The sequence below is a fragment of the Aeromonas sp. S11(2024) genome (genome assembly GCF_041402345.1).
GTDB lineage: Bacteria > Pseudomonadota > Gammaproteobacteria > Enterobacterales > Aeromonadaceae > Aeromonas > Aeromonas veronii.
In genome coordinates this window covers 1-54351 of sequence record NZ_JBGLRC010000028.1, presented here as the reverse complement: position 1 = coordinate 54351, position 54351 = coordinate 1, and the positions used below count along the sequence as shown (strand labels likewise).

44 protein-coding genes and 1 pseudogene are annotated in these 54351 nt (G+C 61.0%); 35 read left to right on the top strand and 10 right to left on the bottom strand.

Features of this window, described 5'->3' with window-relative positions; all coding sequences use genetic code 11:
• The first annotated feature begins 97 nt into the window (after positions 1-97).
• Positions 98-319, top strand: coding sequence for a DUF3297 family protein (locus tag ACB040_RS17780; RefSeq protein WP_371155838.1), 222 nt, complete (start codon positions 98-100; stop codon positions 317-319).
• A 127-nt stretch (positions 320-446) separates the two neighbouring features.
• On the opposite strand, the gene ACB040_RS17775 is transcribed toward ACB040_RS17780, so the two are convergent.
• Both ACB040_RS17775 and puuR read right to left on the bottom strand, forming a co-directional pair.
• Complete coding sequence (locus ACB040_RS17775; protein WP_371155836.1) at positions 447-1724, bottom strand: NAD(P)/FAD-dependent oxidoreductase; 1278 nt, start codon at positions 1722-1724, stop codon at positions 447-449.
• 45 nt (positions 1725-1769) lie between these two features.
• Positions 1770-2372, bottom strand: coding sequence for an HTH-type transcriptional regulator PuuR (gene puuR, locus ACB040_RS17770; RefSeq protein WP_047440589.1), 603 nt, complete (start codon positions 2370-2372; stop codon positions 1770-1772).
• 413 nt (positions 2373-2785) lie between these two features.
• Here puuR and ACB040_RS17765 point away from each other — a divergent pair, with 413 nt between their 5' ends.
• The 7 genes from ACB040_RS17765 to ACB040_RS17735 all read left to right on the top strand — a co-directional run bounded on the left by ACB040_RS17765 (position 2786) and on the right by ACB040_RS17735 (position 11630).
• Complete coding sequence (locus ACB040_RS17765) at positions 2786-4249, top strand: NAD-dependent succinate-semialdehyde dehydrogenase (RefSeq protein WP_371155833.1); 1464 nt, start codon at positions 2786-2788, stop codon at positions 4247-4249.
• A gap of 123 nt (positions 4250-4372) precedes the next feature.
• Positions 4373-5662, top strand: a complete 1290-nt coding sequence (gene gabT / locus ACB040_RS17760; protein ID WP_040065871.1) for a 4-aminobutyrate--2-oxoglutarate transaminase — start codon at positions 4373-4375, stop codon at positions 5660-5662.
• A gap of 366 nt (positions 5663-6028) precedes the next feature.
• Entirely contained in the window at positions 6029-7378 is a 1350-nt protein-coding gene (locus tag ACB040_RS17755) for an APC family permease (RefSeq protein ID WP_005359067.1), read from the top strand.
• Between the two features lie 538 nt (positions 7379-7916).
• Positions 7917-8183 (top strand): hypothetical protein, encoded by a 267-nt coding sequence (locus tag ACB040_RS17750; RefSeq protein ID WP_021230505.1) that lies wholly within the window; start codon positions 7917-7919, stop codon positions 8181-8183.
• Positions 8183-9529 carry an APC family permease gene (locus ACB040_RS17745; RefSeq protein WP_021230506.1) on the top strand — a complete coding sequence of 449 codons (1347 nt, stop codon included), beginning with the start codon at positions 8183-8185 and terminating at the stop codon, positions 9527-9529. The genes ACB040_RS17750 and ACB040_RS17745 overlap by 1 nt, the downstream gene beginning before the upstream one ends.
• A gap of 307 nt (positions 9530-9836) precedes the next feature.
• Complete coding sequence (locus ACB040_RS17740; RefSeq protein WP_005359054.1) at positions 9837-10985, top strand: sodium:phosphate symporter; 1149 nt, start codon at positions 9837-9839, stop codon at positions 10983-10985.
• A gap of 174 nt (positions 10986-11159) precedes the next feature.
• Positions 11160-11630 carry an FKBP-type peptidyl-prolyl cis-trans isomerase gene (locus ACB040_RS17735; RefSeq protein WP_005347462.1) on the top strand — a complete coding sequence of 157 codons (471 nt, stop codon included), beginning with the start codon at positions 11160-11162 and terminating at the stop codon, positions 11628-11630.
• A 54-nt stretch (positions 11631-11684) separates the two neighbouring features.
• On the opposite strand, the gene ggt is transcribed toward ACB040_RS17735, so the two are convergent.
• Together ggt and rdgC are read right to left on the bottom strand one after the other, a co-directional pair.
• Positions 11685-13466 carry a gamma-glutamyltransferase gene (ggt, locus tag ACB040_RS17730; RefSeq protein ID WP_371155829.1) on the bottom strand — a complete coding sequence of 594 codons (1782 nt, stop codon included), beginning with the start codon at positions 13464-13466 and terminating at the stop codon, positions 11685-11687.
• A 191-nt stretch (positions 13467-13657) separates the two neighbouring features.
• Positions 13658-14569, bottom strand: coding sequence for a recombination-associated protein RdgC (rdgC, locus tag ACB040_RS17725; protein ID WP_005338250.1), 912 nt, complete (start codon positions 14567-14569; stop codon positions 13658-13660).
• Positions 14570-14746: 177 nt separating this feature from the next.
• Between rdgC and ACB040_RS17720 the strand changes: the two genes are divergently transcribed.
• The 3 genes from ACB040_RS17720 (at position 14747) to ACB040_RS17710 (ending at position 20254) form a co-directional block, all read left to right on the top strand.
• Positions 14747-15175 (top strand): GNAT family N-acetyltransferase, encoded by a 429-nt coding sequence (locus ACB040_RS17720; protein WP_005338252.1) that lies wholly within the window; start codon positions 14747-14749, stop codon positions 15173-15175.
• 103 nt (positions 15176-15278) lie between these two features.
• A complete protein-coding gene (locus ACB040_RS17715; RefSeq protein WP_371155827.1) occupies positions 15279-16505 on the top strand; it encodes an exonuclease SbcCD subunit D C-terminal domain-containing protein in 1227 nt (408 codons plus the stop codon).
• Positions 16502-20254, top strand: a complete 3753-nt coding sequence (locus ACB040_RS17710; RefSeq protein WP_371155825.1) for an AAA family ATPase — start codon at positions 16502-16504, stop codon at positions 20252-20254. Before ACB040_RS17715 ends, ACB040_RS17710 begins: the two co-directional genes overlap by 4 nt.
• A 72-nt stretch (positions 20255-20326) precedes the next feature.
• On the opposite strand, the gene ACB040_RS17705 is transcribed toward ACB040_RS17710, so the two are convergent.
• Together ACB040_RS17705 and ACB040_RS17700 are read right to left on the bottom strand one after the other, a co-directional pair.
• Positions 20327-21091 carry a class III extradiol ring-cleavage dioxygenase gene (locus ACB040_RS17705; protein ID WP_371155823.1) on the bottom strand — a complete coding sequence of 255 codons (765 nt, stop codon included), beginning with the start codon at positions 21089-21091 and terminating at the stop codon, positions 20327-20329.
• A gap of 167 nt (positions 21092-21258) precedes the next feature.
• Complete coding sequence (locus ACB040_RS17700) at positions 21259-21501, bottom strand: hypothetical protein (protein WP_021230511.1); 243 nt, start codon at positions 21499-21501, stop codon at positions 21259-21261.
• A 308-nt stretch (positions 21502-21809) separates the two neighbouring features.
• On the opposite strand from ACB040_RS17700, the gene pykF reads away from it, so the two are divergent.
• From pykF to ACB040_RS17675, 5 genes are all read left to right on the top strand, one after another.
• On the top strand, positions 21810-23222 hold the full coding sequence (pykF, locus tag ACB040_RS17695) for a pyruvate kinase PykF (protein WP_031227651.1): 1413 nt from the start codon (positions 21810-21812) through the stop codon (positions 23220-23222).
• A gap of 150 nt (positions 23223-23372) precedes the next feature.
• Entirely contained in the window at positions 23373-26702 is a 3330-nt protein-coding gene (gene mscK / locus ACB040_RS17690; protein ID WP_005359039.1) for a mechanosensitive channel MscK, read from the top strand.
• A gap of 408 nt (positions 26703-27110) precedes the next feature.
• On the top strand, positions 27111-27515 hold the full coding sequence (locus ACB040_RS17685) for a hypothetical protein (protein WP_088869853.1): 405 nt from the start codon (positions 27111-27113) through the stop codon (positions 27513-27515).
• A gap of 45 nt (positions 27516-27560) precedes the next feature.
• Positions 27561-29591: a M13 family metallopeptidase gene (locus ACB040_RS17680; RefSeq protein ID WP_371155820.1), complete on the top strand. Its 2031-nt coding sequence runs from the start codon at positions 27561-27563 to the stop codon at positions 29589-29591.
• A gap of 338 nt (positions 29592-29929) precedes the next feature.
• Positions 29930-30862 (top strand): GGDEF domain-containing protein, encoded by a 933-nt coding sequence (locus tag ACB040_RS17675; RefSeq protein WP_302245350.1) that lies wholly within the window; start codon positions 29930-29932, stop codon positions 30860-30862.
• 98 nt (positions 30863-30960) lie between these two features.
• Here the strand turns inward: ACB040_RS17675 and crr are convergent, their stop codons facing one another.
• The 4 genes from crr to cysK all read right to left on the bottom strand — a co-directional run bounded on the left by crr (position 30961) and on the right by cysK (position 34953).
• Positions 30961-31470, bottom strand: a complete 510-nt coding sequence (gene crr, locus ACB040_RS17670; RefSeq protein WP_005338264.1) for a PTS glucose transporter subunit IIA — start codon at positions 31468-31470, stop codon at positions 30961-30963.
• 42 nt (positions 31471-31512) lie between these two features.
• Complete coding sequence (gene ptsI, locus ACB040_RS17665; RefSeq protein ID WP_019446785.1) at positions 31513-33240, bottom strand: phosphoenolpyruvate-protein phosphotransferase PtsI; 1728 nt, start codon at positions 33238-33240, stop codon at positions 31513-31515.
• Between the two features lie 46 nt (positions 33241-33286).
• A complete protein-coding gene (locus tag ACB040_RS17660; protein ID WP_005338266.1) occupies positions 33287-33544 on the bottom strand; it encodes an HPr family phosphocarrier protein in 258 nt (85 codons plus the stop codon).
• A 440-nt stretch (positions 33545-33984) separates the two neighbouring features.
• Positions 33985-34953, bottom strand: coding sequence for a cysteine synthase A (gene cysK / locus ACB040_RS17655; protein ID WP_005338267.1), 969 nt, complete (start codon positions 34951-34953; stop codon positions 33985-33987).
• A 159-nt stretch (positions 34954-35112) separates the two neighbouring features.
• Between cysK and ACB040_RS17650 the strand changes: the two genes are divergently transcribed.
• From ACB040_RS17650 to exeN, 19 genes and pseudogenes are all read left to right on the top strand, one after another.
• Complete coding sequence (locus tag ACB040_RS17650; RefSeq protein WP_013723987.1) at positions 35113-35955, top strand: MoxR family ATPase; 843 nt, start codon at positions 35113-35115, stop codon at positions 35953-35955.
• 3 nt (positions 35956-35958) lie between these two features.
• Positions 35959-37122, top strand: a complete 1164-nt coding sequence (locus ACB040_RS17645; RefSeq protein WP_371155815.1) for a VWA domain-containing protein — start codon at positions 35959-35961, stop codon at positions 37120-37122.
• Positions 37123-37176: 54 nt separating this feature from the next.
• Entirely contained in the window at positions 37177-38298 is a 1122-nt protein-coding gene (locus ACB040_RS17640; protein WP_005338274.1) for a beta-ketoacyl-ACP synthase III, read from the top strand.
• 49 nt (positions 38299-38347) lie between these two features.
• Entirely contained in the window at positions 38348-39793 is a 1446-nt protein-coding gene (locus ACB040_RS17635) for an HD domain-containing phosphohydrolase (RefSeq protein ID WP_371155813.1), read from the top strand.
• 327 nt (positions 39794-40120) lie between these two features.
• Entirely contained in the window at positions 40121-41689 is a 1569-nt protein-coding gene (locus ACB040_RS17630; RefSeq protein ID WP_263717906.1) for an ExeA family protein, read from the top strand.
• The gene (gene exeB, locus ACB040_RS17625; protein ID WP_371155810.1) at positions 41689-42384 is read left to right on the top strand and encodes a GspB family T2SS assembly factor variant ExeB; all 696 of its coding nucleotides are present in this window, start codon (positions 41689-41691) and stop codon (positions 42382-42384) included. Before ACB040_RS17630 ends, exeB begins: the two co-directional genes overlap by 1 nt.
• Positions 42385-42611: 227 nt before the next feature.
• The gene (gene exeC, locus ACB040_RS17620) at positions 42612-43445 is read left to right on the top strand and encodes a GspC family type II secretion system variant ExeC (protein ID WP_320109983.1); all 834 of its coding nucleotides are present in this window, start codon (positions 42612-42614) and stop codon (positions 43443-43445) included.
• 21 nt (positions 43446-43466) lie between these two features.
• On the top strand, positions 43467-45503 hold the full coding sequence (gene exeD, locus ACB040_RS17615) for a GspD family T2SS secretin variant ExeD (protein ID WP_338774226.1): 2037 nt from the start codon (positions 43467-43469) through the stop codon (positions 45501-45503).
• Positions 45503-47008, top strand: a complete 1506-nt coding sequence (gene exeE / locus ACB040_RS17610; RefSeq protein ID WP_058057784.1) for a GspE family T2SS ATPase variant ExeE — start codon at positions 45503-45505, stop codon at positions 47006-47008. Before exeD ends, exeE begins: the two co-directional genes overlap by 1 nt.
• A 1-nt stretch (position 47009) precedes the next feature.
• On the top strand, positions 47010-48230 hold the full coding sequence (gene exeF / locus ACB040_RS17605) for a GspF family T2SS innner membrane protein variant ExeF (RefSeq protein WP_005338296.1): 1221 nt from the start codon (positions 47010-47012) through the stop codon (positions 48228-48230).
• A 97-nt stretch (positions 48231-48327) separates the two neighbouring features.
• Positions 48328-48759, top strand: coding sequence for a GspG family T2SS major pseudopilin variant ExeG (gene exeG, locus ACB040_RS17600; protein ID WP_371155807.1), 432 nt, complete (start codon positions 48328-48330; stop codon positions 48757-48759).
• Positions 48760-48806: 47 nt separating this feature from the next.
• Complete coding sequence (locus ACB040_RS17595) at positions 48807-48926, top strand: type II secretion system protein (RefSeq protein ID WP_371155805.1); 120 nt, start codon at positions 48807-48809, stop codon at positions 48924-48926.
• Positions 48923-49483, top strand: a complete 561-nt coding sequence (gene exeH, locus ACB040_RS17590; RefSeq protein ID WP_338774221.1) for a GspH family T2SS minor pseudopilin variant ExeH — start codon at positions 48923-48925, stop codon at positions 49481-49483. Before ACB040_RS17595 ends, exeH begins: the two co-directional genes overlap by 4 nt.
• Positions 49480-49839, top strand: a complete 360-nt coding sequence (exeI, locus tag ACB040_RS17585) for a GspI family T2SS minor pseudopilin variant ExeI (RefSeq protein WP_371155803.1) — start codon at positions 49480-49482, stop codon at positions 49837-49839. The genes exeH and exeI overlap by 4 nt, the downstream gene beginning before the upstream one ends.
• Positions 49836-50483: pseudogene (gene gspJ, locus ACB040_RS17580) on the top strand (type II secretion system minor pseudopilin GspJ); the annotation flags it as partial. The gene exeI and the pseudogene gspJ, both read left to right, overlap by 4 nt.
• 121 nt (positions 50484-50604) lie before the next feature.
• A complete protein-coding gene (gene exeK / locus ACB040_RS17575; RefSeq protein WP_371155801.1) occupies positions 50605-51606 on the top strand; it encodes a GspK family T2SS minor pseudopilin variant ExeK in 1002 nt (333 codons plus the stop codon).
• Between the two features lie 122 nt (positions 51607-51728).
• Positions 51729-52913, top strand: coding sequence for a GspL family type II secretion system protein ExeL (gene exeL, locus ACB040_RS17570; protein ID WP_371155799.1), 1185 nt, complete (start codon positions 51729-51731; stop codon positions 52911-52913).
• Positions 52910-53401 carry a GspM family type II secretion system protein ExeM gene (gene exeM / locus ACB040_RS17565; protein ID WP_371155797.1) on the top strand — a complete coding sequence of 164 codons (492 nt, stop codon included), beginning with the start codon at positions 52910-52912 and terminating at the stop codon, positions 53399-53401. The genes exeL and exeM overlap by 4 nt, the downstream gene beginning before the upstream one ends.
• Complete coding sequence (gene exeN, locus ACB040_RS17560; protein ID WP_371155795.1) at positions 53398-54165, top strand: GspN family type II secretion system protein ExeN; 768 nt, start codon at positions 53398-53400, stop codon at positions 54163-54165. The genes exeM and exeN overlap by 4 nt, the downstream gene beginning before the upstream one ends.
• The last annotated feature ends 186 nt before the right edge of the window (positions 54166-54351 follow it).

Here is a 54351-nt window from a genome sequence, read left to right as displayed (position 1 = left end):
CCGCGCAAATGCTTGGGATTTAAACAGCCACAGGTGGTTTTTGACGAACTTCTGAAAGCAGCCTGATTTTTAATCGGGAATTGCACTTCGAAGTTGAATTCGCGACCACCTCTCCTGCAATCCCCGCAGCCCTCACTATGTGGCCGCCTGCTTCGAGCACCCGATCGGTATTCGCCTGAACGGCAAAGAGCGCACCGATGTCGAGGAGTACTGCATCAGCGAAGGTTGGGTGAAGATCCCCTCCCCCAAAGCGCTGGATCGCCGTGGTCAGCCCATCCTGATCAAGCTCAAGGGCACCGTTGAAGCCTTCTACAGCTAATCAGCGCGCTGCTGCTTGATAAACAACAAGGCCACCCTCGCGGTGGCCTTGTTGTTTCCGGTATTGGTGCTGGCGTCAGCGTTATCTAAGCGGCACCCACCAGCCCACATTTCTCGCTGGGTAGCTCTTATACCCCCAAGCGGTCGCGCAGGGTGTACCAGGCGGCGCCCGCAGCGGTGAAGGGGATGCGGAACAGGCGGCCACCCGGGAAGGGGTAGTGCGGCAGTTTGGCAAAGGCATCGAAGCGCTCCGCCTGACCGCTCAGCACCTCGGAGAGCAGCTTGCCCGCCAGATGGGTACAGGTGACGCCGTGGCCGCTGTAGCCTTGCATGTAGTAGATGTTGTGACCGATGCGGCCAAACTGCGGCAGGCGCGACAGGGTGAGCAGGAAGTTGCCGGTCCAGGTGTACTCCACCTTGACGTCGGCCAGCTGCGGGAAGGTCTTGAGCATCTTGGGGATGATCAGCCGCTCGATATCCGCAGGATCCCGCGCGCCATAGACCACGCCGCCGCCATAGAGCAGCCGGTGATCGCCGGAGGTACGGTAGTAGTCGAGCAGGTAGTTGCAATCCTCCAGACAGTAGTTTTGCGGCAAGAGTGAACGGGCCCGCTCCTCCCCCAGCACTTCGGTAGCGATCACCTGGGTGCCGCAAGGCATGCTCTTGCTGGCCAGTTCCGGCACCAGATTACCGAGGTAGGCATTGCCCGCCACCACCACAAAGCGCGCCTTCACCGCCCCCTTGGCGGTCTTGACCAAGGCTGGCTGCCCCGGGGTGATACTGGTGACGGCGGATTGTTCGAAGATCTGCCCCCCCTGGATGCGGATGACTTCCGCCTCCCCCAACGCCAGATTGAGGGGGTGAATATGGCCGCCGCTCTTGTCGAGCAGGGCGCCGACGTAGCGATCGCTCGCGACCACCTCGCGCACCCCCTTGGCATCGAGCAGCTCCAGCTGGTCGTTGCCCCACTTCTGCCAGCGCGCCTTCTGCGCCTTGAGCTCGTGCAGCTGCTTCTCGGTCTCGGCGGCAAAGACGCCCCCCTCCTGCAGATCGCACTGGATGTTGTAGCGCTTGATCCGCTCGCGGATGATCTGGCCCCCCTCAAACAACATGGAACCGAGCAGCCTGGCCTGATCCGGCGGGCAGTTCGCTTCTATGGTGTCGATGTCGCGGCTGTAGGAGTTGACGATCTGGCCGCCGTTGCGGCCGCTGGCGCCAAAGCCGACCCGGGCAGCCTCCAGCACCACCACCCTGTAGCCCTTCTCCACCAGATGCAGGGCGCTGGAGAGGCCGGTATAGCCCGCCCCGATGACGCAGACATCGCACTCCAACTGCTCGGTCAGTGTCGGATAGGGCGCGTGTTTATTGGCGCTGGCTGCGTAGTAACTGTTTACATGTTCGGTCATGATCCCTGTTTCCTTACCGGTTCGGTTGCCAAACTACTGCCTAGATTAAAAGCTCGCCGGGGTGTGGGCGCTGACGATGCGACAGGTCTCCCCCGACGGATTGCTGAAGCTGTGGGGCTCGCCGGTGTCGATCACATAGCTGTCGCCCGCCTCCAGCTGATAACTCTGGCCTGCCACCGTCAGGATCACCGACCCCTCCAGCACGGTGCCGACCTCTTCCCCCTGATGGGTCACCTGACCGCCGGTGTCGGTGCCAGGGGGATAGGTCTCCAGCATAAAGCCGAGCTGGCGGCGGTTGTTGCCGTTGTGCACCAGCTTGAGGGAGACCCCCTGACTGCCCAGCTCGATCAGCTGATCAGCCTTGATCACCACTTCAGGAGTGCGGCTCTCCTCCTCGGCGAAGAAGCGCGACAGCGGCAGGCCGTAGATGGTGAGCAGCTTTTGCAGGGAGGCGACCGAGGGGCTCACCTTGTCCTGCTCGATCATGCAGATGGCGCCATGAGTCAGGCCGCTCAACTCGGCCGCTCGCCGCTGGGAGAGCCCCAGCTGGTGGCGCACTGCCGCCAGCCGTTCCCCCATGGTGCGCGCCCCGGCGTCAGCCCCACTCAACGGTCGAGCCACGCCCTCTCGGCTCTGCGGCCCGCTCATGACAGGCCCCCTGCTGCGCTATCTCTGCATCCTTGCATCATCAGCCTCTCCTGCTTGCGCGTGATCGCATCGGATCAGGCGCAGCCTGTTTACCCTGCTGGTTAAAATAGCCGACCAGCTTTCCCTTGCCGTTCACTATGTTACACAGCACAGCCGTTCATTATTTTGCACACCTGATTTACCATCTCCCGGTCGTCTGCCCACATGTAGCCTGCAAGCGAACCGGAGAAAGCGCGCTACACAGCCCATTTTCTAGCATGGCGCCCCCCAGCAATTCAAATATATTTAACACTTGAAAAACATTTCAGCTCAAATTATGGTCTTCCTGTGCTTATTATTTTATACGGCAGCGGCGCAGGAAGGGTCGGCTCACTCCGGCAACCAGCTGCTCTGACCCACACTCGAGGCTTCTCATGTCAGGAACAACATCCCACTCCAGCTTGATCACATCCCGCGCCTATATAGATGGACAGTGGTGCGAGGCCGCCAGCGGCTGCACCTTCGAGGTCACCAACCCCGCCAGCGGTGCCGTCATTACCCAGGTGCCCGACATGGATGCCGAGGATACCCGCCGCGCCATCGCGGCCGCCCACGTGGCGCAACCCGCCTGGGCGGCGCTGACCGCCAAGGAGCGCAGCAACAAGCTCTACGCCTGGTTTGCCGCCATCACAGCCCACAGCGACGAGCTGGCACGTATCATGACCTGCGAGCAGGGCAAGCCGCTGGCGGAAGCCAAGGGGGAAGTGGCTTACGGCGCCAGCTTTATCCAGTGGTTCGCCGAGGAGGGCAAGCGCGCCTATGGCCGCACCATCCCGGGCTTTAGCGGCGATCGCCGGTTGGCAACCATCAAGCAGCCGGTCGGGGTCGTCGCCGCCATCACTCCGTGGAACTTCCCCATTGCCATGATCACCCGCAAGGCGGGCCCGGCGCTGGCCGCCGGTTGCACTATCGTCATCAAGCCCGCCGCCGAGACGCCGCTCTGCGCGCTGGCGCTGGCGCTGCTTGCCGAGCAGGCAGGCATCCCCGCCGGTGTCATCAATATCGTCACCAGCCATCAGGCGAGCGCGGTGGGCAACGAGCTGTGCAGCAATCCGGTGGTGCGCAAGCTCTCCTTCACCGGCTCTACCCGCATCGGCAAGCTGCTGATGCGCCAGTGCGCCGACACCATGAAGAAGCTGTCGCTGGAGCTGGGCGGTAACGCCCCCTTTATCGTCTTTGACGACGCCGACCTCGACGCCGCCGTGGCCGGGGCGCTCGCCTCCAAATACCGCAACGCCGGGCAGACCTGTGTCTGCGCCAACCGCATTCTGGTGCAGGCCAGTGTCTATGACGCCTTCGCCGAGAAGCTGACCGCCGCCGTTGCCGCCTTCAAGGTGGGAGATGGCATGGCGGAGGGCACCCAGATCGGCCCGCTCATCAACCCGGCCGCCGCCAGCAAGGTGGCCGAGCTGGTGCAGCAATCGGTCGCCGCCGGTGCCGAAGTGCTGCTGGGGGGCGAAGCTCACCCCGCTGGTCCCCTCTTCTACCGCCCCACCATTTTGGGCAAGGTGGATAAAACCAATCCCATCCTGCAGGAGGAGGTCTTCGGCCCGGTCGCGCCGCTGGTGCGTTTCGAGAGCGAAGCCGAAGCCATCGAGCTGGCTAACGATACCCCCTATGGTCTGGCCGCCTACTTCTATGGCCGCGACATCGCCCGGGTGTGGCGCGTCGCCGAGCAGCTGGAGTACGGCATGGTCGGCATCAACGAGGGGATCATCTCCACCGAGCTGGCCCCCTTTGGCGGCATCAAGGAGTCGGGTCTGGGCCGGGAAGGGGCCGCCGAGGGGCTGGAGGAGTATCTGGAGACCAAATACCTCTGCTTTGGCGCCATTCGCTAGGGCTGCAACAGAGAGACAAGGCGCCGCCGAACTGGCCCGATGGGCTGATCGGCGGTGATGGGCACCAAAACACCTGCCACATTTTCAGGGAATATCGGGGCTGCGGCCCCTCAGGGAGGAAAGATGAGTCAGTCAGAATCAAACAAGGCGTGGCAAGCGCGCCGCGAAGCGGCCGTGGTCAACGGCGTCGGTACCCTGCTGCCGGTCTTTATCGACCGGGCGCAAAATGCCGAGCTGTGGGATGTGGAGGGCAACCGCTACATCGACTTTGCCTCCGGCATCGCCGTGCTCAACACCGGTCACAACCACCCCAAAGTGGTAGCGGCGGTGCGTGAACAACTGGAAAAATTCAGCCACACCTGCTTTCAGGTCACCCCCTACCCGGGCTATATCGAGCTTGCCGAGAAGCTCAACGCCCTGGTGCCCGGCCCGACGCCGAAGCGCACCCTGTTTCTCTCCACCGGCGCCGAGGCGGTCGAGAACGCCATCAAGATCGCCCGCGCCCACACCGGTCGCAGCGGCACCATCGCCTTCAAGGGGGGCTTTCACGGCCGCACCATGATGGGGATGGCGCTCACCGGCAAAGTGGTCCCCTACAAGACCGGCTTTGGCCCCTTCCCGGGGGAGGTCTACCACATCCCCTTCCCCGCCGACTATCTGGGAGTGAGTGAAGAGGATGCCCTGCACGCCCTCGAGCTCTGCTTCAGCGCCGATATCGAGCCGAGCAGGGTTGCCGCCATCATTATCGAGCCGGTACAGGGGGAAGGGGGCTTCTACCCCGCCTCCCCGAGCTTTATGCAAAAGCTGCGCAGCGTCTGCGATCAGCACGGCATTCTGCTGATTTGTGACGAGATCCAGAGCGGTTTTTGCCGCACCGGCAAGACCTTCGCCACCGAGTATGCCGGCATCGAGCCGGACATCATGACCCTGGCCAAGAGTCTGGCGGGGGGCTTCCCTCTCTCGGCGGTCGTGGGCAAGGCGGAGATCATGAACGCGGCCAAGCCGGGGGGGTTGGGTGGCACCTATGCCGGTTCCCCCATCGCCTGCGCCGCCGCGCTGGCGGTCTTGCAGGTGATCGACGAGGAGAAACTCAACCAGAAAGCGCTGGATCAGGGGGAGCAGATCAAGGCGGGGCTGGAACGCATAGCCGAGCGTTTTGACTGCATAGGTCAAATTCGCGGCCCCGGTGCCATGGTGGCCATGGAGCTGGTGAAACGCCGTGATGCCAGCCAGCCCGATCCCGACCTCACCAAACGTCTGGTGGCCGAGGCGGGCAAACGCGGTCTGGTCCTGCTCTCATGCGGGGTGCGTGCAAATGTCATCCGTTTTCTCGCCCCCCTGACAGCCCCTGCGGCAGTGATTGACGAGGGGCTGCAACTCCTTGAAAAATCACTGGAGGCCGTGCTGGCCTGACCAGCAGGAAAGTGACCACTTACCTGTGCAAATAAATGCAATTTTGCCCCCTTTTTTTCTTGTCAAGGGGGCCCTGCAAATGCACAATGCGCCGCCACTGAAAGAACCGATGTAAAACAATGGCATCGGTTCTTTTTTAGACAGTGAACACACCCATAAACGAGGCCGGATCACCCCCGGAAAAGATAGCGAGATTGGCAGCAGTCTCCCGACACCAAGTCTAGTGAGGAACAACATGGGGCATCTCAATGCTTTCCAACCGGCCATGGCCGGTGTGCGCCGCCCTGGCGCCCTTGATTCCCGGGCCTCTCTCCCGGTTTCGTTGATGGACCGTGCCACTCTGGCACTGCATGAGGAACATGCATAATGGCGGCCCAGCAGGTTGGTCTGAAAAAGACCCTCAAACTGTGGCAGGTCGTGGTTATGGGACTGGCGTACCTCACCCCCATGGCTGTGTTCGACACCTTCGGCATCGTTACCGAGATCACCGAAGGCCATGTGCCGACCGCCTACCTGTTTGCCCTCATCGGCATGCTGTTCACTGCCCTGAGCTACGGCCATCTGGTACGCAAGTTCCCGTCAGCCGGCTCCGCCTATACCTATGCCCAGAAGGTGTTTCACCCCTATGTCGGCTTTATGGTGGGCTGGACCTCCCTGCTCGACTACATGTTCATGCCGATGATCAACATGCTGCTGGCCAAGATCTATCTGGAAGCCCTCTTCCCGAATGTAGAGCCCTGGACCTATATCTTCGGTCTGGCGGCGGTGATGACCGCCCTCAACCTGCGCGGCATCAAGCTGGTGGCCAACTTTAACAGCCTGATCGTGGTAATGCAGTTCAGCATCATCGCCATCTTCATCGGCCTGATCGCCTGGGGCGTTCACAACGGTGAAGGGTTGGGTACCGTGGCCAGCAGCCGTCCCTTCTTCTCCGAGCAGATCCAGGTGTCACCGCTGCTGATGGGGGCCTCCATCCTCTGTCTGTCGTTCCTCGGTTTTGACGCCATCAGTACCCTGTCGGAAGAGACCCCGGACGCGGATCGGGTGATCCCCCGCGCCATCGTGCTGACGGCGCTGATTGGCGGCGTGCTGTTTGTCACTACCTCCTACTTCCTGCAGCTCTACTTCCCGGACATCTCCCGCTTCCAGCATCCGGATGCGGTATTGCCGGAGATCGCCCTCTATGTCGGCGGCAAGCTGTTCCAGGCGGTGGTGCTGGTCTGCACTACTGTGGCGGTGCTGGCCTCCGGGCTCGCCTCCCACGCCGGTGTATCGCGCCTGCTCTACGTGATGGGTCGTGATCGCGCCCTGCCCGCCCGCTTCTTCGGTTACATCCATCCGAAGTGGCAGACTCCGGCGTTCAACGTGCTGCTGGTCGGCCTGCTGGCCCTCTCTGCGGTGTCGCTGGATCTGGAGATGGCGCTGGCGCTGATCAACTTTGGCGCCCTGGTGGCTTTCACCTTCGTCAATCTGGCGGTGATTGCCCACTTCTATGTGAAGCTGGGCCGCAACAAGTGTCTCAAGGATCACCTGATGTACCTGCTGCTGCCGCTCTGTGGCGCCGCCTGCATCGGGGTACTGTGGCTCAACCTCGAGCCCTCCTCCTTCGAGCTGGGGCTGATCTGGGCGGCGCTGGGGGCCATCTACCTGTTCCTGCGCCTCACCGTGTTCCGCATCCCGCTGCATACCGCCGACAAGGTGGAGATCGCCCAGTAACCGCTGGCGCCCCTTCCCTCGATAGCGAACAAGGAGCCTGCGGGCTCCTTGTTGTTTTTGCGGTGTTCTGGTTGCCAGCTGCACGGGTTGCCAGAAATGCGGTTTCTGCAGGAAGTGTGACTGATTTCAAATAACTACCCAGCCGGGCCGCTCGCCGTGCCATGACCCGAGCCGTATTGCCCCCTATTCTCAATCATTAATGTGAATGAATATGCAATAGATCTTTTTCCACTTCACCCCCTCCCATCCCCCACCAGCCGATAAGTTCGCTGGACTCGAGCCCGGGGGAACGCCGCCAAATATGATCAGGATCAATGTTGAGGCGCTATGCACCCTGCAGCCCCGATTTGCCGATTTTTCATACGCCACGACAGGGTTCTCTCCCCCCCCGAAAAAGGGGGAGCGGCTCGGGGACGGCTGCAGGGGGCGAGTGACCACTTACCTGCTCCGTGCGTATGCAAAAAAATGCGTTAATACGCCCTTTTTTGCTTGTCAAGGGGGCTGACCGAATGCACAATACGCCGCCAATAAAGGACCGATGTTCACTGCGACATCGGTTTTTGTATTTTTGAAGTGCAGTACAAACCCACCACAAGAGGCCGGAACGTTTCCGGAAGTGATATTCGAGATTGCCAAACAATCTCCCGACGTTGAGAGGATAACAATGGGGCGTTTTAATGCTTTCCTGCCGGTACAGCCCGGTATGCGCCTCCCCGGCGCCCTTGATGTACAGGCTTGCGAATCCATCGTATCCCTGCGCTCGTTGCAAGCACGTGCTGCGGCACTGATTGAGGAGAAAGCGTAATGGCATCGCAAAACGCCAAGCTGCTCAAGACCCTTACCCTGACACAAGTGATTGTGATGGGTCTGGCCTATCTGACCCCCATGGCTGTCTTCGACACCTTCGCCATCGTCGGTGACATCACCGATGGCCGGGTCGCCACCGCCTATCTGCTGGCTCTGGGTGGCATCCTGCTCACCGCTTTCAGCTACGGCCATCTGGTACGCAAGTTCCCCTCTGCGGGCTCTGCCTATACCTATGCCCAGAAGGTGTTCAACCCCTACGTCGGTTTCATGGTCGGCTGGTCATCCCTGCTCGACTACATGTTCATGCCGATGATCAACATTCTGCTGGCCAAGATCTACCTGACCGCCATGTTCCCGGGCGTCGAGCCCTGGGTGTTCATCTTCGGTCTGGTGACCGTGATGACCTTCCTGAACCTGCGCGGCATCAATCTGGTAGCCAACTTCAATGGTCTGATCGTGGTGATCCAGCTGGCCATCATCACCCTCTTTATCGGCCTGATGGCGTGGGGCATCTACCACGGCGAAGGGGCTGGCACCCTGATGAGCAGCCGTCCGTTCCACTTCGAGTCAGCACAGCTGGTACCGCTCTTTACCGGTGCGACCATCCTCTGCTTCTCGTTCCTGGGCTTTGACGGTCTGAGCTCCCTCTCCGAAGAGACTCCGAATGCCGGCAAGGTGATCCCCAAGGCGATCGTGCTGACTGCCCTTATCGGCGGCATCATCTTCGTGGTGGTCTCTTACTGCCTGCAGCTCTACTTCCCGAGCCTCGCCCGCTTCCAGCATCCGGATGCGGTACTGCCGGAGATCGCTCTCTACGTTGGCGGCACCTTCTTCCAGTCCGTGGTGCTGGTCTGCACCACGGTCGCGGTACTGGCCTCCGGCATGGCGGCTCACGCCGGTGTGTCGCGCATCCTCTACGTGATGGGGCGTGACCGGATGATCCCGGAGCGGGTGTTTGGCTACATCCACCCGAAATACCGCACTCCGGCCATCAACGTGCTGATGGTGGGCGGTTTGGCCCTCTCCGCCGTGTCGTTTGATCTGGATACCGCGCTGGCGCTGGTCAACTTCGGCGCACTGGTGGCGTTCAGCTTCGTCAACCTGTCGGTGATCGGTCAGTTCTGGGTGCGCGAGAAGCGCAACAAGACCCTCAAGGATCACGTCATCTACCTGTTGATGCCGCTGCTCGGCGCCGCCACCATCGGTGCGCTGTGGATCAACCTGGAGCAGAGCTCGCTGGAGCTGGGCCTGATCTGGGCTGGTCTCGGCGCAACCTATCTGTTCCTGCGTCTGGCGGTGTTCCGCATCCCGTTCCGTCAGTACGAAGAGGCGGCTGACGCCTGATCCTTTGCGGATAACGGATAGCAAGAAGGGGAGCCATGGCTCCCCTTTTTGCTATTTGACGGGCTGAATATGGGGCTCGACTATTGCCACTCTCCCGCACTTGCTTGGTCGGCAAGGAACAGACAGGGCAGATGGCGTCACCAGCCATATTTCTCGCCATCCCCATCATCTATTGGCGAGCAAACCACCAAAGCAAGTCATAAAACCATCATAAAAGTGTCACCTTGTCATATTTCTGTCATTAACCACTGATTAAATGCGCGGGTCATCAACAACCCAAGACGGAACGACCGTCTCAAGAGGCTTTATGCAACACCATCACTCCTTGTCACAGCCGCCCGCGACCCGCGCCCTGTTCAACTGGATGAGTGTCATCGTACTGGTCTACCTGATCCTGGTTGCCGTGGGCGCCATCTCCCACGGCTTCAAAGATTTCTCCGGCGGCGCCGAGGGCGCAGCCCAGATCTTCGCCTTTGCCAACAACCCCTTTGTCGCCCTGCTGCTGGGTATTCTCGCTACCGCGCTGGTGCAATCCTCCAGCACCGTCACCTCGGTGATCGTCGGTCTGGTGGCTGGCGGCCTGCCCATCAGCATGGCCATCCCCATGGTGATGGGTGCCAACCTCGGCACCACCATCACCAACACCATTGTCTCCATGGGCCATGTGCGGGATCGCGCCGAGTTCCGCCGCGCCTTCGCCGCCGCCACCGTGCACGACTTCTTCAACCTGCTGGCGGTGTTCATCTTCCTGCCGCTGGAACTGATGTTCGGTCTGCTGCAACACAGCGCCGAGTGGCTGGCCAACCTGCTGGTAGGCTCCGCCAATATGTCGATGAAGGGCATGGACTTCATGAAGCCGCTGACCGCACCGGCCCAGCAGCTGATTGACAGCGCCGTTGCCTTCCTGCCAGGCAAGGGTGCCGCCATCGCCACTATCGTCATCGGTATCCTGCTGATCCTCGCCTGCGTCACATATCTCGGCAAAGTGCTGCAACAGGTACTGGTTGGCCGTGCCAAAGAGGTGCTGCACAAGGCACTGGGCCGTGGCCCGCTGACCGGCATCACCTCCGGTGCGCTGGTGACCATCATGGTGCAGTCCTCCTCCACCACCACCAGCCTGATGATCCCGCTGGCCGGCGGCGGCGTGTTCAGCACCCGTCAGCTCTACCCCTTCACCCTGGGGGCCAATATCGGTACCACCATTACCGCCCTGCTGGCTGCCACCGCCATCAGTGGAGCCGGTGCCCAGCTGGCCCTGACCATCGCGCTGGTCCACGTGCTGTTCAACCTCTTTGCCGTGGTCATCATCTATGGCATCCCCTTCCTGCGCGACCTGCCGGTGCGCGCCGCCGAGGGGCTGGCCCGGGTAGGCAGCGAGAACAAGCTGCTGGCTCTGGGTTATGTGACGGGTCTCTTCTTCGCCCTGCCCGCCCTGATGATGGTGGCCGCCAAGTAAGCGCCGCCGCCATGACAAGGGGCGAGTCACCGACTCGCCCCTTTTTGCGTCTGCGTCTCCGAGCTTTGCCTGCCCGCTCACATCCTCCCGCCCTGTGGCTCGCCATCAGGGACGGTGCGCGATAAGATGGCGTCCTCATTGCACTTTTTACATTTCATGGAACAGGAAAAACCGATGAAATTCATACTGATCGCGCTGCTCATCGCCGGTGTGGCCTACTACTTCTACTCCAGCAGCAACAACAAGAAGCTGGCGGCTGACAACGTGCGGATTGGCGCCGAGTTCCTCGCCAGCAACAAGGAGAAGCCGCTGGTAACCACCACCGCCTCCGGCCTGCAGTACGAAGTGCTGACCCCGGGCACCGGCACCGTTCACCCCACCGCCACCAGCAAGGTGAAGGTGCACTACGAGGGCAAGCTGCTGGACGGCACCGTCTTTGACAGCTCGGTCGCCCGTGGCGAGCCCATCGAGTTTGGCCTCAATCAGGTGATCGCTGGCTGGACCGAAGGGGTACAGCTGATGGTGGAAGGTGAGAAGACCCGTTTCTACATCCCCGCCAACCTCGCCTACGGCGACCGCGCCGCGGGCAAAATCCCGCCGGGATCAGTCCTGATCTTTGACGTGGAGCTGCTGGGTATCCAGTAACCGCACCATCAGCAACAAGGCCAGCATCATGCTGGCCTTGTTGCTATGGGAACCTCACTCCCCCTTGGCGATCCCTTCCCGGCGCGGATCCGCTGCGCCAAACCAGCCGCCAGTGTTGCGCTCAACCCCCTGCAGGCCGGAGGTCTGCTCGTTAAGTACCACCTCATGTCCCCTCGCCTTCAATCCCTCGACCACCGACATGGGGGTGCGTCCCGCTTCCAGCTCGGTGGGGCCGTTGCGGCTGCCAAAGTTGGGCAGGTTGATGGCCTGTTGCAGGTTCAGGCCCCAATCCTGGGTACCGAGCAGGGTCTTGCCCACGTAGTTGATAATGGCGGAGCCCCCCGGCGAGCCCAGCGTCATGGTCAGCTCGCCGCTTGGCTTGTCAAACACCAGCAGGGGTGACATGGAGGAGCGGGGCCGCTTGCCCGGCTCCACCCGGTTTGCCACCGGCAGACCGGCAGCATCCACCGAGGTGAAGGAAAAATCGGTGAGCTGGTTGTTGAGCAGGTAGCCGTTGACCATCTGACGCGATCCGAAACCATCCTCGATGGAGCTGGTCATGGAGATGGCCATCCCCGCCTTGTCGACGATCGAGACATGGCTGGTGGAGGGGAGTTCCGGTGTCGCATCCTTGCCGCGTGCCAGCGCCAGTGGCGGCGTGCCGGGCTTGGCAATCCCCATGGAGTGCTGACCGACAAGCTTGCCGCGCTCGGCCAGATAGCCCTTGTCCAGCAGCCCCTTCACCGGCACGCTGACAAAATCGCTGTCGGCGACGTACTGGTTGCGATCGGCGAAGGCCAGACGCGCCGCTTCGCTGTAGAGGTGGATAGCCTCGCTGGAAGCAGCCAGTCCCCCCTCCTTCGTGGTGATCGGCTTGAGGGCCGCCATATCGCGGCTCTCCAGCATGCCGAAGATCTGGCCGAGCGCCAAGGTGCCGGACGAGGGAGTGGGAAAGCCGCAGATCTTGCTCTGGCGATAGTCAAAGCAGAGGCCATCACGCACTTTGGCCTGATAGCTGGCCAGATCGGTGGCCGCCAGTAGCCCGGGATTGGTGGGATGCTGGCGTACCTTGGCCACCATGGCATCCGCCAGCGGCCCCTGATAGAAGGCATCCGCCCCCTCTGTGGCCAGAGTGCGCAGCACCCTGGCCAGCGCCGGGTTGGTCAGCCGGGTGCCTGCCATTTTGGGGCTGCCATCCGCCTGATAGAAGTAGGCTCGCGCCTGCGGATCCCGTGCCAGATAGGGATCCTTGGCCAGCAATGTGGCCAGCCGTGGACTTATCACAAATCCTTGTTCTGCCAGCGTGATGGCGGGCTCGAACAGCGCAGCCCAGGGTAGCTTGCCATAACGTTGATGGGCCAGTGCCAGAGCGCGCAGGGTGCCGGGAACGCCGACTGAGCGGCCCCCGACCACACCGTCATAAAACGCCAGCGGCTTGCCATCTTGCATAAACAGCTGGTCGGTGGCGGCAGCCGGCGCCGTCTCGCGGCCATCCACCGCACTCACCTTGCGGCCATCCCACACCAGCAGCAACGTCCCGCCACCGATCCCGGAGGATTGCGGCTCCACCAGCGTCAACACCAGCTGCACCGCAATGGCTGCATCGACGGCACTGCCACCGGCCTTGATGATTTGGTAGCCCGCATCCACCGCCAGCGGGTTGGCGGCCGCCACCATGAAGTCATGGCCCTGCCAGCCCTGCTTGTCGGTCCAGCCACTGGCCGCCTCCGGCGCGATCAGGGTCTGGGCTGGCGGGGTGTAGTGAAAGCCGTTGTCACTGGCACAACCGGCCAGCAGGGCAAGGGCGACAGCCAGCCCCAGAGGTTTGCGCAACATGACACTCTCCTTGTCTGTTTTATGACCATGAAGAGGGACTATGTCACGATTGGCGCTGATAGCTCAAGTTATTGAACAAGATCAATATCTTACTCATCTATCAATAATGGCTATCCGCAATAGATATAAAAAAACCGCCCGAAGGCGGCTTTTACGATGGGATGGCAGAGGCCAAACAGGCGAAAGTCCGGTTAGATGGACTGCTCTTCGCCCCCCAGGGCGGCAAACAGTGCCGGGATAAACTGGGCCAGCTCGGAGGTAACCAGCGCGAAGTCCGCATCCAGACGGGCGGCCGGATCTTCGCTGGTGACGTCGTCGTTCTGCTCGCGCAGCTCTTCACTGAACTTCAGCCGCTTGATGGAGAGATCATCCCCCAGCACGAAGCTGACAGTCTCGCCCCAGTTGAGGGCCAACTTGGTCACCAGCTTGTCGTTGGCCAGGTGGTTCTTGATTTCATCCGTCATCAGATCCTGCTGCTTGCAGCGGATGATGCCGCCGTGCTCCATGGCACTGCGCAGCTCGGCTTCATCTTCCAGCGTGAAGGAGGCGGGCAGGTTGCCCTCGTTCAACCACTCGGTCATGGTGATCTCCGGCGGGTTCTTGAGGGCCACCGGCACCACCGGCAGGGAGCCGATGGATTTGCGCAACAGTGCCAGCAGGTCATCCGCCTTCTTGGCAGAACCTGCATCCACCACCATTAAATTGTCGGCCGGATTGATCCAGGCGAAGGTCTGGCTGGTACGACTGAAGGCACGGGGCAGCAGGGTGTGGAGGATCTCCTCTTTCAGCGCTTCCTTCTCTTTCTTCTTGAGGGCGCGTCCCTGTTCGAACTCGATCGCTTCTACCTTCTCGGCCAGCATCTCCTTGACCACGGTACCAGGCAGCATCTTCTCCTCTTTGCGGGCGCAGATGAGGATGTGGCCGGAGGCAGAGTGGGTCAGGGTTGAGCCGAATTTGCCAAGGGGCTTGACCCACCCGAAACGGGAGATGTCCTGACTGCCGCAAGGGGTGAAGGCACAGGCTTCCAGCTGGGTTTCCAGCTGATCCACGGTCAGGTCAAAGGGGCGGGTAAAGCGATAAATCTGCAGGTTTTTAAACCACATGGCGTCCTCGGTCTCTAGATTGTCCGGCGGGCATTGTACTAGAGAGGCGCTTTGTGATCAGCCAATCATTCTCGCTAAATAAAGGGCGATCGACCTCACAGGGTCTCATTTATGTCACCAGTTTGTTCATCAAGTTCTCCTAGACTGCGAAAGTAAATTGTTAATAAGGATGAAGGTATGTTGCGGCCCAGTCGCCCGGAAGACATGGAAGAGATCGTCGAAATCTGGTTGCTGGCCTCCCTGCAGGCCCACGATTTCGTCGATGCCTCCTGCTGGTGGCAGGCCCAGGAGGATCTGCGTACCCGCTATCTCGATCGCGCCGCCATCTGGGTGTTCGAGGAGCGCGGCGATCTGCTCGGTTTCATGGCACTGGTGGACAACTATCTCGCCGCCCTGTTCGTACGCCCCGACCGTCAGGGCCGCGGCGTCGGCCACGCCCTGCTGCAGGAGGCCAAGCGTCAGGGGGCGTCGCTCCACGCCCGGGTCTTCGTCGAGAACGATCAGGCGGTGCGTTTCTATCGCCGCCACGGCTTCGTTATCGAGGCCGAGGAGTCCGACCCCCTTACCGGCCACCCCCAATACCGGATGTGCTGCGAACCTGCCTGAATCGATGCCAGCCCCCTGTTTTACTTGAAAAAAGCACGGGGCATCCTCATCTTGTCTTCATCGGGTGCCCCAGGCACCGTCCCTGCAACCGGGCTGCTTTCCAATGAAAATCCTCCATACCGCCGACTGGCACCTTGGCCATCAACTCCATGGTCATGACCGCCGTTTTGAACACGATGCCTTTCTCGACTGGCTGAGCGACACCCTCAAGGCGCGCGAGATCGACGCCCTGCTGGTGGCGGGCGATCTGTTTGATACCGCCAATCCCCCCGCCAGCGCCTGGCAACAACTCTACCGTTTTCTGGCCAGACTGCGCGCCGAGATGCCCCGCCTCAACATGGTGCTGATCGGCGGCAACCACGACTCCCCCTCCAAGCTCGATGCCCCCCACGAGCTGCTGCGCGCCTTTGATCTGCATCTGGTGGGCAGCATCAGCCGCGACAGTGAGGGCAAGCTCGAGACCGACCGCCTGCTGGTACCGCTGCAAGACAAGGAGGGCAACATTGCCGCCTGGTGCGCCGCAGTGCCGTTCCTGCGCAGCAGCGACCTGCGGGTGGAACAGCTGGCAGAAGGACAAGACAGGCTGATTGAAGGGGTTCGGCAGGTCTATGCCGAGGTGCTGGCCGAAGGGCGCGCTCGCTGCGGGGAGGCGCTGCCACTGATCGCCATGGGCCATGCCTATCTGGCGGCGGGCCAGCTCTCGGAGCTGTCGGAGCGGCGGGTGCTTGGCGGCAACCAGCACGCCCTGCCTGCCGAACTCTTTGCCGGTGCCGACTACACGGCGCTCGGCCACCTCCATCTGGCCCAGAGCCCGGCCACTGGGGTGCACTACAGCGGCTCGCCGCTGCCGCTATCGCTTGCCGAAGCGAACTACAACCATCAGGTGCTGGAAGTGACCTTTGCGAGGGGGAAACTGGCCGGATTGGAGCGGATCCCGGTGCCCCGCGCGGTGGAGATGATCCGCCTGCCCCAGAGCTCCCTCGACGACGCGCTGAACGCCATCGCATCGCTCGAGCTGCCTGATTGTCCACAAGAGGCACAACCCTTCCTCGAAGTGCGGCTGCTGCTGCCCAAGCCCGAGGCCCGCATCCGCGAGCGGATTCTGGCCGCCATTGCAGACAAACCGGTGCGGTTGGCCCGCATCAGCACCCAGTATCAGGGCTCGGGAGAAGGACTGGCCGATGGTCGCGAGCGGCGCAGGCTCGATGAGCTCTCTCCCACCGAGGTGTTTCGCCTCTGCTATCAGCGCCAGTTTGAAGGGGAGCCCGAGGCCGGGCTGGTTGCCTCGTTTGAAGAGATCCTGGAGCAGGTGAAGGAGTCAAACCAATGAAAATCTTGTCTCTGTCAGGTGAGAATCTGGCCAGTCTGACCGGCCCCTTCACCATCGACTTTACCAGGGGGGCGCTCGGCGCCGCGGGTCTGTTTGCCATCACCGGCAACACCGGCGCGGGCAAGAGCACATTGCTCGACGCCATTTGTCTGGCCCTCTACGACGAGATGCCGCGCTTTATCGCCAATCGCAAGAACGTGGCCGAAGTGGGCCGCATGGATGACGAGGAGAAACTCAAGGCCAACGACGTACGAGGCATCCTCAGTCGCGGCCACGCCAGCGGTTTTGCCGAGGTGCAGTTTCGTGGCTGTGATGGCCGCATCTGGCTGGCCCGCTGGGCGGTGCGCCGGGCGCGAAACCGCTCGGAGGGGCGCTTTCAGGCGCAAGAGCGCACCCTGACCGATGTGGAGTCCGGGCAGGTCTTCTCCGGCAGCAAACGGGAGCTGCAGGATCGCATCGACGAGCTGGTGGGACTCTCCTGGGAGCAGTTCCGCCGCGCGGTGATCCTGCCGCAAGGGGAGTTTGCCGCCTTCCTCAAATCGGACGCCAACGAGCGCTCCGCTCTGCTCGAACGGATGACCGGCACCGAACTCTACTCCGCCATCTCCATCCAGACCTATGAACGGGCACGGGAAGAGCAGCAGAAGCTGGCCACCATTGCCCAGCGCCTCGGCGACGTGGCGCTGATGGACGAGGCCACCCGCGAACAGTGGGTGAGCCAGCAGATAAGCCTCTCCACCACCCTCAAGCACGAGCAGCAGCAACAGCAGCTGATGCAGGACTTGCGCGACCTCAACAGCCGCATTGCCGCCCAGCTGCAGGGCTGCGCCGAGGGACAGGCGGCGCTCGATGCCGCCCTGCAGGCCCACGGCGCCGCGGCCCCCGAGCGCGAGGAGTTCGCTCGTGCCGAACAGGCCCAGGTGGCCCGAGCCGATCACGACGAGCTGGCCCGCCTCACCCTTGAGGTACAGCAGCAGGAGAAGGTGATCGCCGAGCTGGGGCCGGAGCTTGCCAAACTCGAGGAGCAGACCCAGCAGAGCGCGCTGACCGAGCAGCAGCTGCTGGCGGAGAAGATCGCCTCCGAGCGGGAATGGGGTGCCCTGCAACCCGAACTCAAGCGGGCGCAAGAGCTCGATACCCGCATCAGGGAGAAAGTGCAGCAGTTGCAAAAGATCCAGCAGGAGGGGGCGCAGGAGCGAGAAGTGCAGCTCATGCTGGAGCAGGGCTGGCGTGAGCAGAGCCGACAGGTGGAACTGCTCAAGCAGCAGCACCAGCAGTGGGGGCTCTGGCTCGAAGAGCACAAGGAGCTGGCACCGGTTGCCCGCCAGTGGCAACCCCTGCTCACCGCCATGCAGGATTGGGCCGAGGATGCCGACAAGCTGCAGCAACTGCTCACCCTGCGGGATCACAAGCTGCGCGCCCTGCAACAGTTGCAGCGCCAGCTGGAGCAAGGCCAGCAAGAGCGCGACTACTGGCAACATGAACAAGCTCGGCTGCAACAGCAACAGAACGAGCTGCAGGAGCAGCAGTGGGATAGCCGCCTCGCCAAGGCGCAGGAGCAGTGGCAGCAGCAAACCGAACAGCTGGGCCAGCTGCGCCAGCTGCTGGAGCTGGCCGATTACGGCCGCAACCACGGCGAGCAGCATGGCCGCCTGCAGCAGGAGATTGCCCAGCTGGAGCAGGCGCTGGGCAAGCTCGCCACCCTTGGCGAAGAGCTGGCGCCAGCCCGCGAGCGGCTCGCCCTGCAGCGGGATGAGGCGCGCCACGCGCTGGAGCAGTCCCGCGCCATCGCCAGCTTCGAGCAGTATCGCCATATCCTGAGCGATGGCGAACCTTGCCCGCTGTGCGGTTCCGGGGAGCACCCCTACAGCCAGAGCCAGCCCCAGGTGGCCGGCATTCTCGGTCAGCTGGCGGAGCGGGCCCGCAGCCTGGAACTGGAGTGGGAACGGCTCAATCATCAATACATCCAGTGCGAGAGCGAGCGTCAGGAGCTGGCCCGCCAGCTGGCGGTGCGTCAGCAACATCTGCCGGAGCTGGAAGCCCGCGCCGAGCAGCTGACCCAGCGCTGGCAACAGCTGGGGGGCGATACCCTGCTGGGTCATCCGCTGCCGCTGCGCCAGAGCCCCATTGAGTGGAACGAGCTGATGAGCACACTGCTTGGCCGTGGCCAGGCGCTGGAGCAGGGGTTGGCCCAAAGCCAGCAGCTGCTGCGTCAGGCCCAGCTTGGTCAACAACAGCTGCAAGGGGTGCGTCAACAACTGAGCCAACTGGCTGCCCAGCACCAGCAGTTTGACCAGCAGTGGCAAGAGGCCGACCGCCATCGCATCGCACTGGAAGGGGAAATGAAGGGGATGGGCGAGCAAGAGGCGACCCTGCGCCAGCGTCTCGAACAGGGTGCCCACCGCCTCGACGAGCAGATGGGCGGCCAACCGTGGCGCCAGTGGCTCGGCAGCCAGCAGTGGCACGAGTGGCAGCGGACCTGCGAAGCCTGGCTGCACGGCCAGAGCGAGTGGGAGCGGCTGGCCAGCGAGATCGCCAGCCTCACCCCCGCCCTGAGTGCGCAGGAGGCGCGCCTGCAGACCCAGCGCGAACTGCTGCACAAACTCGAGCGGGACTACAAGGAGCACGAGCAGCAGCGGCAGGGGCTGCTCACCAGCCGCAGCGGTTGTCTCGGTGGCGAGGAGATCCCGCTGGTCGAGAGCCGCTGGCAACAGCGGCTGCAACAACTCGCCAGCGAACTGGAGCTGATGCAAAGCGGCGCCCGCGCTCTGCGGGAGCGGCAGACCGAACTCAAGACCCGCCTCACTCATGTGGAGCAGGAAAAGCAGACCAGCAGTCGCCGCAAGCGGGAGGTGCTGGGGCGCTGGGCTGCCCACGCCAGTACTCTCGGCATCGCCGAATACGACCTGCGCCGCCTGCTGGCCATCACCCCCGATGAACTCAAGGCTCGCCGCACCGCCCTGCAAGGGCTGGAAGATGCCCTTGGCGAGGCGCGCACCCGCCTTGCCGAGCGGCAACGGGCGCTGGCACTGGAGGAGAGCAAGCGGGATCGCTATCGCGAGCACCACCCCGAGCTGGCTGCCCTGCCGGATGCAGAGCTGAGCGATCAGCTGGCGGCGCTCGATGCCCGTTGTCGCGCCCTTGAAGAGCAGCTGTTCGAGTGCAAGAGCAAACTGGCACAGGCCGAAGCCGCCGCCCTCAAGGCGGGCAGCCTGCAACAGGAGCTGGCCGCCCAGCAGGCGGTGGCCGACCACTGGCAGCAGCTGTGCGATCTGATCGGGCAAGCCAACGGCGCCAAGTTCCGCACCTTCGCCCAGAGCCTCACCCTCGAGCGTCTGCTGCTGGAGGCCAACGCCCAGCTCGCCGAGCTATCACCGCGCTACCGGCTGGAGCGGGTACCCGGCACCGATCTGGCGCTGCAAGTAGTGGATCTCGACATGGGGGATGAGGTGCGCTCGGTGGACTCCCTCTCCGGTGGCGAGAGTTTTCTGGTGTCGCTGGCGCTGGCGCTGGCCCTCTCCAGCCTCTCGTCACGGCAGACCCAGGTCGAGTCGCTGTTTATTGACGAAGGGTTTGGCACCCTGGATCCGGACAGCCTGGATCTGGCGCTCGCCAGCCTCGACTCCCTCCAAGCCGCCGGTCGCCAGATCGGGGTCATCTCCCACGTCCAGACGCTGGTGGAGCGGATTGGCGTGCAGATCAGGGTCGAAGCTCTCGGCGGCGGCGAGAGCCGGGTAGTGGTTCCCTGAGAGCCTTCGGCTCACCCCCCACACCGTAAATAACAAGACCCCGCCAATTGGCGGGGTCTTGTTGAGAGGCTATCAGCCGAAGCGGTAGGCGCCCATATAGAGGCTGCCGCCATCCCAGCTCTCGTGCAGCCGGGTGGGCGCCACACCATCGGCCGCCCCCAACGCCACAAAGAGCGGGCGCAGGTGGTCATCGTGGGGATGGGACTCCACCGAGCCTGGAGCCTGTTGGCGATAGTCGAGCAGCGCCAGCCGATCCTCGTCGGCCATCTTCTGCTCCAGCCAGTCGACAAACTGGCTGGCCCACTCCGGCACTGGCGAGCCTTCCGGTGCCAGCGCCCGCAGGTTGTGGGTGATGGCGCCAGAGGCGAGGATGCCAATCCCCCGACTACGCAGTGCCCCCAATACCTCTCCCAGTTGCCACAACTGGGCCGGGGTGAAGCTCGCGGGAATGGAGATCTGCACCAGCGGGATCTCGCTGTTTGGGTCGATCAGGGAGAGCGGCGACCAGACCCCGTGATCCAGCTCGCGCCGCACCGGGGTGGCGGTCAGTCCGGCCAGTGCCAGCTGGTCGCTCACCCCTTGTTGCAGCCACTCGGGGCTGCTGGCAGGCCAGCGCATCCGATAGAGTGGCTCGGGAAAACCGTAAAAGTCGTACATCAAGGCCGGTTTGGGCTCGACGTTGATCTGCAGCTCGCGGCTGAACCAGTGGGCGGAGATGACCACCAGCCCCTTGAGCTCACCCAGACGCAGGGTTCGCAGAAAGCGGGTGGCGGGTTGCTCACGCAGCACCAGATCCGGTGCGCCGTGGGAGATAAACCAGACAGGGGCGAGGGACATAAAGCAGACTCCAACACAGTATCAGGGGGCGATACCGGAGGGGATATCGCTGTTGGAATCGATTATCCCCCTGCCATGAAAGGTGGACAATCCAGCAAGATAGATAAGAACTATCAACCAATGGTTGATAATTTCACACTTTCACGACCGGTAAGCAGCAATAGATATCAAGGCTGCGGCGCTTCAGGCAGCTGTCGGGCTACACGAAGCGCCATCCGGGTCGCGGCACTGTGATCCTGCCACTCTCGCCACGCCAATCCCTCGGCGGCCGCCTCCCCTTTCACTGGATGGGAGAAGATCGCCAGCAGACCGGCATTATCAGGCCAGTAGCGAGCTGGCAGCGTCTGAACCAGCAGCAGGGCGGCGCCTAGCAAGAGCAGAGCCCATCCGGTTTCATGGCTGTTTTTCATCCCTGCCTCCTTCACCCGTGCGCCAATGAACTAACATTTTTGCGCAAGCCGGTGACAAGACGGTGACAGCGGACGGGTGGTCATTTTACAACATCTGAACCTCAACCCGGCCAAACAACCACAGATGGCAACATTTGTATCCCTTCAGCCCGAACCTGTGGCCGTATGCTCTAAAATGTGACTCACAGGAAAACGTTATCCCTGAAAAGAAAACGTTATCTGGTCAAAACGTTGTTTCTGGATCATAAAAAGATTCCAAAAACTGGTGTATATTGCTCGGCGGAAATTCCTTAACCATGAAGATTGACATGAAAAAGACCAAAATTGTCTGCACCATCGGTCCGAAGACCGAATCCAAAGAAATGCTGGCCAAAATGCTGGACGCCGGCATGAACGTCATGCGCCTGAACTTCTCCCACGGTGACTACGCCGAGCACGGCAGCCGCATCAGCAACCTGCGCGCTGTAATGGCCGAGACCGGCAAGCACGCAGCTATCCTGCTGGACACCAAGGGTCCGGAAATCCGTACCATGAAGCTGGAAGGCGGCAACGACGTCGCGCTGGTCGCGGGCCAGACTTTCACCTTCACCACCGACCAGACTGTGGTTGGCAACAAAGACAAAGTGGCTGTGACCTATGCAGGTTTCGCCAACGATCTGCGCGTCGGCAACCGCATTCTGGTTGATGACGGCCTGATCGGTCTGGACGTTATCGAAATCACCGAGCGCGAAGTTATCTGTAAAGTGCTGAACAACGGTGACCTGGGCGAGAACAAGGGCGTTAACCTGCCGGGCGTCTCCATCAAGCTGCCGGCCCTGGCCGAGAAAGACAAGCGCGACCTGATCTTCGGTTGCGAGCAAGGCGTTGATTTCGTTGCTGCTTCCTTCATCCGCAAGAAAGAAGACGTTCTGGAAATCCGTGAGCACCTGAAAGCCCACGGTGGCGAGAACATCCAGATCATCTCCAAGATCGAAAACCAGGAAGGTCTGGACAACTTCGACGAGATCCTTGCTGTTTCCGACGGCATCATGGTTGCTCGTGGCGACATGGGTGTAGAGATCCCGGTTGAAGAAGTTATCTTCGCCCAGAAGATGATCATCGCCAAGTGCAACAAAGCCCGCAAAGTGGTTATCACTGCCACCCAGATGCTGGACTCCATGATCAAGAACCCGCGTCCGACCCGCGCCGAAGCTGGTGACGTGGCCAACGCCATCCTGGACGGTACCGACGCAGTGATGCTGTCCGGTGAGTCCGCCAAGGGTAAGTACCCGCTGGAAGCCGTGACCATCATGGCCACCATCTGCGAGCGTACCGATGCCGTGATGCCGTCCAACCTGTCTGCTGCCAACGACAGCAACAAGCTGCGCATCACCGAAGCCGTATGTAAAGGCGCCGTAGAGACCTCCGAGAAGCTGGACGCCCCGCTGATCGTGGTCGCTACCGAAGGCGGCAAATCTGCCAAGGCCATTCGCAAGTACTTCCCGAAAGCCTGGATCCTGGCTATCACCACCAACAAGAAAACTGCTGCCCAGCTGGTTCTGACCAAGGGTGTGGTTGCTCACGTGGTTGACAGCATCGCCTCTACCGACGATTTCTATCGCATCGGTAAAGAAGCCGCACTGGAAATCGGCATGGGTCTGAAAGGTGACGTGGTTGTGATGGTCTCCGGTGCTCTGGTACCGAGCGGCACAACCAACACCGCTTCTGTTCACGTTCTTTAATCAGAGCTGAACGAGTTGAAAACGGCGCCTGCGGGCGCCGTTTTTTTTGTCCTTCCCCCCTGCTTACCTGACAAGCCCGGTGTTAGAATCCACGCGAATTTAATCTATGCGGGAAATCTCCCGAATATCGCGTAATAACCCGGAAGTTATATGCCCTCAATACGTTTTAAAAGAGTCTCGGCCACCCTGTTGCCGCTGCTCTGTCTCCTCGCCAGCCTCTGCGTGCCGCAAGCCATGGCGCAAGATGTCCCCTCTCGCAACGCAGTTCAGCGAGCGCTGGATGGTCTGGGTAAATCAGAGACCCTGACCGTCAGTCAGCAAGCGGATCAGAAGTTGCTGACCGAAACCCTCGGACTGCTCGACAGCATCGACAAGGAAGAGGCAAAGGCCAAGACCCAGGCCCAGCGGATCCGCAACCTGCCCACCGAACTCAGAGAGATCAGCGCCAAACTCGATGCCCTGACCAAGGGCAAGAGTGCCGAGCAGATCAAGAGCGAATACGCCAGCATGAGTCTGGCAGAGCTCGACAGCCGTCAGCCGGAAGTGCTGGCCAACATGCAGGCGGCCCAGGAGGCCCTCGGCGCCATCGGCAGCCAGCTCACCAGCTTGCAGACCCTGCCGGAGCGGGCCCAGGCCAGCATGAGCCGCGCCTACCAGCGCAGTCAGGAGATCCGTACCCGCCTCAACGCAGGTGAAAGCGTCTCCAGCGCCGAGAAGATGAAGCTCGGTGCCGAGCTGGCCCTGCTCGACCTGCAACTGGCCCACCTGCAAAAGGAGCTGGATAACCGAACCAGCATGCAGGATCTGGCGATCAAGCAGCGCGACTACCAGAGTGCCCGTCTCGCCAGCGAAGAGCAGAAACTGCAGCTGTTGCAGGATCAGAGTAGCGCCAAGCGCCTCGGCGACACCGAAAAAACCGCCGAGCAGACCGGTGAACTGGTGGCGACCGAAGACAGCCCGCTGGTGCAAAAAGAGCAGGAGCTCAACCACCAGCTCAGCCAGCAGCTGATCGGTGCCACCACCAGCCTCAACTCGCTGGTACAGAAAAACCTGCAAGCCAAGAGCTGGCTGGAGCGCGGCATCCAGACCGAGCGCAACCTCAATGAACAGGTGCAGATGCTCAAGGGCAATCTGCTGCTGTCACGCATCCTCTATCAGCTCTACCAGCAGCTGGAAGCGGCGCCCACCATCGCCGTCAAAAACCTGGAAGAGCAGATCGCCGACCTGCATCTGGCCCAGTTTGAACTGAGCCAGCAGCGTGACCAGCTGTTCCAGAAGAACCTCTATCTGGACAATCTGATCGCCGGCAGCAAGGATCCGGTCAGCGAGGAGGACAAGGAGAGCCTTGCCAAGCTGCTCGACACCCGCATCAATCTGCTCGATCAGCTCAACCGCCAACTCGACAGCCAGCTCACCAACGCCATCAGCCTGCAGCTGACCCAGCAGCAGCTGGCGCGGGTCTATGCCTCTATCGAATTTACCCTGCAGCAACACATCTTCTGGGTAAGCAGCAACAAGCCCATCGACAGCAAGTGGTTTATCAGCTGGCCCGCCCAGGCCTACAAACAGGCCTCCGACTGGGTATTGAAACCGGACTGGAAACGCTGGCGCGAAGAGTTGCTGGGGATCTCCCTGCTCGCCTTCCCGCTGCTGCTGATCGGCGGCCTGCTGGTCTGGAAACGTCCGGCGCTGGTTGAGCGCGAGAAGAAGATCACCAAGGACCTTGGCCGTTTCCGTCAGGACAGCCAGTGGCACACCCCACGCGCCCTGCTCTATACCGTGCTGCAACGCCTGCCGGGCAGCATGTTCATTCTGGCTGGCGGTCTGCTGCTGACCTACTGCGGTCTGCTCAGTCCCAAGCTGATGTTCCAGATCACCCTGAACCTCGCCCTCGGCTATCTGGTGTTCAGCGTCTATCTGGCGGTGATGCGCCCGGGCGGCATCGCCGAAACCCACTTCCGGATCCCGAAAGCGGAGCTGCAGGCCAAGCGCAACAGCATGCGCTACATCTGGTTGCCACTGCTGCCGCTCATCATGCTCGCAACCAAGGCGGTGGTTGAACCCTCCACCCTGGGCAACGACGTGATCGGCCAAGCCATGACCCTGACCCTGCTGGGGCTGGCCGCCTATCTGGTGTTCCCCATCTCCCGCGCCCGCATCAAGGGCGAGGCGAGCATGCAGAAGTCGCTGATCGCCATCGCCCTGGCGCTGGCACCGGTGGCGCTGATTGTGCTGGCGGTGCTCGGTTACTACTACACCGCGCTGAAGCTGACCGGTCGCCTGATCGAATCCTTCTACCTCATCATCATCTGGAGCCTGGTCTACCGCACCGCCCTGCGTGGCCTGGAGCTGGCTGCCCGTCGTCTGGCCTACCGCCGTGCGGTGGCCAAGCGTGAGCACAAATCTTCGGAAGATGCGGAAGGTGGCGAGTCCATCGAAGAGCAGCCCATGGATCTGGAGGATGTCAGCCAGCAGTCCCTGCGTCTGACCCGTACCGTGCTGATGCTGATCTTCGGCGTCGCCTTCTACTGGCTCTGGTCCGATCTGGTCGCGGTATTCTCCTACCTCGACAGCATGGTGCTGTGGCACCGTAGTGAAGGCACCGGCGCCAACGCCGTGCTCTTCCCCATCAGCCTCAGTGACGTGCTGATCGGCTTCCTGCTGCTCGGCGGTGCCTGGTCACTGGCGCGCAACCTGCCGGGCTTGCTGGAGGTGCTGGTGCTCTCCAAGCTCAATCTGGCTCAGGGGACCGCCTACGCCATCACCACCATGCTCAACTACGTGCTGATCGGCTTTGGCTCCCTCACCGCTCTCTCCATGATGGGCGTGCAGTGGGACAAGCTGCAGTGGGTAGCGGGTGGTCTGTCAGTCGGTATCGGTTTCGGCATGAAGGAGATCCTCTCCAACTTCGTCTCCGGCATCATCATCCTGTTCGAGCGTCCGGTGCGGATCGGTGACACCGTCACCATCGGCTCCTTCTCCGGTACCGTCTCGCGGATCCGCATTCGCGCCACCACCCTGACCGACTTCGACCGCAAAGAGGTGATCATCCCCAACCAGCAACTGATGACAGAACGGCTCATCAACTGGTCGCTGAGTGACACCGTCACCCGGGTGATCGTACGGGTGGGCGTGGCGTACGGCTCAGATCTGGAACTGACCCGCACCCTGCTCAAGCAAGCGGCCGATGAAAACAGCCGGGTGCTGAAAGACCCGGCTCCCATCGTCTACTTCCTCACCTTTGGCGCCAGCACTCTGGATCACGAGCTGCGCTTCTTCGTGAGCGAACTGGGGGATCGCAACCCGGCGGTGGACGAGTTGAACCGCAAGATCGACCAGCTGTTCCGCGAGAACGGCATCGAGATCGCCTTCAACCAAATGGATGTCTACATCAAGAACATGCAGGGCGAAGAGCAGAAGGTGGAGTCCAACTCCGCCGCCCTGCCGCCGCCCGCGGAAGATGGCAAGCAGCCAGCCTAATAGCGAACTGCACGGTTCTGATGGCCACAGCCGCTCACCCAGGTGAGCGGCTTTTTTATGCCCAGTTGATGAAGATAGAGACTGTTATCCAATGCCAGCATGGCTGGCCGCCGCACAACAGGCAGCCATCGCACTTGATAAAACATAAAGAGAAATAAAAGCATAAAAACAATAACTTAAGTCACCAAGCCACTGGCTGCGTGGAGCAAACCTATGCCCTTCTCCCCTCACCGCGCCCCCCATACCGCGCTCGCTCCGGCTCCCGGACTTTTATAACTTTTTTTAATTTTATTTGAGTGTCCTCTTCATCCTGACCATTTCAAAGTAGCGCCATTCCAGCGCCGGGCACTGTGACCACCACTCGGCTGACACCGACTTGCTCATTTGATAATTGAAAGGATCCGAGAGATGAAACACTCCTTGATGGTAATGGGGTTGGCCGCCTGTCTGGCATTGAGCGGCTGCCAGAATATGGACACCAAGAAAGTCCTGATTGGTGCAGCTGCGCTAGGTGCCATCGGCGCCGCTGGCTATTACGCCGGGAAAAAGCACAGCGATAACAAACACGAGCATGATGGTCAGCATAACGATAGCGATGACCAGCATATGGCCACCAGCAAGATGCCCCGCTACTGCTCGGGGGAAGCGGCCAGCAAATTCCATGTCTCCCCGCGCGATATCACCACCGAGTCGGCAGAAGAGAGTGGCCACAGATACAAGGTCTATGGCCAGTACGAGACCGACGATGATGCGGTCGACTTTACCTGCACCTTCAATCACGACGGTCGCTTCCTCTCGGTCGTTCGCAGCTGATTGAGCATCGGGTACAGCCAATTCACCCCATACAGGACACACAAGATGAAACAGCAACGCAGCATGATCGCCAGCCTCATTGCGCTGGCCTTGCTTGGCCTCGCGCCATGCGCCGGTGCCACCAGTGGCCACTCCGGGGTGGATCTGGCCAGCATGGATAACAGCGTGCGCGCGGCGGACGATCTGTTTCGCCACGTCAACGGCAACTGGCTGGCCCAGACCCAAATACCGGATGACCTGCCGGGACAGACCATCGGCAATCTGCTGGCGGACAAGTCGCTGGAGGATCGCAAGGTGTTGCTGGAGGAGCTGCTCAAGCGCCCGCAACAAGCCGGAACCCCTCGCCAGCAGATAGCCGACCTCTACGCCAGCTATCTGGATCAGGGCGGACGGGATGCCAAAGGGCTGACCCCCATTCAGCCGCTGCGCGACGAGATCATGGCCATCCATGATGGCGCCTCGCTGGCCACCTACTTTGCCCGGGTTAACAAGCTGGGCGGCGGCGCTCCCTTTGGTATCGGGTTCATGGCCGACAAGAAGCAGCCTGACAGCTACGGGATCTACCTGCAGCAATCCGGCCTCGGTCTGCCGGATCGGGACTACTACCTGAAAGCAGATACCGCCAGCAAGGCTCTGCGGGCCAGTTACGAGCAGTTCATTACCGCCCTGCTCAACCATGCCGGCGTCGAGGGGGCAAGCAAACAGGCCCATAGCATTCTGGCGCTGGAGACCCGCCTCGCCAGCCTGCAGTGGGACAGAGTCAAGCTGCGGGATGACAACCTCACCTACAACAAACTGCCCATCGCTCGCCTCAGTCAGTTGCTGCCCACCCTGGATTGGCAACGCTACCTGACAGAGGCCGGTATCGCCGGGGAAACGGAGACCATCGTCAGTGAGCCGGACTATCTGGAGAAGCTGGCCGCAGTGATGCAGGAGACCAGCATCGCGCAGTGGCAATCCTACTGCCTGTTCCATCTGCTACGCACATATGCGCCCTATCTCGACAGCCAGAGCAATGCCCTGCACTTCGCGTTCTACGGTACGACACTGAGCGGCATCCCCCGGCAGCGGGAGCCCTGGAAGCAGGCCATGGAGGTGCTGGACGACTATCTGGGTCAGGCGGTGGGCAAACTCTACGTGGAGCGCTACTTCCCGGCCGAAGCCAAGGCACAGATGGCGACCATGGTACGCAATCTGATCGCCGCCTATCGCCAGGAGATCGGTGGGCTCGACTGGATGTCTGCCCCGACCAAACAGCAGGCGCTGGCGAAACTGGAGCAGGTACGGGTCAAGATCGGCTATCCGGACCAGTGGCAGGATTACAGCGCAATCGAGATCCGTCCCGATGATCTGGTCGGCAATGCCCAGCGCGCGGCCACGGTGCGTTACAACGAGCACCTTGCCCGCCTCCATCAACCGGTGGATCGGGAGGAGTGGTTCGACAATCCGCAGACGGTGAACGCCTACTACAGCCCGAACAACAACGAGATCGTCTTCCCGGCAGCCATACTGCAACCGCCCTACTTCGATCTGAAGGCGGATGATGCGGTCAACTATGGCGCCATCGGCGCGGTCATTGGTCACGAGCTGAGCCATGGTTTCGATGATCAGGGGGCCAAATTCGATGGCAACGGTGCCTTGCACAACTGGTGGGCTCCGGCCGATCTCAAGGAGTTCACCGCCCGAGCACAAAAACTGGCGAAACAGTACGACCGTTTCGAGCCCATCAAGGGGGAGCATGTCAACGGCCAGCTGACCCTTGGCGAAAACATCGGCGATCTCGGCGGCTTGACCATCGCCCACAAGGCGTACCAGCTCGCCCTGGGCAACCGCCTGCCAGCGGTGCTCGATGGCTTCACTGCCGAGCAGCGTTTCTTTATCGGCTGGGCGCAGGTGTGGAAAGGAAAGTACCGGCCCGAGCTCGCAGCCGTTCTGCTCAAGACAGATCCCCACTCACCGCTGGAGTACCGGGTCAACGGCGTCGTCGCGAATATGCCGGCCTTCTATCGCGCCTTTGCCATCAAGCCGGGAGACAAGCTCTATCTGCCACCTTCCGAGCGTGTGAAGATTTGGTGACCACCAGCAGGGGCCCTGGCCCGAAAAGCTCCAGCAGATGGACCACCTCCACCTGAGCTGAAGATGACCGACACAGGGAGTGTCTGTTTTACCCTGTCTGGTTTTTCCCGACCCACATGTGCCTGACCATGTGGGTTTTTTTGACCCTTTGCCCCGCAGCTTCTCCTCAGCCTGCCCAGCTTTCACCCGATACGGCCACGGCACACAACCCCGCCATTTTCTCGCCTTTGCCTTTGGCTGAAAAACCGGCGGCGGAACCGCTATAAATCGGTTTACCACCAAACAGGTCTGACCTATGGTAAAGCATGTAAAAGATGCATCGTGGAGCCGCTTTTCCTATGAATGACCGAGAACTGCAACAGATCCTGTTTCGCTCCTTCGATGTTATCCCGCTGCCTATTCTGGTGTCAGAATCCATTGCCCGTCACGATGGCTGCTCACCCGACATGATCCCGCAGCGGCGCCACCGCTTCCTGAATAAAGCCTTCATTGAGCAGCTGGGCTACAACCTTGACGATCTGCCGGACATGGCTTCCTGGTTTCAGGTCGCCTACCCGGATGAAGGGTATCGCCGCACCATCATCGACTCCTGGCACTCCCAGGTGGAACAGAGCTTGTCGCAAGGGCTAGAGGTTGCCGAGATGCCTGCGCTGATCCGCTGCAAGAGCGGTCAGTCGCGCTGGTTTATCGTCACTGCCCAGCTGGGAGCCGATGCCATCCCGGATGGCCATATCGTCACCTTTCGCGATATCCACGACCTGCAGTGCATGGTGGAAGAGGTGAGCCGCCTCTCCTGCACCGATCCGCTCACCGAACTGACCAACCGGCGTGGCGCCCAGCAACAGTTGCAGGCCCTTTGGTTGCAGGGTGAGCCCCTCTCGGTGGTGTTGGGAGATATCGACCATTTCAAGCAAGTCAATGACCGCTATGGCCACCCTGCGGGCGATGCCGCGCTCTGCGCCGTCGCCCACGCCATGGCGGGCCAGCTGTTGCCGGGGGAGAGTCTGGCCCGTTGGGGCGGGGAGGAGTTCCTGCTGATCCTGCCTAGTTGCGATATTGAACAGGCAGCACGGCGCGCCGAGCAGCTGCGCCAGCATGTCAGTACCACCCGCTTGCCATGGCAGGGGAAGCAGCTATCGCTCACCATCAGTCTGGGGTGTGCCAGCATGAAGGGGCAGGAGAGCATCGACTATCTGCTGATGATGGCCGACCGGGCACTTTATCAGGCCAAGGATCAGGGCCGTAACCGGGTTGTCATCTCAACGGAATAGAGTGGTAACCAGAACGGAAAGCTGACTCGCAGCCATAAAAAAACCGAAGCACAAGGCTTCGGTTTTTTACTGCGCAACTGGCGTGAGCCAGCCGGGCATTACTTCTTGATACGGATAACCGGGGTCTCGCCCACAGTCACAGCACCAGTCATTTTGATCAGCTCTTTGATCTCGTCCATGTTGGAGATGACAACCGGAGTCAGGGTAGACTTGGCTTTCGCCTCCAGAACGGCCAGATCGAACTCGATGATGGTGTCGCCGCGCTTGACCTGTTGACCTTCCTGAGCGATACGCTTGAAGCCTTCGCCTTTCAGTTCAACGGTGTCGATACCGAAGTGAACGAACAGCTCGATACCGGAGTCGGATTCCAGAGAGAATGCGTGGTTGGTCTCGAAAATCTTGCCGATGGTACCATCGCACGGCGCAACCATCTTGTTGCCAGCCGGCTTGATGGCGATACCGTCACCAACGATCTTCTCGGCGAAGACAACGTCAGGCACATCTTCGATCGGCACGATTTCGCCAGACAGCGGAGCAAAAATTTCGATGCCGCCGGTGTCAGAGCTATCGTCGGAAACCAGTTTCTTCAGTTTATCAAACAGACCCATATAAAGCTCCTAGAGATGATTTGTCGCTGTTTGCAGCCGATCTTAGCAGACTGCTTTCTGCTTAATAAAGTTATCTACGCATGCTTCGATTTCAGCGGCGGTGGCAAAGCTCAGTGCTTGATCAGCCATTGCCTTCACATCTTCGAAGTTGGTGTTGCGGATAAGCTTCTTGATACGCGGTACAGAGATGGCGCTCATGGAGAACTCATCCAGACCCATACCCAGCAGCAGCAGGGTAGCGCGCTCGTCACCAGCCAGTTCACCACACATACCGGTCCACTTGCCTTCGGCGTGGGACGCATCGATAACCATCTTGATCAAGGTCAGGACGGAGGGTGACAGCGGGTTGTACATGGCGGAGATCATCTCGTTACCACGATCGACAGCCAGAGTGTACTGGGTCAGGTCGTTGGTACCGATACTGAAGAAATCCACTTCCTTGGCAAGATGATGAGCCATCACGGCAGCGGCCGGGGTCTCGATCATGATACCCACTTCGATGGATTCATCAAAGGCTTTGCCTTCGGCACGCAGTTCGGCTTTCAGCGTCTCTACGGTGGCTTTCAGGCTACGGAACTCTTCGACAGAGATGATCATCGGGAACATGATGCGCAGTTTGCCGAAGGCAGAGGCGCGCAGAATGGCCCGCAGCTGAGCGTGCATGATGTCTTCGCGGTCGAAGAAAATACGCACGGCACGCCAGCCCAGGAAGGGGTTCATCTCTTTCGGGAAATTCATGTAGGGCAGCTCTTTGTCGCCGCCAATGTCCATGGTACGCACGATGATCGGCTGATCCGGCATCGCTTCGGCCACTTCTTTGTAGGCTTTGAACTGCTCTTCTTCGGTCGGCAGCGCGTCACGATCCATGAACAGGAACTCGGTACGGTACAGACCCACGCCTTCGGCGCCATTGCGGATGGCACCTTCGGTATCCTTGACGGTACCGATGTTGGCGCACACTTCGACCTGGTGACCATCCAGAGTGATGGCAGGCAGATCTTTCAGCTTGGCCAGCTCATCTTTCTCGGCCTGGAACTGAGCCTGGAACTTCTTGGCTTCGGTCAGCTGTTCAGCGGTCGGATTGATGATGATCTGGTTGTTGATCGCATCCAGCACCAGCATGTCACCGTTCTTGACGCGCTCGGTGATGTCGTTGGTGCCTACCACGGCCGGCAGCTCCAGGGAGCGGGCCATGATGGAGGTGTGAGAGGTACGGCCACCGATGTCGGTGACGAAACCCAGCACATATTTCAGGTTGATTTGAGCGGTTTCAGACGGGGTCAGGTCTTTGGCGACCAGGATCACCTCTTCGTCGATGGTGCTCAGGTTGACAACGGCGATGCCCAGTACGTTCTTGACCAGACGGGTACCGATGTCACGGAAGTCGGTAGCGCGTTCGCGCAGATAAGGGTCATCCAGCTCGGCCATCATCTTGGCGTACTGTTCGATCACCTCATAGATGGCTTTGTCAGCGGAAGCCTTGTTCTCTTTGATGAAGGATTTGATATCCCCTTCCAGCTCCTCATCTTCGAGCAGCATGATGTGGCCTTCGAAGATGGCCTCTTTTTCCTCACCGAAGGTGCGACCGGCCATCTCTTTGATGGCTTCCAGCTGGGTAGCTGACTTGGTACGAGCTTCGAGGAAACGGTTGATCTCGGCATCAATCTGGTCAGCAGAGATTTTGCCCTGATTGATAACGATTTCATCTTCTTTAAGAAGAAGCGCCTTACCGAATGCGATACCGGGGGACGCAAGAATGCCAGATATCATAATCCTTCCTATTAAAACGACTGTGGGGGAGGAATCTAAAGCTGGATTACTCCAGCTCGTCCATCAGGGCAACCAGCTTCTCAACAGCTTGCTGAGCATCCGGGCCGTCAGCCTGGATAGTTACGTTGGTACCCTTGGTCAGGCCCAGGGTCTGCAGCTTGAACAGGCTCTTGGCGCTGGCGGACTTGCCACCGGAGACCACAGTGATCTCGCTTTGGAATTCTTTGGCTTCTTTCACGAACTGAGCTGCCGGACGGGTGTGCAGGCCGTTTTCAGCAGTAATAACAACAGACTTCTCGTACATGGTTTCACCCCATATTATTGATATTTTTTGGTGGATTGGTCGTTTTTGAAGCAACCTGACCCACCGTGTCAGTATGGATATGTTGTAAAGTAACGAAAGCAGACCCGCAATGGTTTAATCCAGGTCAAGTTTCTGTGCAGTAATCGGCGCGCTGGTTGGCAATTTTCAGTTATTGGGCTACAAGCCGCATCAGGACTGGCCTGAAATTATTTTATAACGAAAAATAACACTTTGTTACTTTGTGATACCCAGCCAGCAAACACCGCGTGACGCCGCACAGGATATGAGATTTAGAGCGGAATGTCTGCTTTTTTTCTCACTCCGGAACTTGTTATTTTACCCCAAAAAATAAGGATCAAGTGACACTAACAGGGGTTGAGTCTAGCCCATAAAGAAGCGGCGCTCCTGGGAGCGCCGCTGTTTTGAAAGATTCCGATCAGTTACTGCTGCAGTTCCTGCTCGCTGAACACCCCGGCAAACAGGGCGCTGGAGAGGTAACGCTCCGCCGCACTCGGCAGGATGACCACAATGGTTTTGCCCGCAAATTCCGGCAGCTCGGCCAGACGGCTGGCAGCCACCACCGCAGCACCGGAGCTGATACCGGCCAGGATCCCCTCCTCCTCCATCAGGCGGCGAGCCATCTCGATGGCTTCATCGCTGGTCACTTTCTCCACCCGATCGATGAGGGAGAGATCCAGGTTGCCCGGGATAAAGCCGGCGCCGATCCCCTGGATCTTGTGGGGGCCCGGTTTGATCTCTTCCCCGGCCAGCTTCTGGCTGATGACCGGCGACTCGGCAGGTTCGACCGCAACAGAGACCACCGCCTTGCCTTTAGTCTGCTTCAGATAGCGGGAGACCCCGGTAATGGTGCCGCCGGTACCGACCCCGGCCACGAACACATCCACTTCGCCGTCAGTGGCATCCCAAATCTCGGGGCCGGTGGTCTTTTCGTGGATCTCCGGGTTGGCCGGGTTTTCAAACTGTTGCAGCAACACATACTTGCCCGGCTCGGATTCGAGGATCTCGTTGGCCTTGGCAATGGCCCCTTTCATTCCAAGCGGTCCTTCGGTCAGCACCAGATTGGCACCGAGCGCCTTGAGCAGCTTGCGGCGCTCCAGACTCATGGTTGCCGGCATGGTCAGGGTAATGGGATAGCCGCGAGCAGCCGCAACAAATGCCAGAGCAATACCCGTGTTGCCGCTGGTGGGCTCGATGATCTCCTTACCCTTGGTCAGGATGCCACGCTTCTCGGCATCCCAGATCAGGTTGGCGCCGATCCGGCACTTGACGCTGAAGCTGGGGTTGCGGCTCTCGATCTTGGCCAGCACGCGGCCTTTGGTAACACGGTTGAGACGAACCAGCGGGGTGTGACCGATAGTCTGGCTGTTGTCCTCAAAAATTTTGCTCATGGTGCTATCCCTGTGTTTGTTACGACGATGAAACAAGATTACCCTGTGGTTTCTGAATGAGAAGTGACTATTCGTTATAACCATATGGTATTACAACATATAGAGCTTATTCTCTCTGGCCCCTGACTCTGGGCGCCAATCGTCAAAGGAACCGACGTTATGGGATTTTCAGGAAGCAGCCAGTATCTCGCCTCCGATGCATTGAAGATGGCGGTCAATGCCGCCATCACCCTCGAAAAACCGCTGCTGATCAAAGGGGAGCCGGGCACCGGCAAGACGGTGCTGGCGGAAGCGGTCGCCGACCATCTTGGCACAGACCTCATTGCCTGGCATATCAAGTCCACCACCAAGGCCCAACAGGGACTCTACGAATATGATGCGGTGGCCCGGCTGCGCGACTCCCAGCTCGGCGACCCCAGAGTGGCCGATATCAGTCACTACATTCGTAAAGGCAAGTTGTGGCAGGCTTTTAGCGCCGAGCAGCGACCTGTGCTGCTGATCGACGAGATCGACAAGGCCGACATCGAATTCCCCAACGATCTGCTGCTGGAGCTGGACCGGATGGAGTTCGACGTCTACGAGACCGGCGAGCGAGTCAAGGCGCGCCAGCGGCCGGTGGTCATCATCACCTCCAACAACGAAAAAGAGCTGCCGGACGCCTTCCTGCGCCGCTGTTTCTTCCACTACATCCGCTTCCCCGACAAGGCCGAGATGCAGGCCATCGTCAAACTCCACTACCCCGACCTCAAGGAAAGCCTGCTTGGCGAGGCGATGGATCTCTTCTTCGAGCTGCGCGAGGTAGAGGGACTGCGCAAGAAACCCTCCACCTCGGAGCTGCTGGACTGGATCCGCCTGCTGCTGGCCGACGATATCGCCCCCGAGGCGATGCGTGCCCGCGAGCCCGGCAAGCTGGTGCCAGCCCTCTACGGCGCCCTGCTCAAGACCGAGCAGGATTTGCATCTCTTCGAGAAGCTCGCCTTTTTGGCCCGGCGCGGCAGCTGACCCATGCTGATCGACTTTTTTACCCACCTGCGCCGCCACAAGCTCCCCTGCAGCCTGCGTGAGCTGCTGGACTTGCACGCCGCACTGGCAGCCCGGCTGGTCGCTGTCGATATGGAGGAGTTCTACCAACTCTCCCGCTGCCTGCTGGTAAAAGACGAGGCCCACTACGATCGCTTCGATCGCGCCTTCGCCGAATACTACGAAGGGCTGGACGCCATCCCCCTGCTGCCGGAGAGCCTGCCCGAGGAGTGGCTGCGCAAGGAGTTCGAACGGCTGTTGAGCCCAGAGGAGAAGGCGCTGCTCAAATCCCTCGGCGGACTCGACAAGCTGCTGGAAACCCTTAATCAGCGGCTGAACGAGCAGAAAGAACGCCACGCCGGCGGCAACAAGTGGGTGGGAACCGGTGGCAGCAGCCCGTTTGGCCACGGCGGTTTTCACCCCGAGGGGGTGCGCATGGGTGGAGAGGGGCAGCACGGCAAGGCGGCCAAGGTGTGGGAGGCCCGTCACTATCGCAACTTCAGCGACGACTCACCGCTCGGCCAGCGCGCCATCCAGCTGGCACTGCGCAAACTCAGGCGTTGGGTGCGCAGAGGCAATCCCGACGAGCTGGATCTCGACGACACCATAAAAAGTTCGGCCCGCCAAGGCTGGCTCGATGTGAAGCTGCGGCCCGAGCGCCACAACGGGGTCAAGCTGTTGGTCTTTTTCGATGTGGGAGGCTCCATGGATGCCCACGTTGCCGAGGTGCAGCGTCTCTTCTCTGCGTTGCGCCACGAGTTCAAGCATCTGGAGTACTTCTATTTTCACAACTGCCTCTACGACTTCGTCTGGAAGGATAACAAGCGTCGCTTTGAGGAGCGGTTCGATACCCTGCGGCTGCTGCGCACCTACGGCAGCGACTACCGGGTGATCCTGGTGGGGGATGCCACCATGGGCCCCTACGAGATCACCTGGCCGGGCGGCAGTGTCGAGCAGTGGAACGAGGAGTCGGGTCAGGTGTGGCTCACCCGCTTGCAGCAGCACTTCCCCAAACTGGTGTGGATCAATCCCACCCCGCGGCGGGAGTGGCTCTGGCATCCCTCCATCAAACTGATGAATGACGTGGTTGGCGGACGGATGCATCCGCTGACCCTGGCGAGTCTCGCTGCAGCGATCGACCAGCTGTAACCCTCTCTACCCTATAAACCGACAAGCCGGGAACGCACCCGGCGAGGAGCAAAGATGACCTCTATCGTGATCAGTGGCTCAGGCCTCTATACCCCACCCTTTGCCGTCAGCAATGAAGAGCTGGTGGCCGCCTTCAACCAGTATGTGGATCTCTACAACGAGGAGAACGCCTCCGCCATCGATGCCGGCCAGCTCCCCGCCAAGCAGCACTCCAGCTGCGAGTTCATCGAGAAGGCCTCCGGCATCAAGAGTCGTTATCTGGTGAGCCGCGAGGGGGTGCTCAACCCAGACATCATGCAACCGCTGCTGGCGGAGCGGCCCGACGAGATGCCCTCCATCATGGTGGAGATGGCTGTGGCTGCCGCCGAGCAGGCACTGATCGCCGCCGGTCGCGAGCCGGGAGAGATCGATCTGGTGATCGTCGCCGCCTCCAACATGCCGCGCCCCTACCCGGCGCTGGCCATCGAGCTGCAGCACTATCTGGGGGCGAGCGGCATGGCCTTTGATATGAACGTGGCCTGCTCGTCCGCCACCTTCGGCATCAAGACAGCCGCCGACATGCTGGCGGCAGGCACCGCCAACGTGGCGCTGGTGGTCAATCCGGAGATCTGCTCGGGGCATCTCAATTTTCGCGATCGGGATAGTCACTTTATCTTCGGCGATGCCTGCACCGCGGTGCTGCTGGAGCGGGAGACTGATTGCAAGGCGGCCAATCCGTGGCAACTGGTAGCCAGCAAGCTGGTGACCCAGTACTCCAACAACATCCGCAACAACTTCGGCTTTCTGAACCGGCTGAGCCCGCGTACCCGCTACGGCGACGACAAGTTGTTTCGCCAGCAGGGACGCAAGGTGTTCAAGGAGGTGTTGCCGCTGGTGTGCGACCAGATAGCCAACCAGCTCGATGAGCAGGGCTGGCCCGCCGAGAGCCTGAACCGGCTCTGGCTCCATCAGGCTAACCTCACCATGAACCAGTTCATCGGTCGCAAGCTGCTGGGCCACGATGCCAGCCAGCAGGAGGCGCCGGTCATTCTTGATAGCTATGGTAATACCAGCTCGGCGGGTTCCATCATCGCGTTTCATCTGTACAATCGCGACCTTCCTGCGGGGGCCCGCGGCGTACTGTGCTCCTTTGGCGCTGGCTACTCCATCGGTAGCCTGCTGCTGCGGCGCCTGTAATGGCGGGCCTCCCGCCGACATAACAATAACCAGCAACATGGGTGGGAATATGCAGAGGATCACGGGGCGCTGCGCCCTGCACTACGGGGTAACCCTGTCACTATTTTGTCTCTATGGCTGGCAGGTTTGCCCGTTTCTCGAGAGTCTCACCCTGCCCCAGTTGCTGGGGCCGACCCTGGTGACGTTCGCCATCATGTTCGCCGTGCGCAATTGGCTGCTCTCAAGGCGGCCCCTGCCGCGCAACGGGCTGGACGGGTTTGGACTGGAGGTCGGTTTCTACCTGCTGGGAGCACTGCTGCTCTCTGGTTACAACGCCCTGGCCCACGACTTCCCGCTGGAGAGTCACCTCAAGGTACTGCTGGGGATGACTACCCTCGGCTTTCTGGTGGCGGCCGATCTGACTCTGGAGCGGGACTTGCATCGGGCCAGAGCACGGCAAGCCGAGCAGATCTTGGCGCTGAGCCACCCGCTGGCCATGCCGCTGCCACGCAAGTTCACCCTCTTTACCCTGGCGACCCTCACCCTGCTGGGGGGCGTCTTCTTCTTGCTGTTCAACAAGGATCTGGAGTGGCTGGTGACGGTGGAGCGCAGCCTGCCGAGGGTCGATGCCCAGCACTACATCCTCTGGGAGATCGCCTTCGTAATGACGGTGACCTTCTGCTATCTCGCCCTCATTATTCACGGTTATGGTCGCAATCTCGGCCTATCCCTGCGCCAGCAGACCCGCACAATGGCCAGAGTACAGTGTGGTGACTTCGACGCCCGGGTGCCGGTCACCCGGGATGACGAGTTCGGCCTTATCGCCGCCAGCACCAATCAGATGATCGGTGAGCTGAAATCCCGCAGCGACGAGCTCAACCTGACCCGCGACGTGGCCATCCTTGGCCTCGCCTCGCTGGCGGAGACCCGGGACAACGAGACCGGCGCCCATATCATCCGCACCCAGCACTATGTGAAGGCGCTGGCGCAATACCTCAGTCGCAGCGACTGGGATCGCTATCCGCTCGATGACGCCACCATCGATCTGCTGTTCAAATCGGCCCCGCTGCACGATGTGGGCAAGGTGGGCATTCCCGATGCCATCCTGCTCAAACCGGGCAAGCTGACCGACGAGGAGTTCGCCATCATGAAGCGCCACCCGCAGATCGGCGCCGATGCGCTGGCGAGTGCCGAGGCGCAGCTGGGCTCCAACTCCTTCTTGCGACTGGCCCGGGAGATCTCCCTCACCCACCACGAGAAGTGGGATGGCAGCGGCTATCCGGCAGGGCTGGCGGGTGAGGCGATTCCCCTCTCCGGGCGTTTGATGGCGGTAGCGGATGTCTACGATGCCCTCATCTCGAAACGGGTCTACAAACCTGCTTTCAGCCATGAGGAAGCGAAGGAAATCATCGTGAAGGGGAGCGGCAGCCATTTTGATCCCGGCATCGTCGCGGCGTTTCTCGCCTGTGAGGCGCAGTTCAGGGAGATTGCCGCGCAGTTTCAGGATCACCACTGAGCAAGTTCATCCCGACCAGCTTACCCTGATGGCTGACAGGGCAACCAGCGTCATAAATTGTACACAAACAGGTCTGATTGTCGCCGATTCAGCGCCATGCTGACGGCATTTGCCAGACCGCGCCCATATTGATATTTCCCTTTATTTACAGCTGTTTTTTGTCATTTTGTGATCCGGGTTCGTGCCAATGACGCAACCGGGATCACAAGATGGCAGGAACAGGCCGCAATTTGCCCTTCGGCGCCAATGATGGCTTCCAATGAAAGCGAGGTTTGCTATCATCCGGAGACATTTTTCATCTGTCGCCGGCTACAAAAGAATACCCTCATGTACACACAGTTCTTCGGCCTCTCGGAACACCCGTTTTCCATCTCGCCCAATCCCAAATACCTCTATATGAGCGAGCGCCACGGCGAAGCCCTTGCTCATCTCAACTATGGATTGCAGGATGGCGGCGGCTTTGTGCTGCTGACCGGCGAAGTGGGCACCGGCAAAACCACCGTCTCCCGCTGCCTGCTGCAACAGCTGCCCGCCGAGACCGAGATCGCCTATATCCTCAACCCCTCTCTGACCGAACGGGATCTGCTGGCCGCCATCTGTGACGAGTTTCAACTCCCCTATCCCGAAGATGCCGGGATCAAGCGGCTGTTCGACCTTATTCGCGATCACCTGCTGGCCAACCTGGCGGCAGGCAAGCGCAGCGTGGTACTGGTGGATGAGGCGCAGCACCTGCTGCCCGGCGTACTGGAGCAGCTGCGTCTGCTCACCAACCTCGAAACCGACGAACGAAAACTGCTGCAAGTGGTGCTGATCGGTCAGCCCGAGCTGCAACAGATGCTGCGCCAACCCCTGCTGCGCCAGCTGGCCCAGCGCATTACCGCCCGCTATCACCTGCTGCCGCTCTCTCACAGCGATGTGGATGCCTACGTTCGCTTCCGGCTGCAAGTTGCAGGCTGCGTACAACCCATCTTCACCCCGCGCGCCATCAAGACACTCCATCGCCTGAGTGGCGGCATCCCCCGTTTCATCAACCTCATCTGCGACCGCGCCCTGATCGCCGCTTTCGCCCGTGGCAGCTACAAGATTGTCCACAGCGATATCAGCCAGGCCGCCTTCGAGGTCAATGGCGTTCGGGACGAAGGAAGCTGGGCCTCCGGTCTGATGGTGACGCTGGCGGGCGCCCTGCTGGTGGCCGCAGGCTGGTGGGGCTGGCAATTTTTCGGCGTGTTCCCCACCCGTCCGGTAGTCAAGGTCGAGGTGCCGGTCACCATCGACGAGACCGCCGAGCAGCAGGAGCAGCTGACCGAGGCGATCAATCAGGCCATCGACCCCGAGAGCGCCATGCAGAATCTCTATCGGGTCTGGGGTTATGAACCGGAACCGTTCGAGGCAACCTGTGACAACGCCCCCCGTGCCGGTCTGCGCTGCCAGGAGGGTGAGGCGAGCCTTGACGAGCTGCGCGCCCTGCAGTATCCCGCCATGATCACGCTCACTGATCAGACTGGCGGCCTCTACTACGCGACCCTGGTCAATCTGGGGCCGAGCAAGGCCAGCCTGATGATAGGCGACCAGAGCTGGCAGGTGGATCGCCAGTGGCTCAGCGACAACTGGGGCGGCAGCTACACCCTGCTCTGGCGCATGCCGAAAGGGGGCGTCAGCCTGATCGCCAGCAATGCCGGTCAGACCCAGATCCAGTGGCTCGACAACGCCCTGAGCCGTGCGCTGCAACAACCCGAACGCAAGGTGCGCCGCTTCGATAGCGAGCTCAAGAACAAGCTGCAGCAGTTCCAGCGGGATCAGGGGCTCACCCCTGATGGCATCGCTGGCAGCAACACCCTGCTGCGTCTCAACGCCCTCTCCGGTGAACCCATGCCCAGACTGGAGGAGGCCTCCTGATGTCTACCCTGCTCAAGGCGCTGCGCCGTGCGCAGCAACCGCAACTCTCTGCCCATATTCCGGCCATGGGCTTGCCCATGCCCCGGGAAGAGGAGCGCAGCCCACGCCGCATCGGCTGGCTGCTGGCTCCCCTTGCCTTGCTGCTGGGGGCGGGCGCCAACTATGGCTGGCATCTGATCCACCTGCGCCCCATCGAGGAGAAGGTGGAGGTGAAAGAGGTGATCACTCCACCCTTCGTGCGGGTTGAACCCAAGGCGATGCTGACTCGTCCGCTGCCCCCGCCCCTGCCGGAGCCGGTGGCCCAACCCAGAGCAGTGGCCAAAAACGAGGGGACCAGTCAGGGGAATACCCCCGCGCTGAGTCTGGCCGAGCAGCTGATGAAAGCCCTCAATGAAACGCCATTGCAGGAGACGCCACACGCCACCGGCCAGAACAACGTGCAACCGGCCCAGTTGATGGCGCTGGGCTCGGCACCCCAGTCGGTGCGCCAGCAGGTGCCGCAATTGAGCTACGGCTCTCATGTGTTCTCCTCCAACCCCGCCAAGCGGGCCGTGGTGCTTAATGGCCGGGAATACCGGGAAGGGAGCGAAATCGCCCCGGGAGTCGTGCTCGCCACCATTGACCAGCAATACATAGTGCTGCAGGTCGCCGGACAGAGCGTGACCCTCAAGGCGCTGCAGGATTGGCGAGGGTGAGTACGCACCGTACCCTGATGTTCGCTGGCAAGCAGGATGCACCTCACCTGAGTGCCACTTTTGTGAGCATTCAAAGGTTTACGGTGTGATGAAATATCCATTTTTACGGTTTGGCGCGCCCCGACCCGTTGTGTCACAGCCACCGGCCGTACACAATACGCAGCCGCCCCAGAGCCTGGAATTTGTTGATTAATATGACGCTACGATTCAGGGATGACATCTTGACCATGCTGCTGGCCCAGTGCCGGCGGCTTCCCATGACCAGAGTCACCCAGGTGGCCTTTCTGGCGCTGCTGATCATACTGGCCCAGCAGAGCGCCGCCCTCACCTGGCGTCTGCTCACCCTGGCAAACCCGCAAACCAGCCAACCGTGGCAACCCTCCGCAGTGGCGGTCAGCGGCCAGAGCAACCCGCGCCTTGAACTGGGCGAGGTAAGCCGACTGGCGCTGTTTGGCAAGGCGATCCCCAAGGCGCAAGCCAAAGCCGCCGTGGCCGCCAATGCGCCGCGTACCCAGCTCAATGCCCAGCTCAACGGAGTGTTGGCAAGCTCAGATCCCGCCAAATCCATCGCCATCATCGCCATGTCCGGCATCCAGAACTCCTACGGGGTCGGTGACATGATTGACGGCACCCAGGCGCGGATCCGGCAGGTCTATCCGGATCGGGTGATCATCGAGCGGGATGGCCGCGACGAGACCCTGATGCTGGATGGCGAGGAGTATGGCAAGCCGCTGCCGCAGACCAACACCGCTCCCCTTGGCTCCCTGCGCAGCGAGCTGATGGCCGATCCGGGCAAGATCACCGATTACCTCAATATTTCACCGGTTCAGGTGGATGGCCGCATGACCGGCTATCGCCTCAATCCGGGCAGCAATCCTGAGTTTTTCAACCAGAGCGGGCTGCAGGCCAATGACCTGGCCATCAGCATCAACGGGCTGGATTTACGGGACAACATGCAAGCCATGCAGGCGATGCAGCAGATGGCTGGCGCAACGGAAATGACAGTGACCGTCGAGCGACAGGGCGAACAGTTCGACATCTATGTGCGCTTGTCAGAATAATGATTTGGAGTCGTACCAATAATGACCACTAAAGGGAAAAGCTGGCGTCTGGCCACTATCGCAGCGGCACTGATGATGGCGGGCTCAGCCTGGGCCACCGAATACTCTGCCAGTTTCAAGAACGCCGACATTGAAGAGTTCATCAATACGGTGGGCAAGAACCTCAATAAAACCATCATCATAGAGCCCTCGGTGCGCGGCAAGATCAACGTGCGCAGCTACGACCTGCTCAATGAGGAGCAGTACTACCAGTTCTTCCTGAGCGTGCTCGACGTCTACGGCTTTGCCGTGGTGCCGATGGACAACGGGGTGCTCAAGGTGCTGCGCTCGCGGGATGCCAAGACCTCCGCCATTCCGGTGGTGGATGGCAGCAACCCGGGCTCCGGCGACGAGATGGTGACTAGAGTGGTGCCGGTGCGCAACGTCTCGGTCCGTGAACTGGCGCCGTTGCTGCGCCAGCTCAACGACAACGCCGGTGGTGGCAACGTGGTGCACTACGAGCCCTCCAACGTGCTGCTGATCACCGGCCGCGCCGCCGTGGTCAACCGCCTGGTGGAAGTGGTCAACCGGGTCGACCGCGCAGGCGATCAGGATGTGGACATCATCAAGCTCAAGTTTGCCTCGGCAGGTGAAATGGTGCGGCTGGTGACCAACCTCAACAAGGATGGCAACCCCCAGGGCGGCACCGCCTCCCTGCTGCTATCCCCCAAGGTGGTGGCCGACGAGCGTACCAACTCTGTGGTGGTGAGTGGTGAGCCGAAAGCGCGCGCCCGCATCATCCAGATGGTGCGCCAGCTCGACCGCGACCTGCAAAGCCAGGGCAACACCCGGGTCTTCTACCTCAAATATGGCAAGGCCAAAGATATGGTCGAGGTGCTCAAGGGGGTCAGCTCCAGCATCGAGGCCGACAAGAAGGGCGGCGGCGCAACCACAGGTGGCGCCAGCATCGGCGGTGGCAAGCTGGCCATCTCAGCCGACGAGACCACTAATGCGCTGGTCATCACCGCCCAGCCGGACGTGATGTCCGAACTGGAGCAGGTGGTGGCCAAGCTCGATATCCGCCGCGCCCAGGTGCTGGTGGAGGCGATCATCGTCGAAATAGCTGACAGCGATGGTCTGAACCTCGGGGTACAGTGGAATCATGCCGACTATGGTTCGATTCAATATCCCGATACCGGAGTTCCCATTACCTCGAAAGTCACAGCAGACAAGCTCAAAGATAACGGGAATCCGGAACCCATTACCAAACTCATGTCGACCGTAAATGGCATGGCCGCCGGTTTCTATCACGGCGACTGGGCCATGCTGACGACAGCGCTGGCTTCCAATACCAAGAACGATATTCTCTCGACCCCGAGTATCGTCACCATGGACAACAAAGAAGCCTCTTTCAATGCAGGCAAGGAAGTACCTGTCCAGACAGGCACTCAAAGTTCAACCAGTAGTGACAGCGTCTTCAATACCATTGAGCGCAAAACGGTCGGAACCAAGTTAACCGTCACCCCTCAGATCAACGAAGGGGATTCGGTGCTGCTGAATATCGAACAGGAGGTCTCCAGTGTTGGCAAGCAGGCTGAAGGTACCTCTGGTCTGGGCCCAACATTTGATACCCGTACAGTGAAAAACTCGGTATTGGTGAAGAGCGGTGAAACCGTGGTGCTGGGCGGTTTGATGGATGAACAGACCAAAGAAGAAATCTCCAAGGTACCACTGCTCGGTGATATTCCTGTGCTGGGCTATCTGTTTCGCTCCACCTCCAACTCAACATCCAAGCGCAATCTGATGGTCTTTATCCGCCCGACCATTTTGCGTGATGCCGATGTGTACTCCGGCCTATCCAATAACAAATATTCCCTGTTCCGTGCTGAACAACTGGACGCGGCAGCTCAGGAAGGGTACCTCACCTCACCCAAGCGCCAGGTATTACCGGTTTACGGCCAGGATGTGATGGTGTCGCCCGAGCTGCAAAAAGAGATCCAGAAGCAGATCAACGAGATGCGGAGCAGACAGCAAAGCACTGTCGAGACCACCACCCCGTTTGTGCAGAGTAAGCCCTGATGAGTGCCTACCATCTGGATGGAAGCGTCGGGCCTGCGCCACTGCCCGAGCTCCCCTTTGTCTTTGCCCGCAATTTCGGGGTGATCCTGATTGAGCGGGAGGGCGCCCCCGTGCTGCAGTGCCGCCCTGGCGTCACCCCGCAAGCCCTGCTGGAAGTGCGGCGGGTCGCGGGTTGCAGCTTCGCGGTGGAGCAACTCGACAACGAGGCCTTCGAAGAGCTGCTGATGGCTCACTACCAGCGAGACTCCTCCGAAGCGCGCCAGCTGATGGAAGATCTCGGCAACGAGATGGACTTCTTCGCCTTGGCCGAAGAGCTGCCGCAAAGCGAAGATCTGCTGGATGCCGATGACGACGCCCCCATCATTCGTCTCATCAACGCTATGCTGAGCGAGGCGATCAAGGAGGAGGCCTCCGATATCCATATCGAGACCTTTGAGCGGGCACTGGTCATTCGTTTTCGCATCGACGGGGTGCTGCGGGAGATCCTGCGCCCCCATCGCAAGCTGGCATCACTGCTGGTCTCGCGGATCAAGGTGATGTCGCGGATGGATATCGCCGAGAAGCGGGTGCCGCAAGATGGCCGTATCTCGTTGCGTATCGGCGGTCGCGCCGTCGACGTGCGGGTCTCCACCATGCCGTCCAGCTACGGCGAGCGGGTGGTATTGCGTCTGCTCGACAAGAACAACGTGCGCCTCGAGCTCAAGCAGCTGGGGATGACAGCGGCCAACCGCACCATCATCAGCGAGCTTATTCGCAAGCCCCACGGCATTATTCTGGTTACCGGCCCGACCGGTTCCGGTAAATCCACCACCCTCTATGCGGCGCTCTCCGAAATCAACTCGCGGGATCGCAACATCCTGACGGTGGAAGACCCCATCGAATATGACCTCGAAGGGGTGGGCCAGACCCAGGTCAACACCAAGGTGGACATGACCTTCGCCCGCGGCCTGCGCGCCATTCTGCGCCAGGATCCGGATGTGGTGATGGTGGGGGAAATCCGAGATCTGGAAACCGCCCAGATTGCGGTGCAGGCTTCACTGACCGGCCACCTGGTGATGTCGACCCTGCACACCAACACCGCCATCGGCGCCATCACCCGGATGCGGGACATGGGGATCGAGCCCTTCCTGCTCTCCTCGTCGCTCTTGGCGGTGCTGGCCCAGCGGCTGGTGCGCACCCTCTGCCCCGATTGCCGCGCCCCGCGCCCCATCACCGAGCAGGAGCGCCTCGCCATGGGCATCGAGCTGGCCCCCGACCAGCAGGTGTGGCGCCCGGTCGGCTGCGAGCTGTGCAACCACACCGGCTACCGTGGCCGGACCGGTATCCACGAGCTGGTAGTGATCGATGAAGCGGTGCGTGAAGCCATTCACAGCGCCAGCGGCGAGCTCGCCATCGAGCGGCTGATCCGCGGCCACACCCCCAGCATCCGCCGTGACGGCATCGACAAGGTCCTCAAGGGGCAGACCAGCCTCGAAGAGGTACTGCGCGTGACCCGGGAAGATTGAGATGGCGGCATTCGAATACAAGGCCCTCGACAACAAGGGGCGCAGCAAGAGCGGCGTGATGGAGGGGGATTCCGCCCGTCAGGTACGCCAGTTGCTGCGCGAGCAGGGGCTCACCCCCCTCGAGGTGAACGAGACCACCGAGAAGGCGAAACGGGAGGCGACCCGCTTCGCCCTGTTTCGGCGCGGTGCCAGCACTGCCGAGCTGGCTCTGATCACTCGCCAGCTAGCCACTCTGGTGGGGGCCGGTCTCACCATCGAAGAGGCGCTCAAAGCGGTGGCCGAGCAGTGCGAAAAGGCACACTTGCGCTCTCTGGTGGCGACCGTGCGCAGCAAGGTGGTGGAAGGCTATTCGCTGGCCGACTCGCTGGGGGCTTTTCCCCATGTGTTCGACCAGCTGTTTCGCTCCATGGTGGCTGCCGGTGAAAAATCGGGCCATCTGGAAAAAGTGCTCAACCGCCTTGCCGACTACACCGAGCAGCGCCAGCATATGCGCACCAAGCTGCTGCAGGCGATGATCTACCCCATCGTGCTCACCTGTGTCGCTATCGGGGTTATCTCGATCCTGCTTACCGCCGTGGTGCCCAAGGTGGTGGCCCAGTTTGAACATATGGGTCAACAGTTGCCGGGCACCACCCGCTTTCTCATCGGTACCAGCGAACTGATGCAGGCCTACGGCCTCTGGTTCCTGCTGCTGATCTTCCTTGGCAGCTTTGTCTGGCGCTGGTGGCTCACCGATGAAAAGCGTCGCCGACGCTGGCATCAGGTGCTGCTCGGCCTGCCGGTGATTGGCCGGGTCAGCCGCGGTCTCAACACCGCCCGCTTCGCCCGAACTCTAAGCATCCTCAATGCCAGTGCGGTGCCGCTGCTGGAGGGGATGAAAATCTCCGGCGAAGTGCTCTCCAACGACTTTGCCAGAATGCGCATTCTTGAGGCCGCCGAACGGGTGCGCGAGGGGACCAGTCTGCGCAAGTCGCTGACCGAGACCAAGATTTTCCCGCCCATGATGCTGCACATGATCGCCTCCGGCGAGCAGAGCGGCGAGCTCGACAGTATGCTGGAGCGGGCGGCAGACAACCAGGATCGGGAGTTTGAATCCCAGGTCAATATCGCCCTCGGGGTGTTCGAACCCATGCTGGTGGTCTCCATGGCCGGGGTGGTGCTGTTTATCGTGATGTCGATCCTGCAGCCGATCCTCGAGCTCAACAATATGGTGAATATGTAAGTTTCCGGTGTTCGGTGGCGCCGCTGGCGGCCCGTCGAACCCACCCAGTGATCACTCTCTGATGGGCTATCCCATCTCATTCGTTACGGAGCAACTCATGAACAAACGTCGTCAATCCGGTTTTACCCTGCTGGAAGTCATGGTGGTCATCGTGATCCTCGGCATTCTGGCCAGTCTGGTGGTGCCCAACCTGATGGGCAACAAGGAGAAGGCTGACCAGCAGAAAGCGGTCTCCGATATCGTGGCGCTGGAAAACGCCCTCGACATGTACAAGCTGGACAACAACCGCTACCCGACCACAGAACAGGGTCTGGACGCGCTGGTGACCAAGCCTTCCATCGATCCGGCGCCGCGCAGCTACCGCGATGGCGGCTACATCAAGCGCCTGCCGCAAGATCCCTGGGGCAACCCGTACCAGCTGCTGAGCCCGGGCCAGTTCGGCAAGATCGACATCTTCTCCATGGGTCTGGATGGCGAAGCCGGTACCGATGACGACATCGGCAACTGGAACCTGAAGGATTTCGAATAAGTGATGTGCCGCCAGCGCATTCACTCCGCCTTGCTGGAGCAGCCTGAATGAGGGCTGCGCCATCTGCTCGTCGCCAAGCCGGCTTTACCCTGCTGGAGGTGCTGGTCGTTGCCATGTTGATGGGTCGGCTTGAGGCTACCGCTATGCAGTTGAGGCTGGCGCCATGAAACAGAGTCGCCAGGCTGGTTTTACCCTGCTGGAAGTGTTGCTGGTCGCCATGCTGATGGGGCTGGTGGCCACCGCCGTCACCCTCAGCATGGGAGGAGCCAGAGGGGATCGGGAGCTGGACAAGCAGGCGCGTCGCCTGATGGCGACGCTGCAGCTGGCGCAGGAGTACGCGGTGATGGATGGTCGGCTGGTAGGCATTCGCATCGAAGATAACGGCTGGCAGTTTATGCAGCGTCAGGCCAAAGATCGCAAGTGGCTGGCCCTGACTGGCGACAAGCAGCTGGGGCCGGTGCAACTGGCCGAGAACATGACGCTGGCGCTGGAGCTGGAAGGCTTTGGCTGGCAGCCTGACTCCGACGAGAAAACCGAACAGAAGCGCGACGAGAAGGAGCGCACGCCGCAGTTGCTCATCTTCCCGGGTGGCGAGCTGAGCCCGTTCGTGCTCACCTTCACCCAGCAGGATGAAGATGCCCGCTACACCCGCATCGTCAAGGGGGACGAGTTCGGCCGCCTCACCCTGCTCACCGGTGATGAAGATGAAGAGGTGGGCGAATGAACGCTCGCGGTATGACCTTACTCGAAGTGATGGTGGCGCTGGCAGTCTTTGCCATCGCGGGTCTCGCGGTAATGAAAACCGCCAGCGAACACCTCTCGGCCCTCAACTATCTGGAGCAGAAGACCTTGGCCACCTGGGTGGTGGAGAACCAGCTGGTGCAACAGAAGCTCGAGAACAAGTGGCCTGGTGGCAGCTGGGTGGAAGGGGATGAGCAGATGGCCGGGCAGACTTGGTACTGGCGCTATCGCGGTGTCGCCACCGCCGACAACAACTTCCGGGCACTCGATATGGAAGTGCGCACCGAGGCCAAGGCCGAGAACCCGGTCGCCATGATGCGGACCTATATCAGCCGATGACCCAGCACGTTGCCCGCACGCCTCGCCCCGTCCGCCATGCCGGTTTCACCCTGCTCGAGATGCTGGTGGCGATCGCCATCTTCGCCAGCCTCAGCATGGGGGCCTATCAGGTGCTGCAGGGGGTGCTCACCAGCGACGAGGTGGCCAAGCGCAAGGAGGCCCGCCTCAACGAATTGCAGCTCGCCTTCACCCTGCTGGAGCGAGACATCACCCAGATGGTGCCGCGCAGCGGTCGCATCGAGGGGGAGAACAACAAGGTGCTGCTGGCGGCCTCCCGGTTCGGCCAGCAGAGCGATGACTGGGGTATGGCTTTTATGCGCAGCGGCTGGCTCAACCCGGACGGCATGCTGCCTCGCTCCCATCTGCAACGGGTCGGCTGGCGCCTCAAGGATCAGAAGCTGGAGCGCCTGAGCTACCTCTATCCGGATCCGGTGATCGGCACCGAGCCGCGCATCCAGCCGGTGCTGGCGGGAGTCACGGCGTTTCGCCTCTACTTCTTCGACAAGGGCAACTGGAAAGAGGAGTGGACCCAGCGCAGCGTACTGCCCCACGGGCTGGCAGTGGAGCTGGATCTGGAAGATTACGGCACCATTCGCCGTCAGTTCCTGATTGGCGCCGGTGGCCAGCGCGCCGAAGAGAACAGCCAGAGCAGCAACCCCGACCAAGGTGGCAACAACAACAACAACAACAACAACAACGGGAACAACGGCGGCAACGGCAATACCAATGGCGGTAATGGTGACAGCCAGAACGGAGGGGGCGCCAATGCGGGCTAATCTCGCCGCTCCCGATCGCCAGCGCGGCATGGCGCTGCTGGTGGTGCTGCTGATCCTCTCGGTGATGGTGATCATCGCCAGCAATATGAGCGGCCGCCTGCAGCTTGAGCTGCGCCGCACCGCCAACATCACCACCGGCAAACAGGCGTGGTGGTATGCCCTCTCGGCAGAGGCGCTGGTGAGCAAGGTGCTGACGCAGGATTTCAAGGACAACCCCGAGGTGGTCAACCTCAGCCAGAACTGGGCCCGCAAGAACACTGTATTTCCGCTGGACGATGGCCAGCTCAAGGGCGAGGTGACCGACCTGCAATCCTGCTTCAACCTCAACAGCCTGAGCGTGGCCTCCAAGGCGGGAAGCGGCGAGGATCTGGCGCAGCAGCCCTATCCGGTGCAGGTGTTTCGCGAACTGCTCAAACAGCTGGCGATGGATGATTACGAAGCGGCCCAGCTCACCGATGCCATCCGTGACTGGACTGACAAGGATACGGTGCTGGTCTCCAGCCTTGGTGCAGAGGACGCCTATTACGAGGGTCTCAAGCCACCCTATCTGACCGCCAACCAGTGGATGCTGGGCAAGGATGAGCTGCGGGCGGTGCGCGGGGTGACGGCCAGGGTCTATGCCAAACTGGCTCCCTATGTCTGCACCCTGCCCAACGACAAGTTGAAGATCAATATCAATACCCTTGCCCCCCAGCGCCCCGAGCTGCTGGTCGCCCTCTATCTGGGCACTATCGGGCTGGATGACGCCAAGCGAGTACTGAACGAGCGGCCACAGAAGGGGTGGAAAGAGAGCAAGCTGATGACGGACATGCTCGCTCCGGTCGATTCGGTGAAAGGGCTGAAAGATGCGCTGGTGGTCAAGAGCGACTTCTTCGAAGCCCGAGTCGTGGCCGAGGTCGGCGATAACCGGGCCTGGCTCGAAACCCTGTTCCAGCGGGGCAAGGACAATAAACTGGTGATGCTGCGCCGCCTCAGTAGCGGCGCCGAATAAACAGCGCACCGGCGGGCCTTCGCCCGCGGGTACGAGAGATGTTGGATGCAGCCTGCGGGCTGCGCACCGGTTGCCAGGGCGCACAACGCCCTTTGCAAACCGGTATCGCAGGAGAGAGATGCGTGAGCGAAAGTCTGGTCATCCGACTGGGGACCAATAAACAACAACCCGTGGCCTGGCTGGTCTGGTCCGGTCAGGAGCAGGAGATCATCGCCTCCGGCACCCTGCCCTCGGCCGATGCCCTGGGCGAGCTGCAGGAGCGGGCCGGTGGCCGCCCCGTGGTCACCCTGGTGCCGGGCAGCGATCTGATCTTCCGGCGCGTCACCCTGCCGGGTCGCTACAACCGCCAGTCGGCGGCGGCCCTCCCCTATCTGCTGGAGGAGCAGATCGCCTCCGATGTGGACGAGCTCCATCTGGTGGTGCTGGCCCACGAAGGGCAACAGGTCGACCTGATGGCGGTGGATCGGCAGAAGATGAGCGAGTGGCTCGGCTGGCTCGATGCCGCTGGCCTCAAGAGCCTGCAACTGCTGCCCGATGTGCTGGCGCTGCCACAGGCCGCTGATGGCTGGTCTGCGCTGCAACTCGACAGCGAGTGGCTGGTACGTCAGGGCCCCTGTCTGGGGATCGTCGCCGACGAGCCGCTGCTGGCTATTTTGCTGGCAACCGAAGTCGAGCCGGTCACCATCCACAGCCACACACCGGTGCCCGCCATTGCCGCCGCCAACTGGCAGGCGGCGGAGCCCGAACTCCCCATGCTGCTGCTAGCCAAAGGGGCACTCACCTGCCGCGCCAACCTGCTGACCGGCCCCTACCGGCCGCAGACCGAATATGCCCGCTACTGGTTGCAGTGGCGCAAGGTGGCCATCACCGCAGGCTTGTTGCTGCTGGTGGCCCTCGGCCAGCGCGGGGTGCAGCTCTATCAGCTCACCGAGCAGGACAAGGCGCTGAAAGCGGAGATCCGCGCCGTCTATACCCGCATCTTCCCGGGTGAAAGCCGCATCGTGAACGTGCGCAGCCAGATGAACCAGCATCTGCAACAGATGGGACAAGCCCCGCAAAACGGCGTGCTGCTGATGCTCACCGAGCTGGCCCCCACCTTTGCCGAAGTCCCCGGTCTGAAACCACAGGTGATGCGCTTTGATGCCAGTCGCCGCGAGCTGAGGCTGCAGGTGACCGCCCCAGGCTTTGCCGAGATCGAGCGGTTCCGTGAGCTGGCTGGCAAGCAATTCGAGGTACAGCAAGGCGAGGTGCGCAGCACCGAGGGCAAGGTAGAGGGCGCACTGGTGCTCAAGGGTAAATCATCATGATGGAAAAATTGCAGGGCTGGTGGCACGGCATCACAGCACGGGAACAGCGGCTGGTGGTCGCAGGCGGCGTTCTGCTGCTGGTCGGTCTCTTCTACTGGAGCGTCTGGCAGCCCATCGCCAACCGCATCGCGGAGCAGGAGCGGCAGGTGCAGAACCAGCAGCAGACCCTCGCCTGGCTCAAGGAGAAGGGGGAAGAGGTGCTGGCCATGCAGGGTGGATCGGGTCGCCAGATCGATACCAGCGGCACCCTGGAAGGGGTGGTCAACCGCACCGCCTTCAACCACAAGATCAAGATTTCCCGGCTGCAACCCCAGGCGCAGGAGCTGCAAGTGTGGATCGACACTGTCCAGTTCGATGACTTGCTGCTCTGGCTCTCCACGCTGGTGGAGCAGCACGGCATTCAGGTTCAAATCATAGAGATCGCCCGCGAGGATCTGGCTCCGGGTCTGGTCAAGGTCAGACGTTTGCAGTTGAGTCGTCCACAATGAAAAAACGCATCCTGATTGCCAGCCTGTTTCTGGCCGCCTATCTGCTCTTCCTGCTGGCCACCCTGCCCGCGGCACTGGTAGCTCGCCATCTGCCGCTGCCTGCCAACATTGCCAACCTGCTGAAACTGGAAGGGGTGAGCGGCACCCTCTGGAGTGGCCAGATTGCCCGACTGCAATATGCCAGCGAATCGGTGAACCAGCTGCGCTGGGATCTCAACGGCTGGTCGCTGCTGCGCTTCGCCCCCGAAGTGGCCATTCGCTTTGGCGATCGCAACGGTCTCAATGGTCAGGGCGTTGTCGGCTGGAATGGCGCCGCCTTCGGCCGGGATCTGACCCTCAACGCCCCCGCCCCCTGGTTGCTGAGCCGGGTGCCGATGCGCCTGCCGATCCCGCTCACCGTCAGCGGCCAGCTGCAGCTCAAAGTGGAACAATTTGCCCAGGGCAACCCCTGGTGTGACAACCTCTACGGCAACCTCGACTGGTACAACGCCAGCGCCGATACCCCGGCGGGCAAGCTGGATCTGGCCGACCCCGAGGTGAAACTCACCTGCCTCGACTCCAAACTGGTGGCTGAACTCAAGCAGAGCTCCGATGCGGTGCAGACCATGGGTCGCCTCGAGCTGCAACCCAATGGCCAATACCTGTTCCAGGGCACCCTGAAACCGGGCCCGGCACTGCCACCGCAGATGCAACAGGGGCTTCCCTTCCTCGGCCAGCCCGACAGTCAGGGCCGCTTTCCCCTGCGCTATCAGGGGCGGATCTAAGCCATCATTCAAGGTGAAAATGGCTCAGGGACAACCCGAGCCATTTTCATCGTCCATGTGACGTGTCCGTTGAAATGTATGGAGATGGTATTCACCTGACAGTTGCCCACAAAAGGGAGTGGTCATACGGCTTCAAACCGGATAACAAAACGGTACCCCTACCGTGTTATCCGGAGTCACCGTATG

Coding starts and splice junctions, on each gene's coding strand:
- ACB040_RS17660 (WP_005338266.1), bottom strand. CDS start 33,544: ATGTACGAGAAGTCTGTTGTTATTACTGCTGAAAACGGCCTGCACACC.
- exeE (WP_058057784.1), top strand. CDS start 45,503: ATGAGTGCCTACCATCTGGATGGAAGCGTCGGGCCTGCGCCACTGCCC.
- ACB040_RS17685 (WP_088869853.1), top strand. CDS start 27,111: ATGAAACACTCCTTGATGGTAATGGGGTTGGCCGCCTGTCTGGCATTG.
- ACB040_RS17765 (WP_371155833.1), top strand. CDS start 2,786: ATGTCAGGAACAACATCCCACTCCAGCTTGATCACATCCCGCGCCTAT.
- crr (WP_005338264.1), bottom strand. CDS start 31,470: ATGGGTCTGTTTGATAAACTGAAGAAACTGGTTTCCGACGATAGCTCT.
- ACB040_RS17745 (WP_021230506.1), top strand. CDS start 8,183: ATGGCATCGCAAAACGCCAAGCTGCTCAAGACCCTTACCCTGACACAA.
- ACB040_RS17755 (WP_005359067.1), top strand. CDS start 6,029: ATGGCGGCCCAGCAGGTTGGTCTGAAAAAGACCCTCAAACTGTGGCAG.
- exeM (WP_371155797.1), top strand. CDS start 52,910: ATGATGGAAAAATTGCAGGGCTGGTGGCACGGCATCACAGCACGGGAA.
- exeC (WP_320109983.1), top strand. CDS start 42,612: ATGCTGCTGGCCCAGTGCCGGCGGCTTCCCATGACCAGAGTCACCCAG.
- mscK (WP_005359039.1), top strand. CDS start 23,373: ATGCCCTCAATACGTTTTAAAAGAGTCTCGGCCACCCTGTTGCCGCTG.
- ACB040_RS17630 (WP_263717906.1), top strand. CDS start 40,121: ATGTACACACAGTTCTTCGGCCTCTCGGAACACCCGTTTTCCATCTCG.
- puuR (WP_047440589.1), bottom strand. CDS start 2,372: ATGAGCGGGCCGCAGAGCCGAGAGGGCGTGGCTCGACCGTTGAGTGGG.
- exeB (WP_371155810.1), top strand. CDS start 41,689: ATGTCTACCCTGCTCAAGGCGCTGCGCCGTGCGCAGCAACCGCAACTC.
- ACB040_RS17680 (WP_371155820.1), top strand. CDS start 27,561: ATGAAACAGCAACGCAGCATGATCGCCAGCCTCATTGCGCTGGCCTTG.
- cysK (WP_005338267.1), bottom strand. CDS start 34,953: ATGAGCAAAATTTTTGAGGACAACAGCCAGACTATCGGTCACACCCCG.
- ACB040_RS17735 (WP_005347462.1), top strand. CDS start 11,160: ATGAAATTCATACTGATCGCGCTGCTCATCGCCGGTGTGGCCTACTAC.
- ACB040_RS17650 (WP_013723987.1), top strand. CDS start 35,113: ATGGGATTTTCAGGAAGCAGCCAGTATCTCGCCTCCGATGCATTGAAG.
- exeN (WP_371155795.1), top strand. CDS start 53,398: ATGAAAAAACGCATCCTGATTGCCAGCCTGTTTCTGGCCGCCTATCTG.
- exeG (WP_371155807.1), top strand. CDS start 48,328: ATGAACAAACGTCGTCAATCCGGTTTTACCCTGCTGGAAGTCATGGTG.
- exeI (WP_371155803.1), top strand. CDS start 49,480: ATGAACGCTCGCGGTATGACCTTACTCGAAGTGATGGTGGCGCTGGCA.
- ACB040_RS17645 (WP_371155815.1), top strand. CDS start 35,959: ATGCTGATCGACTTTTTTACCCACCTGCGCCGCCACAAGCTCCCCTGC.
- ACB040_RS17700 (WP_021230511.1), bottom strand. CDS start 21,501: ATGAAAAACAGCCATGAAACCGGATGGGCTCTGCTCTTGCTAGGCGCC.
- ACB040_RS17715 (WP_371155827.1), top strand. CDS start 15,279: ATGAAAATCCTCCATACCGCCGACTGGCACCTTGGCCATCAACTCCAT.
- rdgC (WP_005338250.1), bottom strand. CDS start 14,569: ATGTGGTTTAAAAACCTGCAGATTTATCGCTTTACCCGCCCCTTTGAC.
- ACB040_RS17675 (WP_302245350.1), top strand. CDS start 29,930: ATGAATGACCGAGAACTGCAACAGATCCTGTTTCGCTCCTTCGATGTT.
- ACB040_RS17635 (WP_371155813.1), top strand. CDS start 38,348: ATGCAGAGGATCACGGGGCGCTGCGCCCTGCACTACGGGGTAACCCTG.
- ACB040_RS17710 (WP_371155825.1), top strand. CDS start 16,502: ATGAAAATCTTGTCTCTGTCAGGTGAGAATCTGGCCAGTCTGACCGGC.
- ACB040_RS17775 (WP_371155836.1), bottom strand. CDS start 1,724: ATGACCGAACATGTAAACAGTTACTACGCAGCCAGCGCCAATAAACAC.
- exeD (WP_338774226.1), top strand. CDS start 43,467: ATGACCACTAAAGGGAAAAGCTGGCGTCTGGCCACTATCGCAGCGGCA.
- exeH (WP_338774221.1), top strand. CDS start 48,923: ATGAAACAGAGTCGCCAGGCTGGTTTTACCCTGCTGGAAGTGTTGCTG.
- exeK (WP_371155801.1), top strand. CDS start 50,605: ATGCGGGCTAATCTCGCCGCTCCCGATCGCCAGCGCGGCATGGCGCTG.
- ggt (WP_371155829.1), bottom strand. CDS start 13,466: ATGTTGCGCAAACCTCTGGGGCTGGCTGTCGCCCTTGCCCTGCTGGCC.
- ACB040_RS17640 (WP_005338274.1), top strand. CDS start 37,177: ATGACCTCTATCGTGATCAGTGGCTCAGGCCTCTATACCCCACCCTTT.
- exeF (WP_005338296.1), top strand. CDS start 47,010: ATGGCGGCATTCGAATACAAGGCCCTCGACAACAAGGGGCGCAGCAAG.
- pykF (WP_031227651.1), top strand. CDS start 21,810: ATGAAAAAGACCAAAATTGTCTGCACCATCGGTCCGAAGACCGAATCC.
- ACB040_RS17705 (WP_371155823.1), bottom strand. CDS start 21,091: ATGTCCCTCGCCCCTGTCTGGTTTATCTCCCACGGCGCACCGGATCTG.
- ACB040_RS17720 (WP_005338252.1), top strand. CDS start 14,747: ATGTTGCGGCCCAGTCGCCCGGAAGACATGGAAGAGATCGTCGAAATC.
- ACB040_RS17750 (WP_021230505.1), top strand. CDS start 7,917: ATGTTCACTGCGACATCGGTTTTTGTATTTTTGAAGTGCAGTACAAAC.
- gabT (WP_040065871.1), top strand. CDS start 4,373: ATGAGTCAGTCAGAATCAAACAAGGCGTGGCAAGCGCGCCGCGAAGCG.
- ptsI (WP_019446785.1), bottom strand. CDS start 33,240: ATGATATCTGGCATTCTTGCGTCCCCCGGTATCGCATTCGGTAAGGCG.
- ACB040_RS17595 (WP_371155805.1), top strand. CDS start 48,807: ATGAGGGCTGCGCCATCTGCTCGTCGCCAAGCCGGCTTTACCCTGCTG.
- ACB040_RS17740 (WP_005359054.1), top strand. CDS start 9,837: ATGCAACACCATCACTCCTTGTCACAGCCGCCCGCGACCCGCGCCCTG.